This window comes from Bosea vestrisii (assembly GCF_030144325.1).
Taxonomy (GTDB): Bacteria; Pseudomonadota; Alphaproteobacteria; order Rhizobiales; family Beijerinckiaceae; genus Allobosea; species Allobosea vestrisii_A.
Genome location: NZ_CP126307.1, coordinates 1 through 57,243, shown reverse-complemented (window position 1 = coordinate 57,243; position 57,243 = coordinate 1). Strand labels below are relative to the sequence as shown.

Genomic DNA, 57,243 nt, shown 5'->3' with positions numbered 1-57,243 from the left:
CGCAGGCGAAGGCGGCGAGCGTGGTGGCGAGATAGATCGCCATATAGGTCATCACGCCCTGGACGCCTGCGGCTGAGCCGGCGGCGAGGCCGACGAGCGCGTAGCCCATATTGGCGATCGAGGAATAGGCGAGCAGGCGCTTGATGTTGCTCTGGCCGATCGCGGCGAAGGCGCCGAGCGCCATCGAGGCGATCGCCATGAAGACGATGATCTGCTGCCAGTCGTGCAGCGCGCCCGGGAAGGCGCCGACGAAGATGCGCACGGTCATCGCCATTGCCGCCATCTTCGGCGCCGAGGCGAAGAAGGCCGCGACCGGGGTCGGGGCGCCTTCATAGACGTCCGGCGTCCACATATGGAACGGCACGGCCGAGATCTTGAAGGCGACGCCGGCGGCGACGAAGACGAGGCCGATGATCAGGCCGATGCCGGGATGGCCGCCCTTCACCGCCTCGGCAATGCCGGCATAGCTCACCGTGCCGGTGAACCCGTAGACCAGCGACGAACCGTAAAGCAGCATGCCCGAGGAGAGCGCACCAAGGACGAAGTACTTCAGGCCGGCCTCGGTCGAGCGCGGATTGTCGCGGTCGAAGGCGGCGACCACGTACAGCGCAAGCGATTGCAATTCCAGGCCGACATAGAGCCCGATCAGGTCGTTGGCCGAGATCATCATCATCATGCCGACGGTGGCGAGAACGACGAGGATCGGGAACTCGAAGCGCATGGCGCCGTCGCGGCGCAGGAAATCGGCCGAGAGCACGATCGCCGCTGCAGCGCCGATCAGCGTCAGCACCTTCATGAAGCGGGCGAAGCCGTCGGCGATGAAGGCGCCGTTGAAGGTGACGACCTTGCCCTCGCCGCGCAGGACGAGCACCAGCGCCAGCGCGAAAAGAGCGAGCGCGGCGATCTCGAGCGTGCGCGTCGAGCGCTCGCCCTGGATTGCCCCGTAGAGCACCATGGCAATGGCGCCGAGCGCCAGCACGATTTCCGGAAGCGCGGGGCCAAGAGCGGGCAAGGTCATCGGGGCAGCCTTACTGGACAGCCAGCATCGCCGTTTTCGCGGCGGTGATGGCGGCCTGATAGTTCTTGATGAGGGCTTCGGTCGGCGCCGCGAAGGCGTCGAGGATCGTGCCGGGGGCGATGCCGTACCAGATCGTCAGCAGGACGAGTGGCACGAAGATCGCGATCTCGCGCGCGTTGAGATCGGTGATGTCCTTCAGCTCGGGCTTCACCAGTTCGCCGAAGACGACGCGGCGATAGAGCCAGAGCGCATAGCCGGCCGACAGGATCACGCCGAAGGTCGCGATGAACGCCACCCAGGGATTGGCCTTGAAGGCGCCCATCAGCGTCAGGAACTCGCCAACGAACCCTGCGGTGCCCGGCAGGCCGACATTGGCCATGGTGAAGATCATGAACACCACCGCATAGAGCGGCATGCGGTTCACCAGCCCGCCATAGGCGGCGATCTCGCGGGTGTGCATGCGGTCGTAGATCACGCCGACACAGAGGAAGAGCGCGCCTGAGACCAGCCCGTGGCTGACCATCTGGAACATCGCGCCCTGGATGCCCTGCGGCGTCAGCGTGAACAGGCCCATGGTGACGAAGCCCATATGCGCCACCGAGGAGTAGGCGATCAGCTTCTTGATGTCCTCCTGCATCAGCGCCACCAGCGAGGTGTAGACGATGGCGATCACGGAGAGCGCGTAGACCAGCGGCGCGAACATCGCCGAGGCGTCCGGGAACATCGGGATCGAGAAGCGGATGAAGCCGTACCCGCCCATCTTCAGGAGGATCGCCGCCAGGATGACGGAGCCGGCGGTCGGGGCCTCGACGTGCGCATCGGGCAGCCAGGTGTGGACCGGCCACATCGGCATCTTCACCGCGAAGGAGGCGAAGAAGGCGAGCCAGAGCCAGGGCTGCATCGAGACCGGGAAGTGGTGCTTGAGCAGCGTCGGAATGTCGGTGGTGCCGGCGTTCCAGTACATCGCCATGATGGCGAGCAGCATCAGCACCGAGCCGAGCAGCGTGTAGAGGAAGAACTTGTACGACGCGTAGACCCGGCGCTTGCCACCCCAGATGCCGATGATCAAGAACATCGGGATCAGGCCGGCTTCAAAGAGCAGGTAGAACAGCACGAGGTCGAGGGCGACGAAGACGCCGATCATCAGCGCCTCGAGGATCAGGAACGCGACCATGTATTCGCGCACCCGCTTCTCGACCGAGGTCCAGGACGCCAGGATGCAAAACGGCATCAGGAAGGCCGTCAGGACCACGAATGGGAAGGAGAAGCCGTCGACGCCGAGCTTGAACTTGATGATGTCGGAGACCCAGGCGTGGGTCTCGACCATCTGGAACCCGGGATTGGCCGGGTCGAACTGATACCAGGCGACACAGGCCAGGACGAACGTCCCAACCGTGAAGAAGAACGCCGCCCAGCGGGCGTTCGAATTGACCGAGTCCTCATCGCCGCGGAGCGTCAGGATGAAGGCGGCGCCGACCAGCGGCAGAACCAGGAGACCAGCGAGGATACCGAAGCCGAACATCATCTCACCCACGGGCCATGAGGTACCAGGTCACCAGACCGGCGACGCCGATCAGCATGGCGAAGGCATAGTGGTAGACATAACCGGTCTGCAGCCGCACGACCCGGTTGGTCACGTCGACGACCCGTGCAGAGACGCCGTCCGGTCCCAAGCCGTCGATGACGAGGCCGTCGCCCTTCTTCCAAAGGAAGCGGCCGAGCCACATCGCCGGCTTCACAAACAGGAAGTCGTAGATCTCGTCGAAATACCACTTGTTGAGCAGGAACTTGTAGAGCACCGGGTTGGCGGCGGCGAGCTTGCCCGGGATATCCGGCCGACGCATGTACATGTACCAGGCCAGAGCGAAGCCGATCAGCATCGCGACGAAGGGCGAGGCGACGACCCATTTCGGCACTTCGTGCATGGCGTGGAGGATGTGATTGTCCTTGCCGGTGAACAGCGCCGTCTTCCAGAAGTGCTCGTAGTCGTGGCCGATGAAGGCCTCCTTGAAGGCAAAGCCGGCAGCAACCGCACCGAGCGAGAGCACGGCGAGCGGGATCAGCATGACGAGCGGGCTCTCGTGCGGCTTGTGGTCGTGATGACCGTGCCCGTGATCGTCGTGGCCATGAGCATGGTCGTCGTGGTGACCATGGGCGCCGTGCGCATGATCGTCGTGGCCGTGCGCGTCATGACCGTGACCAGCCCAACGTGGCTTGCCCTCGAAGGTCATGAAATAGAGCCGCCAGGAGTAGAACGACGTCATCAGCGCGGCGACGACCAGCAGCACGAAGGCATAGGAGCTGGCAAAGCCACCATGTCCGATCGAGGCATAGGCGCTCTCGATGATCGCGTCCTTTGAGAAGAAGCCGGCGAAGCCGAACACGGTCCCGGGAATGCCGACGCCGGTCAGCGCCAGCGTGCCGATCGTCATGGCGGCCGCGGTCCACGGGATGTGCTTCCTGAGGCCACCCATGTTCCGCATGTCCTGCTCGTGGTGCATCGCGTGGATGACCGAGCCGGCGCCCAAGAACAATAGTGCCTTGAAGAAGGCGTGGGTGAACAGATGGAAGATGCCGGCCGAGTAGGCACCGACCCCCATCGCCACGAACATGTAGCCGAGCTGCGAGCAGGTCGAATAGGCGATGACGCGCTTGATGTCGTTCTGCACCAGGCCGACGGTCGCGGCGAAGAAGGCGGTGGTGGCGCCGATGACGACGACAACGGTCAGCGCGACCGGCGCGTATTCGAAGATCGGCGACAGGCGCGCCACCATGAAGACGCCGGCGGTGACCATGGTCGCGGCGTGGATCAGCGCCGAGACCGGGGTCGGGCCCTCCATCGCGTCAGGCAGCCAGGTGTGCAGCATGAACTGCGCCGACTTGCCCATGGCGCCCATGAACAGCAGCAGGCAGGTCAGCGTCAGCGCGTTCCAGTCATAGCCAAGGAAGCGGAAGGTGCGCTCCGTGAGACCGGCGATCTGCGGGAAGATGCTATCGAGGGCGACCGATCCGGTCAGCACGAAAACCAGGAAGATGCCGAGCAGGAAGCCGAAATCGCCGACGCGGTTGACGACGAAGGCCTTGATCGCCGCGGCGTTGGCCGAGGGCTTCTGGTACCAGAAGCCGATCAGCAGATAGGAGGCGAGACCGACACCTTCCCAGCCGAAGAACATCTGCACGAGGTTGTCGGCCGTCACCAGCATCAGCATGGCGAAGGTGAACAGCGAGAGATAGGCGAAGAAACGCGGCCGCGAGGGATCCTCGTGCATGTACCCGATCGAATAGAGGTGCACGAGCGAGGAGACGGTGTTGACGACGACCAGCATCACCGCGGTCAACGTGTCGATGCGGAAGGCCCAGTCGACGCGCAGGTCCGCCGATGCCAGCCAGGTCGCGACCTGGACGCGGGTGGTGCCGGAGCCGAATCCGACCTGAAACAGGGCGATCCAGGACAGCACCGCCGAAACCAGCAGCAGCGTTGTGGTGACGATCTCCGAGGCGCGGGCGCCGATCAGCCGGCCGAAAATGCCGGCGATGAAGAAGCCAATCAGAGGGAGGAAGACAATCGCTTGATACATGGCAGGTTACGGGCGCCGGTGGGCGCTCAGCCTTTCATCATGTTGATGTCTTCCACCGCGATCGTGCCGCGGTTGCGGAAGTAGACGACGAGAATGGCGAGCCCGATCGCAGCCTCGGCGGCAGCAACGGTCAGCACCAGCAGAGCGAAGACCTGGCCGACGATGTCGTTCAGGAAGCTCGAGAAGGCGACGAAGTTGATGTTGACCGAGAGCAGGATCAGCTCGATCGACATCAGGATGACGATGACGTTCTTGCGGTTGATGAAGATGCCGAGCACGCCGAGCGTGAAGAGGATCGCGCCGACCGCGAGATAGTGTCCGAGCCCGATCATCACGCCATCTCCTCGGGAACGCCGGCGCGCGACGGCACCTGCTTCACATCCATCGCCGCCGCCTTGGTGCGAGCGTTCTGGGTTGGGATATCCTGGCGCTTGATGCCCTTCCGGTCGCGCAGGGTCAGCACGATCGCGCCGATCATCGCGACGAGCAGCACGAGCCCGGCCGCCTGGAAGTAGTAGACGTACTTGGTATAGAGTACCTGCCCCAGCGCCGCCGTGTTGGTGACGCCAGTGGGGATCGCCGCGACCGGCGCCCGCGCGATCTGCGGATCGATAACCCAGGCACCGACGACGAGCAGCAACTCGACCGCGAAGATCAATCCGATCAGGCCGCCAATCGGCAGGTATTGCAGGAAGCCCTGGCGCAGCTCGGCGAAGTCGACGTCGAGCATCATCACCACGAAGAGGAAGAGCACGGCGACGGCGCCGACATAGACGACGATCAGGAGCATCGCCAGGAACTCGGCCCCGAGCAGCAGGAACAGGCCCGCCGCGTTGACGAAGGCGAGGATCAGGAACAACACCGAATGGACCGGGTTGCGCGCCGAAATCACCATCAGCGCCGAGGCGATGGTGACGCCTGAGAAGAGATAGAAGAAAGCCGCTGCGGCATTCATCTCGCCAGCCTTTCCGCCCTTGCAGGCGGCCCTCGTTTTCATCACGCGGCGAGTCGTGAACCCGCCGCAGTTTGGAGCGTCTATAGTCAGGCCCGCCTAGCGCGACAACCGCGCGACGGGCCGCCGTCCTTAGCGATAGGGCGCATCCATCGCGATATTGCGCGCGATTTCGCGTTCCCAGCGCGCACCGTTCTCGAGCAGCTTGTCCTTGTCGTAGAACAGCTCCTCGCGGGTCTCGGTCGCGAACTCGAAATTCGGGCCCTCGACGATGGCATCGACCGGGCAGGCCTCCTGGCAGAAGCCGCAATAGATGCACTTGGTCATGTCGATGTCGTAGCGCGTCGTGCGGCGGGTGCCGTCATTGCGGCGCGGGCCAGCCTCGATGGTGATCGCCTGTGCCGGGCAGATCGCCTCGCAGAGCTTGCAGGCGATGCAGCGCTCCTCGCCGTTCGGATAACGGCGCAGCGCGTGCTCGCCCCGAAAGCGCGGCGAGAGGACGCCCTTCTCGAAGGGATAGTTCAGCGTCGCCTTCGGCTTGAAGAAATAGCGCATCGACAGGACGAACGCGCCGACGAACTCCTTGAGGAGCAGTCCCTTGGCAGCCTGCGCGAGTGACATCTTTCCGTCCTTCTCTCGTCTCAACCGAACAATGCCCGGCCGATCAGGTAACCGACGATGGGCAGCCCGCCCACCGAAACCACCAGCACCGCCGCCTTCAACAGGCGGATGCGCCGTTCGTAATCATCCTTCTCGGCCTGCGTCTGCGAGCTGTCGGTGCGACGTAAGCTCGCAACCACAACGCCCGTGACGAGCCGATACTCGATCAGGCCGACGACGAAGCCGATAAGAGCTCCGATGATCCCAGCCCAATTCGTACTCATCTCACCACCCTGCCCCAGCGGCCGTTGCGCCTAGACCGAGCCATCTCGCCGTCTTGTACCCTGCCACGCCAAAAAACAGGCCGGCGAACACACCCTCGGCGATGATGTGGGAGCCTGCCAGATACCCTCCGCGCAGCCTCCAGACCAATGACACATACAATCCCATCCCGACGATCGCGCTGGCCAGCGTGACGATGACCAGCGGCGCCATCAGGGAGTTGGCCCCCAACCGGTAATCTGCAGCACCGCCGCGACCACGACGACCGACGCCAGCGACAGCGGCAGGAAGACCTTCCAGCCCAGCCGCATCAGCTGGTCATAGCGGTAGCGCGGCACGAAGGCCTTCACCATCGCGAACATGAAGAAGACCAGGCAGATCTTGAGCGCGAACCAGAATATGCCCGGCAACCAGGTGAAGGGCGCGACCGGGAACGGCGGCAGCCAGCCGCCGAGGAACAGGATCGTGGTCAGCGAGCACATGGTCATGATCGCCACGTATTCGCCGAGCATGAACAGCAAATACGGGGTCGAGGAGTACTCGACCATGAAGCCCGCGACGAGCTCCGATTCCGCTTCCGGCAGGTCGAAGGGCGGGCGGTTCGTCTCGGCCAGCGCCGAGATGAAGAAGACGATGAACATCGGGAAGAGCGGCAGCCAGTACCAGCCGAACAGGCCGGCCTTCGAGTTCTGCGCCTCGACGATCGCCGAGAGGTTGAGCGAGCCGACGCAGAGCAGGACGGTGATGATCACGAAGCCGATCGAGACCTCGTAGGAGACCATCTGGGCCGCCGAGCGCAGCGCGCCGAGGAACGGATACTTCGAGTTCGAGGCCCAGCCGCCCATGATGACGCCGTAAACGCCGAGCGACGAGATCGCGAAGATATAGAGCACGCCGACATTGATATCGGCGATCGCCCAGCCTTCCGCCACCGGGATCACCGCCCAGGCCGCCAGCGCCAGCACGCAGGAGATCAGCGGCGCCAGCAGGAACACGCCCTTATTGGCGCTGGAGGGGATGATCGGCTCCTTGAAGACGAACTTCAGCAGGTCGGCGAAGCTCTGGAACAGGCCGAACGGGCCGACAACGTTCGGGCCGCGCCGCAGCTGCACCGCCGCCCAGATCTTGCGGTCGGCGAGCAGGATGAAGGCGATGAAGACCAGGAGGCAGACCAGCAGCAGCAGGCTCTTGCCGGCGATGATCGCGAGATCGAGGACGAGGTCCCAGTTCATCGAGGCTTACTCCGCCGCCTGGCGCATGCGGCCGGAGGCCAGCGCCGAGCATTCCGCCATCACCGCTGAAGCGCGGGCGATGGGGTTCGTGGTGTAGAAATCGCTGACGGCCGGGGCAAAGCCCGCCTTCTCGGTCGCACCGCCCTGCCCGGCCAGCTTCGCCAGGCCGCCGCGATCGCCCTCCGCCACCGCATCGACGGCGGCGAAATGCGGATGCGCAGCGTAGAGTTCACGGCGCAGCGCGCCGAGCGAATCGAAGGGCAGCGGCTTGCCGAGCGCGGCCGAGAGCGCCCGCAGGATCGCCCAGTCTTCCTTGGCGTCGCCAGGCGGGAAGGTGGCGCGGGCTGCCATCTGCACCCGCCCCTCGGTATTGACGTAGGTGCCGGACTTCTCGGTGTAGGCGGCGCCCGGCAGGATCACGTCGGCGCGGTGGGCGCCCTTGTCGCCATGGCTGCCCTGGTAGATCACGAAGGCGCCGGCCGGCACCTCGACCTCGTCGGCACCGAGCAGGAAGAGCACGTCGAGCGCGCCTGCTGCCGTCATGCCGGCGACATCGAGACCGCCCAATCCTTCTTGGTCTTCTTGCGGCACGAAGCCGAGATCGAGGGCGCCGACGCGAGCAGCGGCCGTATGCAGCACGCCGAAGCCATTCCAGCCGTCCTTGACCGCGCCGAAGAGATCGGCCGCCTTGGCAGCGAGCGAGAGCACGGCGACGCCGTCGGCGCGTGTGAGCCCCCCTGCCCGACCAGCACCATTGGCCGCTCGCCGGCAGCTCCGGCGCGCTTGACCAGATCGGCCAGCGTGTCGGGGCCCGCGCCGAGATAGTCATAAGCGTAGGTCAGATCGACCTTCTCGCCGATCAGCGAGACCTTGAAGTCGCCGCGCAGCCAGCGCTTGCGGATGCGGGCATTGACGATTGGTGCCTCGCGGCGCGGGTTCGAGCCGATGATCAGCAGCGAGGTCGCGTCCTCGATGCCGGCGATGCCGGCGTTGAGAATATAGCTGGCGCGACCGAAAGCCGGGTCGAGCTTGGTCCCGTCCTGGCGGCAGTCGAGATTACTCGAGCCGAGGCCGGCGATCAGGCTTTTAAGCGCATACATCTCCTCGACCGCGGCGAGATCGCCGGCGATGGCGCCGATGCGCTCCGGCTTTGCCGCCTTGAGCTTGCACGCGACCAGCGCGAGCGCCTCGCTCCAGCTCGCCGGCCGCAGGTGTCCGTGCTCGCGGATATAGGGCTGGTCGAGCCGCTGCGTCCGGAGTCCGTCGGCGATGTGCCGGGTCTTGTCGGAGATCCACTCCTCGTTCACCGCCTCGTTGATGCGCGGCAGCACGCGCATCACCTCACGGCCGCGCGAGTCGACGCGGATCGCCGAGCCGACCGCGTCCATCACGTCGATGGATTCGGTCTTGGTCAGCTCCCAGGGCCGGGCCTTGTTCTGGTAGGGCTTGGAAGTCAGTGCGCCGACCGGGCAGAGGTCGACGACATTGCCCTGCAGCTCCGAGCTCATCGCGTGCTCGAGATAGGTGGTGATCTCCATGTCCTCGCCGCGACCGATCGCGCCGAGGTCGGAGGCGCCGGCGACCTCGGTGGTGAAGCGGACGCAGCGCGTGCACTGGATGCAGCGCGTCATCGAGGTCTTGACCAGCGGGCCGATATACTTGTCCTCGACGGCGCGCTTGTTCTCGGCATAGCGCGAGGTGTCGACACCGTACGCCATCGCCTGGTCCTGCAGGTCGCACTCGCCGCCCTGGTCGCAGATCGGGCAGTCGAGCGGGTGGTTGATGAGCAGGAACTCCATCACCCCTTCGCGCGCCTTCTTGACCATGGGCGACCTGGTCAGCACGACCGGCGGCTCGCCGTTCGGGCCGGGCCGCAGATCGCGCACGCCGATGGCGCAGGACGCCTGCGGCTTCGGCGGACCGCCCTTCACCTCGACCAGGCACATGCGGCAGTTGCCGGCGATCGAGAGCCGCTCATGGAAGCAGAAGCGCGGCACCTCGGCGCCGGCGGCCTCGCAGGCCTGGAGCACGGTGTACTCCGCGGGGACGTCGACCTCGATGCCGTCGATGAGGAGTTTGGTCATGGTCTCACTCCGCCGCCATGAGCCGCACCGGCTCGCCATGCGGGTTGGCGGCATAGTCGTCGATGCGCTGCTCGATCTCGTGACGGAAATGGTTGATCAGACCCTGGATCGGCCAGGCGGCAGCATCGCCCAGCGCGCAGATGGTGTGGCCCTCGATCTGCTTGGAGACGTCGAGCAGCATGTCGATCTCGCGCTTCTGGGCCCGGCCTTCCGCCATGCGGTTGACGACGCGCCACATCCAGCCGGTGCCCTCGCGGCAGGGTGTGCACTGGCCACAGCTCTCATGCTTGTAGAAATAGCTGATGCGGGCGATGGCGCGGATGATGTCGGTCGACTTGTCCATCACGATCACCGCCGCCGTGCCGAGGCCCGACTTCAGCTTCGAGAGCGAGTCGAAATCCATCGGTGTGTCGATGATCTGCTCGGCCGGCACCATGCGCACCGAGGAGCCGCCGGGGATGACCGCCTTGAGGTTGTCCCAGCCGCCGCGGATGCCGCCGCAATGGCGGTCGATTAGCTCGCGGAAGGTCAGGCCCATCGCCTCTTCGACATTGCAGGGCTTGTTCACATGGCCGGAGACGCAGAACAACTTGGTGCCGACATTGTTGGGCGTGCCGATCGAGGAGAACCAGCTCGCGCCGCGGCGCAGGATGGTCGGCGCGACCGCGATCGACTCGACGTTGTTGACGGTGGTCGGACAGCCATAGAGGCCGACATTGGCCGGGAAAGGCGGCTTCAGCCGCGGCATGCCCTTCTTGCCTTCGAGGCTCTCGAGCAGCGCCGTCTCTTCGCCGCAGATATAGGCGCCGGCGCCGTGATGCACATAGAGATCAAAGGGATAGCCGTGCTTGTTGTTCTTGCCGATGAGGTTCGCCTCATAGGCTTCGTCGACAGCGCGCTGCAGCGCCTCGCGCTCGCGGACATATTCGCCGCGGATATAGATATAGGCCGCGTGCGCGCCCATCGCGAAGGAGGCGATCAGGCAGCCCTCGACCAGCGTATGCGGGTCGTTGCGCATGATCTCGCGATCCTTGCAGGTGCCCGGCTCCGACTCGTCGGCGTTGACGACGAGGTAGTGCGGACGGCCATCGCTCTGCTTGGGCATGAACGACCATTTCAGACCCGTCGGGAAGCCGGCGCCGCCACGCCCGCGCAGGCCCGACTTCTTCATCTCGTCGATGATCCAGTCGCGCCCCTGCTCGAGCAGGAACTTGGTGCCGTCCCAGGCGCCACGCTGCATGGCGCCCTTCAGCGACAGGTCGTGCAGCCCGTAGAGATTGGTGAAAATGCGGTCGCGATCAGCCAGCATCGTCGTCGCCTCACTTCACCGGCTTGTCGCCGAGGGCCGATTCCGGCCGCCAGCCTGTCGCGAGTTTCGTCGCCTGCGAAATCCAGTCGTCGCGCACGGCACGGCCCTTGAAGCCGGTCAGCCTTGCATCGACCCAGGCGAGTTCGGCCGGGGTCCAGGCAGCGACCTGGTCGAAATGCCAAATGCCCATCTCATTGAGCATCTTGCCGAGCTTGGGACCGACGCCCCAGATCAGTTCGAGATCGTCGCCCTTGCCGCCACGCGCCGCGGTCAGCAGCTGTGGCTTGGTTTCAGCCAAGGCAACGGCCGGCTCGGCGGCAGGAACCGCCTTGGCCGCCGGCGCCTTCGCGGCTGTGCCCTTGGCGGGCGTGTCCTTGATCGCCTTGCTCGTCGCGGACGGCGTGTCCTGCGCGGCGCTGGCCGGCTGGTTCGGCTCGGACGGCTGCGGGCGGCCGGGAGCGGCAGCCTCGGGAGCCGGCGCGGTCTTGACGTCGGTCGGGCCAGCCTTGGCGGTCGCGGCGGCTACCTCGACCTCCGCCTTGGCCTTGGCCTCGGCGGCAGCCTTCTCGCTGGCGATCTTGATCGCGTCCTCGCGCTGCCTGATGATGCGCTTCTGCCAGTCGCCGGCGCCGATCACCGAGCCGTCGAACAGGGCCGGATCCTTCAGCGTATCGCCGCCGCCGAGCGGCTCCGAGCAGGAGCGGTCGACCTGCGGGCCGGGCTTGGTCGGACGCCCTTCGCGCAGATCGCCGAGCAGCTTGCGGAAATTCTCGGGCGTCAGATCCTCGTAGTAGTCGAAATTGATCTGCGCCATCGGGGCGTTGCAGCAGGCGCCGAGGCATTCGACTTCGAGCCAGGACAGCTTGCCGTCGGCGGTGACGGTCGATTGCGGGCCGATGACGTCCTCGCAGACCTTCTTCAAGGCCTCGGCACCGCGCAACGCACAAGGCGTCGTGCCGCAAAGCTGGATGAAGTGCTCGCCGACCGGCTGCAGGCTGAACATGGTGTAGAAGGTCGCGACCTCCAGCACCCGCATCGGCGCCATGCCGAGCTTGCGGGCAACCTCCTCGATGGCGGCGCGCGGCAGCCAGCCATGATGCTGCTCCTGCGCCTTCCACAGAAGCGGAATCACGGCCGAGGCCTGCCGGCCTGCCGGGTATTTGGCAATCTGCTGGTCGGCCCAGTTCTCGTTCGCCGCGGTGAAGGCAAAGGAGGCCGGCTGAACGTGATCAGGCGCGAGACGACGGACGGACATCAGCGGTCCACCTCACCAAAGACGATGTCGAGAGAGCCGAGGATTGCCGAGACGTCGGCAAGCATGTGCTTGCGACACATGAAATCCATGGCCTGGAGATGGGCGAAGCCGGGCGCCTTGATCTTGCAACGATAGGGCTTGTTGGTGCCGTCGGAGACGAGATAGACGCCGAACTCGCCCTTGGGCGCCTCGACCGCTGCATAGACCTCGCCCTCGGGTACCTTGTAGCCCTCGGTGTAGAGCTTAAAGTGGTGGATCAGCGCTTCCATGGAGCGCTTCATCTCGCCGCGCTTGGGCGGCACCATCTTGCCGTCGAGCGAGGAGATCGGGCCGCCGCCATCGGCCGAGAGCAATTTCTCGCAGCATTGCTTCATGATGTGCACCGACTGGCGCATCTCTTCCATGCGGATGCAGTAGCGGTCGTAGCAGTCGCCGTTCTTGCCGACCGGGATGTCGAATTCCATCTCCTCGTAGCACTCATAGGGCTGCGATTTGCGCAGGTCCCAGGGCGCGCCGGAGCCACGCACCATCACGCCCGAAAAACCCCATTTCCAGCAGGTCTCGAGATCGACGACGCCGATATCGACATTGCGCTGCTTGAAGATCCGGTTGTCGGTGAGCAAGGTCTCGAGATCGTCGCAGACCTTGAGGAACGGGTCGCACCATTCAGCGATGTCGTGGATCAGCGAGGTCGGCAGGTCCTGGTGGACGCCGCCCGGCCGGACATAGGCCGCGTGCATGCGTGCGCCGCAGGCCCGCTCGTAGAAGATCATCAGCTTCTCGCGCTCCTCGAAGCCCCAGAGCGGCGGGGTGAGCGCGCCGACGTCCATGGCCTGCGTGGTGACGTTGAGAATGTGCGAGAGGATGCGGCCGATCTCGGAATAGAGCACGCGAATGAGTTGGCCGCGGCGCGGCACGGTCACGCCCATCAGCTTCTCGACCGCGAGCGAGTAGGCGTGCTCCTGGTTCATCGGCGCGACATAGTCGAGCCGGTCGAAATAAGGCAGCGCCTGGAGATAGGTCTTGTGCTCGATCAGCTTCTCGGTGCCGCGATGCAGCAGGCCGATATGCGGATCGACGCGCTCGACGATCTCGCCGTCCAGTTCCAGCACCAGGCGCAGCACGCCGTGCGCCGCCGGATGCTGCGGGCCGAAATTGATCGAGAAGTTGCGGATGTTGTGTTCGGTCATTGACCTCAAACCTATCCCTCAACCAGCAGGCGGCAATCCGCCTTACTGGAATGGACGCAACATTGCCGTTCGCTGAGATCGAACTTCCAGGACTGTCCAAACCGCTTAGAGCAAGCTCGTGATAGGTCCGGCTCGTATTCAGCGAGATTCATATCACCGTCGATTTTCCAAATGGCTTCCTCCTCAAGGAAGTGCTCGGTCAGCCCCTTGGAAAAATCTCTCCACAGTTCCGTCGCCCCGTATCCGACAACCGAGACTGCAACCAAAATACCAACGCTTCTGACCAATCTAAGCATGATCAGCCGCCTGTTTTGCCATGAACTCCGCGATCACCTGCTCACCGGTCTTGCGCCGGCGCTCGCCCGCGAAGGCGTAGATGCCAGGCTTCTCGTCGATGAATATCTCTTCGGCGAAGACGAGATCGGAGGGGTCGTCGAGGCTCGGGAACGCCACAGCGACATCGCCTGCGCCCGAGCGCTGGCGCCAGAACAGGCTGGTGCCGCAATTGCGGCAGAAGACGCGCTCGCCCCATTCGGATGAGGGATAGACGGCAAGATGCGTCTCGTCGGCGACCGCGACCTCCGTGCACGGCACGGTCATCAGCACGCCGCCACTCCATTTGCGACACATGTCGCAATGGCAGACGTCCATCTCCGGCTTGGCCATCGTCGCCGTAAAGCGAACGGAGCCGCAGAGACAGCCGCCTGAGAGTTTGTCGCCCTCGCCCATCGCTCAGCCCGCCTTGGCCTTCTCGTCGCCTGGCAGAACGTATTCCGTCCCTTCCCAAGGCGAGAGGAAGTCGAAGTTGCGGAACTCCTGGTTCAACTTCACCGGCTCGTAGACGACGCGCTTCTGCTCATCGTCATAGCGGACCTCGACGAAGCCGGTCAGCGGGAAGTCCTTGCGCAGCGGATAGCCCTCGAAACTGTAATCGGTGAGGATGCGGCGCAGATCGGGGTGGTTCGAGAACAGGATGCCGTAGAAGTCGTAGGCTTCGCGCTCGTACCAGTTGGCGGCCGGGAAGACCTCGATCACCGAGGGGACTGGGGTCGCCTCATCGGTCTGAACCTTGACGCGCACGCGCTGGTTATGGCGCGGCGAGAGCAGGTGGTAGACGACCTCGAAGCGCTTCTCGCGTTGCGGGTAATCGGCGCCGGCAATGTCGGTGAAGTTGACGAAGCGGAAGCGGGAATCGTCGTAGAGGGTCTTGAGAACCCGCACGATCTCGGCTGCCTCGGCGAGCACGGTCAGCTCGCCATAGGCGACGACAGCGTCGGTCACTGCGCCGGGCAGCGCCGCCTTGATCTCTTCGCCCAATGTCACGAGCTCTTCGCTCATCGCATCATCCTTCGAGAATGACCTGGTGATGCGTCACCACGTCATCATAGTCCAACAGCACGGCCGCTGCCGCCGGCTCGACCACTGCAGCTTCCAGATCCGGCTGCGCGAAAGCCTCGATCGCCGCCATGCTCGCCCAACGGGTCTGCACGGTGATCTCGACCTCGCCGGCAACCAGGCGGTTGAGCAGTGCAACGCCCCGGAACCCGGCAAGCGCCTGCAGCTGCGGCAACACCGAACCGGAAAGATGCGCACGATAGGCGAGCGCTCCCTCCGGCGTGGCTCGCGCCCGCCACTGCCGCATCACGCTGGCGCCAGCCTCGCTCACCGTTCGATCGTCCCCGTCCGCCGGATCTTCTTCTGCAGCAGCAGCACGCCATAGAGCAGCGCTTCCGCGGTCGGCGGGCAGCCCGGCACATAGACGTCGATCGGCACGATACGGTCGCAGCCGCGCACCACCGAGTAGCTGTAATGGTAGTAGCCGCCGCCATTGGCGCAGGAGCCCATCGAGATGACGTAGCGCGGCTCCGGCATCTGGTCGTAGACCTTGCGCAGAGCCGGAGCCATCTTGTTGGTCAATGTGCCGGCGACGATCATCACGTCCGACTGGCGCGGAGAGGCGCGCGGCGCGAAGCCGAAACGCTCGACATCGTAGCGCGGCATGGAGAGCTGCATCATCTCGACCGCGCAGCAGGCAAGACCGAAGGTCATCCACATCAAGGAACCGGTGCGGGACCAGTTGATCAGGTCGTCGGTCGCCGTGACCAAAAAGCCCTTGTCGGCCAGCTCGTTGTTGATCTCGACGAAGAAGGGATCGCGCGTGCCGACCGGCTTGCCGTCCGGGCCAAGCAGGCCCCTGGGCGCCGGCGCGACGAGCGGATCACCGCGATCGATCGCTGTCATGGCCATCAGTTCGAACCTTTAGCTTTCGTCGAATGTAAGAACGGTGACAGGACGGTATCAGGCTTGCGCGACAAATGGTCAGTCCCACTCGAGCGCGCCCTTGCGCCATTCATAGACGAAGCCGACGGTCAGCACGCCCAGGAAGATCATCATCGACCAGAAGCCGAACCAGCCGAGCCCGCCGAAAGCCACTGCCCAGGGGAAGAGGAAGGCGACCTCGAGGTCAAAGATGATGAAGAGGATGGCGACGAGGTAGAAGCGCACGTCGAACTTCATGCGCGCGTCGTCGAAGGCGTTGAAGCCGCACTCATAGGCCGAGAGCTTCTCGGCGTCGGGCTTCGAATAGGCGACGGCGAAGGGTGCGATCAGGAGCGCCAGGCCGATCACGATCGACAGGCCGATGAAGATCACCAGAGGCAGGTAGTCCGACAGCAGGGACTGCACAGGAAGAGCTTGCATCTGTCACCCCGCTTCAACCTGGCGCCGAGGCGGCGCCCTCAATCTCGCCAGTCGATTAGACCCTGCTTTAGAATCACGCAAGGGTTCGCCGCGCCGCACAACGCGGCTATCGCCATGTCTTTGCCGCATATGTCGACCCGGCTCGCGAAAGTGTCACGATTCCGGGGCGTTTCGACCTCGATTCTCACGGGCGATCACGTCCGGCGCAAGGCGATTGTCGCGGCGCGTCGAAGCGTGCCAAACGGGAACGTAACGTCAGTCTTCGGCGCCGGCACGATTCGTCGGCAAGCGCTGCCGATGCGTCAGGAGCACCGCTGCGGGAATGCCGAGGCCAACAACGCATCGTGATCGCGCGCTCCTGGCCGCTTTCCCGCCATCGGCGTCCCGCGCCTCATGATCGCAATGCGGAGAGTGGTGGTAGCCGTGGCCTGCGCCGCTGTCGTGGCCTTCGGCAGCCCGGTCTTCGCGCAGCAGATGATGCTCGCGCCCCTGCCGCCCGAACGCCCCTTCGATCTCGACCTGCAGATCAAGCCGGGCGCGCCACCGATCGTCGTCGTCCCGGCGCCTCCGGTCGAAGCCAGCCTCGCAACGACGACGGGGCCCGCGCCCACTCTCGCCCAGCCCGATGACGACGAAGGGCCGGAATGGCCGCAGCGCACGCCTGGACAGGTCGGCGAGGAACCCGCCTTCGACCCGAACGAGAAGCCTGACAAGCCGGGCATCTCGACTGATCCCGGTACCTCGATCATCTGCCTGCCGCCGGTGCTGAAAGGCATTCTCGGCAAGATCGCGGAGAAATACGGGGCGGTGAAGGTGACCTCGACATGGCGCCCGCCCTGGCGGGCCCGGCGCGGCTCCTATCACAAGCGCTGCGAGGCAATGGACTTCCGGGTGCCAGGCGTCAGGCCGCGCACCGTCCTGGAGTGGGCCCGCAACCTGCCCGAGGTAGGCGGCAACAAGGTCTACTGGAACGGGCTGATTCACATCGACACCGGCCCGCGCCGGCCCTGGTAGGCAAGGCATCGGACAGAAAAGCGCGATGCGCCCTTCGATCCGATGCTGTTTCGCGGACCTCGGCGTTTCAGCGGTAGGCGCTGCCGCTAGAGGGATTATTTCCCCCCGGCGGGATATAATAACCTCTCCCGCCACCATAGCCGCGCCTGTCGCCATAGCCGCGTCCACGGTCGTAACCGCGATCATAACCGCGCCCGCCATAGCCACGGTCATAACCGCGCCCACCGTAGCCCCGGCCACGATTCTGCCGTTCCATATTCCGCTGAATCTCCATCATGCGGTGCTCGCGGGTATGGCGCGTGAACGCGACGTCGAGACCGTCGAGCGCACGGGCAATCGCAGCCTCGCCGGCCGGGGCAGATTCACGAGCGGGCGAAGCCCACGCTGGGGCCGACAAGGTCAGGCCACCGATCAAAGCCGCGATGAATGTCCGTTTACGCATCCTGTTTCCTCCAAGTGCCCGGGACGGGCCAAACCGGAAGATCAACTGCCACGGGCCGGAATTGTTCCTGTCAACACCGGGCAAGGCGCCGCACTTGAGTTGAACAATGAGGCGCCTACATTTCCCCGGCAGCGGCCCGGACCGCATCGAGCGTCGCATCGACGACCGCCCCGTCATGCTCCGAAGAGACGAACCAGGCGCCCCGTTCGAGCACACGCACCCCGCGCTTGAGCAATGCATGGGCGAAACGGCTGTAGGCGACCTTGTCTGACCGTGCGACGTCCCGGTAGTTCCGGGCCGGAGTGTCGAGCCCGAAGGCGACATGGAACATCAGCGGGAAGCCCGCGACCTGGGCCTTGATTCCCGCCTCGGTCAGGATTGCGCGGATGCCGTCCTGCAGGCGCTGACCATGGGCCGAGCTGCGCTCATAGTGCTCGGAGGTCAGCATTGTCTGGGTCGCGACCATCGCCGCCATCGCGATCGGCTGAGCGTTGAACGTACCGCCGTGCAACACACCATCGGCGAACATGTCGACGAGATCGGCCCGGCCGGCGATCGCGGCGACCGGGAAGCCGTTGGCGATCGCTTTCGCCATGATGGTGAGATCGGGCGTGACGCCGAAGCGCTCCTGGGCACCACCGCGGCCGAGCCGGAAGCCGGTGATCACTTCGTCGAAGATAAGAAGCGCGCCGTGCTTGCGGCATGCCGCGAGTGCGCCTTCGAGATAGCCGGGAGCCGGCGCGATAGCGCCCTGATTGCACATCGCCGGCTCCATCAGGACCGCAGCGACATCGCCCTTGGCGAGGCGGGCTTCCAGCGCTGCCAGATCGTTCCAGCCGAGAATGGAGAGTCCCTCGCCCGCCGCCGGATCCTGGCCCTTGCTGCCGGTTACCGGGGTCGGCGCATCCTCCGGTCCAGCCGCATTCAGACCGGGCGCGGCCGACCAGAGGATATTGTCGAACCAGCCATGGTAATGGCCCTCGAACTTGACGATGGTGCGCCTGCCCGTGGCGGCGCGCGCCAGCCGCATCGCGGCCTGCGCCACCTCCGAGCCCGACGAGCCGAAGCGCAGGCGCTCGGCTGACGGAATGCGCTCGCAGATCAGTCTCGCCGCCTCGTACTCGATCGGCGCCTGGCCGGCGAAGAGGATGCCCTTCTCCGCCTGCTTCCTGACCGCCTCGAGCACCGGAGCCGGCGTGTGGCCGAGCACGGTCGCGCCCATGCCGCAGTAGTAATCGATGATCCGGTTGCCATCGACGTCGATGAGATGGGCGCCCTCGCCACGTTCGAAGACGAGCGGTCCCGGCGCCATGCCGAGCCGGAAATTGCTGTTCACGCCGCCCGCACTGAAGCGCGCATTCTCGGCAATCTGCCGGGCCGATTCCTCAAAGCGCAGTGTCCCCGCCTGATGGGTGCCGTTCGCTGCCAATTGCGTCGCCTCCGCTGGTGTTTCGTCGAGCAAACCAGACCGATCTATTCGCGTAAAGGAACACGAGTTTCGTGTTGCGGAATTTGTTCGCGCTCGCTATGCGGGCTTGTCCTCACCGAGCGATTGGAGCGGCCATGCGTAAGACGACCGAGAATCCTTACGTCGTGCAGCCGGTGATGAAAGCGCTGAAAGTGCTGGAATTGGTCGCGCGCCATGGCCACGAGATCGCGCTCACCGCCGTCAGCAAGGAATTGCGGATCCCGAAAACGACGACCTTCCGCTATCTGCAGACGCTGACCGCCGCCGGCTTCCTCGACCACAACCGCGCCACGGACCGCTACAATCTCGGCCCACAGTTGCGCGCCATCGCGCGCGCCGACGCCAGCGTCAGCAAGATCCGCGAACTCGCCCGTCCGGCGATGGTCGAGCTGATGCACGAGTTCAACGAGACGGTGAATCTCGCGGTCAAGGGCAACGGCACGATCGTCTATATCGACCTGATCGAGGCCAATCGCTCGCTCAGGATGCAGGCCCGTATCGGCGACAGCCACCCGATGCACTCCACCGCGCTCGGCAAGGCGATCCTCGCCTTCCTGCCCGATGCCGAACGTCGTCGCCAGCTCGACCTGCCGTTGACCGAGCGTACCGGTCGCACGCTGATCGAGCGCGAGGAGATCGAGCGCCAGCTGCGGCAGGTGGCACGGACCGGCTATGCCACGGAGATGGGCGAAAACGAGGACGGCGCCATGTGCATCGGCGCGCCGATCCTCGACGAGGACGGCCATCCGGTCGCGGCACTCTCGATCTCGGCGCCGCTGATGCGCATGCCGCATTCGCTGGCGGCGAAGGCGGGAACGCGGCTGCGCGAGGTCGCGGCCGGCATCTCCGCCCGCCTCGGCTCGCAGCTGGCGACCGCCGCGCGCTGAAGCGGCACTCATCGGTATTCGATCCGTGGGTCGATCCAGGCGTAGAGCATGTCGACCGCGAGGTTGATCAGCATATAGGCGATCAAGATCACCAGGATGCAGCCCTGGATCAGCGGATAATCGCGGGTGGTGATCGCCTGGATCAGCAGGCGCCCGAGCCCGGGATAGGTGAAGACCGCCTCCGTCACCACCGCTCCGCCGATGAAGTGCGCCATCATCAGCCCGACGATGGTGACGAAGGGCAAAAGTGCGTTGCGCATGATGTGCAGGCCGACGATGCGCTTCTCCGGCACGCCCTTGGCGCGGGCGGTGCGGACATAATCGGCTCGCGCCTCGCCGATCAGTGAGGCTCGCAGGAAGCGCCCCAGCACGCCCGAAACGTAAACTCCGAGCGTGAGTGCCGGCAGGACGAGGCTGCGCAGGGCATCGAGCGGTGCCTCCCAGAGCGGCACATAGCGCGAGGCCGAGGGCAGCCAGCGCAACTCGACGGCGAAAAGCAGGATCAGGAGAATGCCGAGCCAGAAGGTCGGCACACCGAGCGCCAGCGCACTCCAACCGCTGAGCAGACGGTCAAGCCAGGAATTCGCCCTGACCGCGCTGGCGATCGCGACAGGAATGCCGATGACGAGCGCGACGATGATGGCCGATAGCGCGAGCTGCAGCGTCGCCGGCAGGCGCTCGCCGATCAGCTGCAGCACCGACTGGCGGCTGTGCAGCGACAGGCCGAAATCGCCGGTGAGCGCCCGGCCAAGCCAGTCGGCGTACTGAACGATCATCGGCCGGTCGAAACCGAACCGCCGGGTCACCTCGGCGATCTCCTCGGACGTGGCGTTCTCGCCGGCGATGACAGCGACCGGTCCGCCCGGCACGGCGTAGATCATCGCGAAGATCGCGAAGGAGGCGATCAGCAGCACTGGCAGCATCTGGGCGAGCCGGCGCAGGACGTAGGCCGTCATCGCCGGCCCCCGATCGTCACGCCGGAGGCATCGGTCTCGTCGCGGTCGAGGATCGCCGTCAACGCCCGGCCGATCGTGTCGAAGGAGAGGATCGTCAGCGTCAGGACGAGGCCGGGCAGCACGGCATAGCTCGGCGCCTCGTAGAGATAGGATTTGCCGGTGCGCAGCATCTCGCCCCAGCTCGGTGTCGGCGGCGGCACGCCGACACCGAGGAAGGCGAGCGCCGCCTCGAGCAGGATCGCGACCGAGGCGAGCACGATCGCCTGCACGACCAGAGGGCTCAGGATGTTGGGCAGGAGGGTCCTGAGCATGATGTAGCCCGGCCGGCCGCCGAAGCTGCAGACCGCCATGACGAAATCGAGCTGGCGCAGCGCCATCACCTGCGCCCTTGCGATGCGCGCGAAACCCGGAATGCCGGCGATGCCGACGGCGATCAGCGCCGCGCCCTGGCTCCGACCGAGCACGGCGATCAGCGCCATGGCGAAGAGAATGTTCGGCAAGGCCAGCAACACGTCGATACAGCGCATCAACAGGGAGTCCCGCCAGTCGCCATAGAAGCCGGCGACGAGCCCGACCGGGACGCCGATGAGCGCCGCGATCAGGACGGCGCCGAAAGCGGTGAGCAGCGAGGTGCGGGCGCCGTAGACGACGCGGGCGAGGATGTCGCGGCCGAGTTCGTCGGTGCCGAACCAGCTCTCGGTCGAGGGTGGCTTCAGCGAATCCGCGATGCTCTGGGCCAACGGATCGAGCGGCAACAAGCCGGCGAAGGTTGCTGTCAGCCCGACCAGAGCGAGGAAGGCCAGGCTGAGAGCCGGGCCGCGCCGGGCGAGCAGCCGGCGCAGCAGGCTTCCCAGGGCCGCCAGCGTCTCCGTCACGGATTGCCCCGCAGAAGGCTGATCGCCCGAGCTCTTCCCTTCCCCCTCGTGGGGAAGGGATAGGGATGGGGGCAAACGACTTGGCGAGGGAAGGATTGTATAGCCGGATCGGTGCGATCATCGGCGGAATAGCTCCGACTTTCCGCCCCCCACCCCTGCCCCTCCCCACAAGGGGGAGGGGTTTCCCGTCGCACCCCATCATTTGAAGCCGATGGTGCGGGCGATGAAGAGGTTGTCGATGTCGAGCGTGATGCCGCCGATCTTCTCGGACGCGACGATCAGGCCGACATCGTAGGAGTTCGTCGGAATCCCGAAGGCCTCGTCGACCATGACGCGGTTGAGATTGTCATAGGCCGCCTTGACCTCCGCCTCGCCGCCCGTCGCGGCATCAACCTTGGCGATCGCCGCGACATAGTCCGGATGCGGGTGCGGATCCTTGAGGATCGGATTGCCGGAGGTGCGGTAGATCGAATTGGTCGTGACCCGCGACGGGAATTTCTGGATGTTGCCGACCGCGCCGAAAGTCGCGGCGAAATCGCCGCCGAGCAGCGCGGTGACGTATTCGGCGCCCTGACGCATATCGAGGTCGATCGGAATCCCGATCTTCTGCAGCGAACCCTGTACGATCTGGCTGATCGTGACGGAGGCCTCGTCGCTGCCGTTGACCAGCAGCTTCCAGCCCTTCATCTCGTCAGCGGAAAGCCCCGAGGCTGTGATCAGCTTCTTTGCCTTTTCAAGGTCATAGGCATAAGTCTTGGTGTAATTTTCGTCGAAGGCTGGGCTCGCCGGCGCCCAGGGCAGCGCCACGACCTTGCCCATCCCGGCATAGCCGACGCGCAGGACGCTGGCGCGGTCGATCAGATAGTTGAAAGCCTGTCGAAACGACTTGTTGCGGAAGGGTCCGCGCGTCGAGTTGATGCGGAAGACCTGCACCAGCGGACCCGGCCCGGCGAAGACCTGGTAGCCGGCACCCTTCAGCCGGACGGCGCTGCGCGAGGAGCCGTTGTAGACGATGTCGACCGCGCCTGATTCCAACGCGGCGGTGGCGGCAGCATCCTCGCTGAACACGGTGAAGACGAGGTCCTGCACGATCGGCTGCTTCTCGCGCCAGTATTTCGGATTGGCCTTGAGGGTCAGCCCCTGGCCGACGGCGCGGCTGACCAGCGTATAGGGTCCGGTGCCGGCCGGCACGGTCTCGACCGTGTCGATGCCCTTGGCCTCGATCGGGATCAGGAACTGCAGGAGGTCGAGGATCTGGCGCTCGGGCGCCGGCGCCTTGAAGTTGATCACGACCGTGCGCTCGTCCGGCGCCGACCAGTCCTTCACGATCGACATGGTCGAGAAAACGTTCTTGCCGCGCTTGGGATCGGCGCCCTTCTGCAGCGTCGCCAGCACGGAATCGGCTTTGAACGGTGTGCCGCTGTGGAAGGTGACGCCGTCGCGCAGCGTCAGGCTGACCGAGGTCTTGTCCGGCGCGATTGTCCATGCGCTTGCCAGACTCGGCAGCGGCTTTCCCTCCGGCGTGTACTCGATCAGGCTGTCATAGAGGTTCTTGATGACGTGGAAATTGACCGTCGAGAGCTGCTGCGGGTCAAAATTGGCGAGCTCGCTCAGCACAGCAACGCGCAATGTGCCGCCTTTGAGCTGCTGGGCGGATGCCGGGCTGACCCCAACAAGTGAAGCCGCTCCCGCCAAAGCAAGGCCGGTCATGCAGAATTGACGTCGCGACAGCTTTGTCATCGCTCTCCCCTTTGTTGTTGCTTCAGGTCGACAATCAGCCCGTTCCCGCTCCCGGCTGGGACGAATGCGCCCGCCAGTCGCTTATTGTTTCCAGTGGGTAGACCGGCCGTGGAATGCGCTGCCACGGCAGGGTGAAGACATCGGACTGCCCCGGCCCGCGCGTGTCGGCGCGGATCACCTGCGAGGTGATCGGGGCGAAGTACTGGAAGTTCGAAGCCGTCTTGAGCACGGCCATCTTGTAGTCGGAAAGGTCGATGCCGAAGGCCTCGTAGACGCCCGGCACATTGCCGGCGACGCCGCGCAATTCGCTGATCAGCAGCGTGACCGGGCCGACATCGAAGATGACGACGCGGCCCATGTCGACCTCCGGCTGGTGATTATAGTCCAGCCGGACCGGGCCGCCGCCGATCCGCCGCACTCGCCCGGTCACCATCAGCGGCTTGAAGAACGCAATCGCGGCATCGCCGCCGAGCGGCAAGGTCACCTGCGCACCCTCGCCCGCCGCGACCAGTGTCGCGACCGCCTGCGGCGAGATCAGCGGGATCAGGGTCCGGCTCTTCGTGCCCTGCCGCAGGATCGACTCCAGGATCAGGTTGCTGTCGCCGGCCGCGCCACCGAAGACCGTATCGCCGGTGTCGCTCAGCACGACCATGCCACGCTCGGCGGCATCGGCCCCGCGCACGGCATCGTCGACCGAGACGGCTTCGCGCACCTGGAAATCGTCGCGCATCGACCAGGCGAGATCGGCGAGATCGTCCGCGAGTTTCTCGGCCAGCGCCTGATCGCCATCGGTGACGACGATGGTCGACCAGCCACCCTCGGCGACGTCGAGCCAAGGCTGCATCGGATAGTTCGAGGCCTGCAGCACGCGCGGATCGGCTTCGAGTGCCCTTGCCCGGTCGAACCAGAGCTTCATCGGGCCCTTCGAGGTCAGGAACTGCTCCTGATGCGAGAGCAGCGGAATCTTGCGCCAGGCCATCACCGGCTTGAGCTTGCCGGTCAGGATGCGCAGCAGCACCTGCGTACCGACCTTGCCGGTATCGAAGACATCGTGCGGTTGGGTCCGGTGCCCGACGATGGCCGTGCAATTGGCCATGATCTTGTGCGTGACGTTGGCGTGATGATCGAGCCCGAGCAGGATCGGAACATCGGGGCCGAGGATCTGGCGGCAGAGTTCGACCTGCTCGCCCTCGACATCGTCGACGCCCTCGGCGGCGCAGGCGCCATGCAAATGCAGGACGAGCCCGTCGATCGGCCCGATGGCTTCGAGACCAATGCGGATCTTCTCCTGGAAGAAATCGAAGGCCTCGCGCGAGATCCGACCGCCGGCCACCGCCCAGGCTCGGATGATCGGAATGGTCTCGACCTCGACGCCAGCCTCACGGATCGCAGCGTAATGGCCGCCAATCTGGCCGATATCGCCGAAACGCCGGGCGATCTCCTCGCCCTCATAAAGCCCAAAGGCCTGGAAATCGGAGAGCGTGGTCAGCACCGGATTGAAGTCGTTCGTCTCCTGCACAATGTGGATCAGGGCCAGACGCACATCGACCTCCCGACATAGGCTTCCATCGCAGGTTGCCCACCGCGTGCAGCGATCCGCTTACCCAAAGGTCTCGGTCTGGCAGCGCCAATCGGCCGAGACGGAGGACCGCGACATGGCAAAAGCGTAGTTGCCGCAGATATTTCGCGTCAAGGATTCAACGTTCCGCAGGAAGGAACGCAAAGCGAAGGCATCAGAAGAACGTCCGGACCGCCCCCGTGACTTGGTAGTCGTCGTCGACCAGCATCAGGTGCGCCCATTTGTCGAAGGTCGTGCAGGGATGGCCGATGCCGAAGGCGACCATGTCGCCGACCTGGAGCGGGCTCGCTTCCGGCGTGCCGAGATGGCAGTGCTGGTCGTTGAGCGCGAGGACCGTGTGCCCGGCCGGCATCGGCTCCGGCCGCACCATCGAGCCGCCCGGCCTGAACCAGCGCAGCGGCACCGGCAAACCGGAATCGTAGCTGATGTCGCGCTTGCCGACGGTGAGCAGGCTGCGCCCGCGCTCGGGCCGCGACTGGACATAGGCCCAGACCTCGAGCGCCGGCTCGAGCCCGCCCGGCGGCAATACAAGGCTCGTCTCCATGATGATCCGGCGGAACGAGGCCGTGTAGGTCGTGGAGTCATGGGTGAGATAGCAGCCGGAGCGCAGCAGCTTGAGGATCGGCCGCGCGAAGGAGGCAGCGTTGAAGCGCTCACCGGCGCGGTCGAACAGCGAGGTTCCGCCAGCGCTCAGCACCATCGGCTCCGGTCCGAGCAGGTCTTCGGCCTCCGCCGCCGCGGCCGTCACGACGACTTCGTCGAGCAGGCGATCGGCCGCCTTCGGTTCGCTGAGCAGCCCCTCGAAGCATTCGAAGCCGGAGAGCCGCAACCCTGGTGACGCGGCAACCGCGCGCGCCACAGCGAGCGCTTCCGCCTGGCTGCGAGCGCCGGTACGCCCGCCCATGAAGCCGATCTCGACGAGGATGCGCAGCGAATTGGCGGTTCGCTCTCGGCCGGCAGCCTCCGCTAATAGCTCGACGCCAGCGACGCTGTCGGCGAGGCAATAGAGTTCGAATCCCGGTTCCCGCAGCACGTCAAAGCAGGCGGCGATCTCCTGCCGCCCAACCGGCTGGTTGGCGAGGATAACGCGCTTGACGCCATAGCGGCGGCAGACGGCGAGCTGCTGCATGGTCGCGACCGTGATCGCCCAGGCGCCGTCGGCGATCTGCAGATCGAAAAGCTGCGGCGCCATGGTCGTCTTGCCATGCGGCGCGATGAGCAGGTCGTTGGCAGCGGTGAAGGCGGCCATCCAAGCGCTGTTGGCGTTAAGGACGCTCTCGCGGATGACAGCGAGCGGCAGCGGCATGTCACCGGCGAGGACGTTCCAGCCCTGATGCCCTATATCGCCGAGTCGTAGGGACGCTCCGGGCGGCATCCCCTTGACCGTCTCGTCGAGCTGCTGATCTTCGATTTCGCCCAGCGAGAGGCGCGGGAGGGCGACTTGAGAAGTTACAGCCATGGGTTCGGATCCAGTGGAGAAAAGGGGCGCTTGACCTTGGTGTAGGGGATCTTGCTGGCGTCGGGCGGATAAGGCCCGCCGCTGTCGAGATAGAGCACGCTCGCGGCGATCGGCGCGAAGGCTGCGTGGAAATGGTTCGAGGACTTGACCACGACCAGCGTCTGCGCCGCGAGGTCGATGCCGAGATCGGTGAAGACCGGCGGGCTGAAAGTCTGGGCCCGGGTCGAGGCCAGCACGATGTCGAGCTTACCGATCCGGATTGCAGCGGCTGGACCGAGCGAGACCCAGCTCTGCTCGAAAGGGATCAGCAGGTCGGTGGCCGTCCCGATGACCTGCACGACCGCGTCAATCGGCCGGCCGGAGGACGGTGCCGCCTTGCCGGCGAAGCGCAGCGGGATCTCCGCGCCGACACCGGCCGCACGACATAGGCTCACCGCGATAGGGTCCCAGAGCGCGCCGATCGCCGCAGGGATATCGGGATGGCGCAGCAGGGCCTCGACCATCACGGAGGAATCGCCGGCAACGCCACCACCCGGATTGTCCCAACGATCGGCGAGGATGACGGGCCGACCCGCCTCGGCCAGCGCCAGAGCCGCCGCGATGCCCTCCTCCGGCTTGTAGTGCTTCGGCGAGGCGCCCTGCCCCCAGCCAAGGATCTCGAGTCCAAGCTTTTTCGCCAGAACGGCGGCCTTGTCCCGGTCTCCGTCGGCGATGACCAGGACTTTGGTCCCGACATCGGCGACATCCGCCGCCTGGAAGCCGTGTGCGACAGAGATGCTGAGAATGCCGTCCCGGCCCTCCATCGCCTTGATGCGATCGACGAAGCTGCGGCCGGGCTCGCGGCTGGTCATGAAGGCGGCGAGCCCGCGGCAATCGAAGACCGCGCTCACCGGCTTCACCTCGCCGCGCGCAGCCCGGAGGCAGAGCTCCAGCAGATCCTCGGCCCGCGCCAGGAAGTCGGTATGCGGAAACTCCTTGAAGGCGACGATGATGTCCGCACCCTGGACCATCTCGGCGCTGAGATGACAGTGCATGTCGAGTTCGACGCCGATGACGCAGTCCGGCCCGGCGAGCGCCCGCGCCCGGGCGATCAGGTCGCCCTCGCAATCATCATAGCCCTGCGCCACCATCGCGCCGTGCAGGCCGAGCAGCACGATGTCGACCGGCAGCGCCGCCCGGAGCTGGCCCAAAATCTCGTCGCGCAGGCTCTCATAGCCATCGCGCGAGACCAGCCCGGCCGGCTCGGCCCAGGTCGCCGTGCCCTCGACCAGGTCGTAGCCCTCGCTGGCGGCGCGGCGGCGCGCCGCGACGATCGGCGCCGAACACAGCGTCGGCGTATCCGGATGCGTGCCGGGCGGGCAGTAGAAGGCACTCTCGAAGGCGCTGCGGTCGACATAGAGCGGCGCAAAGGTGTTGGTTTCCGTCGCCAGCGACGCAGTGAAGACGCGCATGCGGATCCGTTCCCAAGCAGCGCCGGCGCCCGCCCCTTCGGTCGCCGGCATGATCATGAAACCGGGAGCAGGCTTGCCGTGTCAAAGCATCTGCGTTCCCTGGGGCGGAACAATGCAGCCTTGATCCGGAACAGCCGAGCGGCCGTGATGCTGCGGCACTGCCTCCACGAGAGCTCCCCAGATCATGTCCCGGACGCGCCGCATCCTGCTCGGAGCGCTCTTCCACGAGACGCACAGCTTCGTCGACGAGATCACCACGCTCGCCGACTTCACCATCCGCCAGGGCGAGGAACTTCTGCAGCGGCGCGGCGACGGCTCGACCGTGGACGGTTTCCTCGAGGTCGCGGCAGCGGAAGGCTGGGAGGTCGTGCCCACGGTCGACTTCACCGCCCTGCCGGCCGGCACGGTCGATCATGCCGTGTTCGAGCGCTTCCTGCGCGAGTTCGATGCCGTGCTGAACGCTGCTCTCGCCTCCGGCGGGCTCGACGGCATCTGGCTGGCGCTGCATGGCGCCATGGTCACGAGCGAGAACCCTGATCCGGAAGGTGCACTACTTGCCCATATCCGCTCGGTGCCCGGCTGCAAGAGGCTGCCCGTTTTCGGGGTCTTCGACCTGCACGCCAATTTCACCGCTGCCATGGCGCAGAATGCCAACGCCCTCGTCGCCTATCGCGAGAACCCGCATACCGACGCACGCGACTCCGCCGTGCGCTCGGCGCGGTTGCTGGCGCGGTCCTTGAACGAGGGCGAGCTTCCGCACATGCTCTCCTGCAATGCGCCGGTGATGTGGCCGCCGACCGGTACCGGCACAGCCGATCGACCGATGAAGGACCTCGAGGCGCTCGCCCGTCAGATCGAGCAGGACAATCCTGCGATCTGGGTGGCGAACGTCGTCGGCGGCTATTCCTTCTCGGATGTGCCTGAGGCCGGCGTCGCCTTCGCCGTCGCGTTCACCGGGCCCGACTCCGCCGCCAGAGACGCGCTCGACCGTCTGACCCAGACCGCGATAGAGCTGCGCGAGCTCGGCCTGCCGGCGGAATGGGACCTGGATCAGGCGATCGCCGAAATCCTGCGCTCGCCGGGCGGCCCCTACATCGTCGTCGAGCCGGCCGACAATATCGGCGGCGGCGCGCCCGGCGACAGCACCTCGGTGCTGCGCGCCTTCATGCGCCATGGCGTCGAGAACTGTGCCGTCGCCATCGCCGACCCGGCTGCCGTCGCGGCGATGGCCGGTGCCACGCCGGGCGAGGTCCGCAGGCTCTCGATCGGCGGCAAGGGCAGCGCCATCGCAGAAGGGCCGGTCGAGACCGATGCGGTCTTCGTCAGCGCGAGCGATGGCGAGTTCGCGCTCGAGGACATCAACAGCCATCTAGCCGCCTCGCAGGGCTCGCGCTTCAGCATGGGGCCGAGCGTGGTGGTCAGGGTCGCCGGCGTCACCATACTGCTGACAAGCCGCAAGACGCCGCCCTTCGATCTCGGGCAGCTCCGCTCGCAGGGCATCGAACCGGAAGGCCTCAAGGCCATCGGCGTCAAGGCGGCGGTGGCGCATCGGCGCGCCTATGACAAGATCGCCAAGGGCAGCTTCACCGTGGCGACACCCGGCCCCTGCACCAGCAAGATCGCCGGGTTGCCCTATACGCGTTTGCGCCAACCGGTCTTTCCGATCCACGCTGACGCCGGCCGCGCCTAGGGAGAAACGCGTCTGGCAAAGCCCCTGTTTCCTCTCGCGGAACAGGCGCATCTTGTTCGAGGAAGGCGATGCGTCGTCTGCTTGTCGCTGCGCCTGCCATCGAGCGGTTTTTCACGACAGGCGGAGGGGATGCCATGTTTCAGAATCTGATGAAGATCGCCGCAGGGCTCGGAGTGGTCGCCTGCGCCCTATTGCCCGCAACGGGAGCCTCGGCTCAGGGCAAGCTCAAGGAGGTGCTGAGCCGCGGCAAGCTCGTCGTCGGTACCGGCAGCACCAACCCGCCCTGGCACTTCCGCAACGAGAAGGGCGAACTCGTCGGCTTCGACATCGAGATCGCCAAGATCATCGCGCAAGGTCTGTTCGACGACCCCAACAAGATCGAGTTCGTCAACCAGGCCTCCGACGCCCGCATCCCGAACATCGTTACCGGCAAGGTCGACATCGCCTGCCAGTTCGTGACCGTGACGGCCGCTCGCGCCCAGCAGGTCGCCTTCACCGTTCCCTATTATCGCGAGGGCGTCAGCCTGATGCTGGTTGCCGGCGGCCCCTATGCCGACTATGCCGCTATGAAGGCGGCCGGCAGCAAGGTCACGGTTTCGGTGCTGCAGAACGTGTTCGCCGAGAAGATGGTCAAGGACGCACTGCCGGAGGCCAAGGTCGATCAGTTCGAGAGTGTCGACCTGATGTACCAGTCCCTGAATTCGGGCCGCGCCCAGGCTGCCGCCACCGACTCGTCGTCGCTGCGCTACTACATGAAGCAGAACGCCGGCCGCTATGTGGATTCCGGCTTCAGCTGGAACCCGCAAACCTATTCCTGCATCGTCAAGCAGGGTGACCCGGACTGGCTCAACTTCGTCAACATCGCGCTACGCGAGTCGATGACCGGGACGACCTTCCCCGTCTACAAGGCGGCCTATGAGCGCTGGTTCGGCGAGACGCCTCCGGAGCCCAAGATCGGCTTCCCGCAGGAATTCCGCTAAGCCGGGAGCAGTCTCCCGGTGGAGTACTCGCTGCATTTCGGCGCCGTCTGGGCCAGCTTCGACAAGCTTTTGTCGGGGCTGGCCATCGGCCTCGGACTAGCCGTCGTCGCGGTCGCGATCGGGACGGTGCTCGGCCTGCTGGCGGCGTTCGCCAGCGTTGCGCCGTATCGCGCGCTGCGCGGCCTTGCGGCTACTTACGTCGCGCTGATCCGCAACCTGCCGCTGCTCGTGCTCGTCCTGCTCGCCTATTTCGCCCTGCCCCAGGCCGGCATCACACTCGACAAGTATCAGAGCTTCGCTGGGGCGCTCGCGCTCTATTCCGGCGCCTATCTCACCGAGGTGTTCCGGGCCGGGCTCACCTCCGTGCCCAAGGGTGTGATCGAGGCGGCGCGTGCGATCGGCCTGACGCGACTGCAGACCAATGTCTCGGTCGTGGCGCCGATCATGCTACGCAACGCCCTGCCCTCGCTCGGCAACACCTTCATCGGCATGTTCAAGGACAGTTCGATCGCCGCCGCCATCGCCGTGCCGGAGCTCACCTTCGAAGCACGCAAGATCAATGTCGACACCTTCCGCGTGATCGAGACCTGGACGGTCGCGAGCGGGCTCTACATCGCCGCCTGCATGGTCATCGCGGCGCTGCTGCGCGGCCTCGAACGACGCTTCCCGAAGTTCTGAGCGGCCATGCAAGCTTTCCTCGATCAGCTCTGGATCGCCCGCTGGCCCCTCTGGGATGGCCTGCTGCTGACGATCGGGAGCGCCGCGGCCTCGATCCTGTTCGGCACGCTGCTCGGCGTCATCGTCGGCATCCAGCTCGCCTATGCGCCGTGGTGGCTGCGCCTGCCCTTCCGCATCTATGTCGACATCATGCGCGGCACGCCCGTGCTCGTGCTGATCCTCGCCGCCTACTACATCCCGGCGGTCGTAGGTCTCAGCCTCGGCCCGACTCAGGCCGGCATCCTGGCGCTGGCGCTGTTCGCCGGCGCCCATATCGGCGAGCTGATGCGCGGCTCGCTGCAGGCAATCCCGCCGGGGCAGGCCGAGGCGGGGCGCAGCATCGGCCTGACCTATCCGCAGCTCCTCGCCTATGTGCTGCTGCCGCAGGCGGTCCGCTCGGCCCTGCCGCCCTGGATCAACACGGGCGTCGAGCTGATCAAGGGCTCCAGCCTGCTCTCGATCATCGGCGTCGGCGAGCTCCTGCTGAAGACGCAGGAGGTCATCGGCCGCAACTTCATGACCATCCAGTTCTATGTCTTCGCGGGCATCCTCTACCTCGCGATCAACATTGTCCTGGACCAGCTCGGCAAGGCCGTCGAAAGACGGGTGGGGCAGCCCTGATGAACGACAAGCAGCCTTCCCTCCTCGCCATCCGCGGACTGAAGAAACAGTTCGGCTCAACCGAAGTGCTGAAAGGCGTCGATCTCGAGTTGAGCCAGGGCGATGTCGTCTCGATCATCGGCTCCAGCGGTTCCGGCAAGACGACGCTGCTGCGCTGCGTCAACCTGCTCGAGGAGTACCAGGGCGGCGATATCGTCCTCGATGGCGAGACGATCGGCTATCGCGCGAGCAATGGCCGGCGCCAGCGGCTGGGTGACAGGGAGCTGTCACGCCAGCGGGCGATGACCGGCATGGTCTTCCAGAGCTTCAACCTGTTTCCGCATCTCAGCGCCGCCGGCAACGTCATGCTCGGCCTGCGCAAGGTGCTGAAGCTGCCGAAGGCGGAAGCGCGCGCCATCGCCGAAAGCTGGCTCGCCCGCGTCGGCCTCGCCCCCCGTGCCGACCATTATCCGAGCCAGCTCTCCGGCGGCCAGCAGCAGCGCGTCGCCATCGCACGGGCACTCGCGATGAATCCGAAGCTCGTGCTCCTCGACGAGGTGACCTCCGCGCTCGATCCCGAGCTCGTCCAGGAGGTGCTCAATACGGTGAAGGGCATCGCCGACGACGGAGCGACCCTGCTGATCGTCACGCACGAGATGCGCTTTGCGCGCGACGTCTCCAGCCGCGTCGTCTTCATGGAACAAGGGCGCATCGTCGAGGACGGGCCGCCCGCACAGATCTTCGGCGCGCCCAAAAATGCGCGTCTCGCCGAGTTCCTGCGCACCACGCGGCATTGACTTAGCAGCATGACTGTCATGGTTGACGGTGCGGCGTCGCCTGAGCACGGCATCGGACGCGGCCTGGCCGCTTGCCAATTCAACCGGGTTTCGTCCTATTTCGCTCCCATGACACGCGACATCGCCGCGCGGCGGCACCACGCCATCCTGACCAAGCTCGATGAGCTCGGCTCGGTCACCGTCGAAGAACTTGCCCAGGCGCTCGACGTCTCGCGCGAGACGATCCGGCGCGACCTCAAGGCCCTCTCAACGGGCGGGTTACTATCGATTGTTCACGGCGGAGCGATCCGGAACGAGCGTTCAGAAGCGTCCTTCGCCAGCCGACGGACCGTGAACCGTGCCGGCAAGGAACTCATCGCCGATCTGGCGGTCTCGATGCTCGGCGACGGCATGACCATCCTGCTCGATTCGGGCACGACGACCGAGGCTCTGGCGCGTGCTCTGGCACGCTCGGACCGCAAGCGCCTGGTCGTGCACACGACGTCGCTCGAGAATGCGCGGCTCGCGAGCCGGCTTCCCGGCGCCCGTGTCTTCCTGATCGGCGGCGAGTTCGACCGCAACGAGGATGCGACGACCGGCGCCGAGACCTTGCGAGCGATCGCGCGACTCTCCGCCGACTTCGCCTTCGTCAGCGTCGGCGGCGTCGATCCGGATGGGCGGCTGACCGACTATACCCGCGCCGGCGCGGCGACCCGAAGCGCCCTGCTGCACGCCGCGGAGCAAGGTTTCCTGATGGCCGACAGCAGCAAGTTCGGGCTCGTCCTGCCCAGTCGCATCGGCAGCGACGAGCCTTTCACGGGATTGCTGGTCGACCAGATGCCGCCTGCGCCGCTCGCCGCGAAGCTGGTCGAACGCGGGGTCACCGTACGCGCCTCCTAATTTGACCGTTTTTGTGGTTTTTTGTTGTTTTTTGATTTTTGTTTGCTAGACTGCCTTCATCGCGGAGGCGCTCATGTCCATTCCCACCCAATCTCGCGTCGTCATCATCGGCGGCGGTATCATCGGCTGCTCGGTCGCCTATCACCTGACCAAGCTCGGCTGGCGCGACGTGCTGCTGCTGGAACAGGGGCGTCTCTCCTCCGGCACGACCTGGCATGCGGCGGGCCTCGTCGGACAGTTGCGCAGCCAGTCCAGCATGACGCGGCTGATCCGTTACTCGACCGAGCTCTACGCCTCGCTGGAGGACGAGACCGAACTCGCCACCGGCTGGAAGCGCTGCGGCTCGGTTTCGGTCGCCCGCACGCCCGAGCGCATGACGCAATTGCGCCGGACGATTTCGGCGGCACGCGCCCAAGGCGTCGAAATCGAGGAGCTCAGCCCAAAGGAGGCCGGCGATAAATGGCCGGTGATGCGCACCGACGACCTCGCCGGCGGCGTCTGGCTCCCCGGCGACGGCAAGGCAAATCCGGCCGATATCACCCAGGCGCTGGCGCGCGGCGCGCGCAATGGCGGCGCGATCGTGCGCGAGGGCATCCGCGTCACCGGCATCGAGACCGACAAGGGCCGGGTCAAGGCGGTGCTCACCGATCAGGGCCGGGTCGAATGCGAAGTCCTTGCCATCTGTGCGGGACAATGGTCTCGCACCGTCGGACAGATGTGCGGCGTCTCGGTGCCGCTGCACTCGGCCGAGCACATGTACATCGTCACCGGCAAGATCGAGGGCGTGACGCCGGACCTGCCGGTGATGCGCGACCCCGATGGCTACACCTATTACAAGGAGGAGGTCGGGGGCCTCGTCATGGGCGGCTTCGAGCCGGATGCGAAGCCCTGGGGCATGGACGGAATCCCCTACCCCTTCGAATTCCAGCTCCTGCCCGACGACTGGGACCAGTTCGCGATCCTGATGGAGAACGCGCTGCAGCGTGTGCCGGCGCTGGAAACGGCCGAGGTCAAGACTTTCCTCAACGGCCCCGAGAGCTTCACGCCGGACAACAACTTCCTGCTCGGCGAGGCACCGGAGGTCGCCGGCGTCTATGTCGGGGCCGGCTTCAATTCGATGGGCATCGCCTCCGCCGGCGGCGCCGGCCGCGCGCTCGCCGAATGGATCGTCGAGGGCGAGGCGACGAGTGACCTCTGGCCCGTGGACATCCGCCGCTTCGCCGACTTCAACAACAACCCGGCCTGGCTGAAGGATCGCATCAAGGAGACGCTCGGACTCCACTACGCCATGCCCTGGCCGAACCGCGAGCTCGATACTGCTCGCCCCTTCCGGCGCTCGCCGCTCTATGATCGCCTCGCCGCCAAGGCTGCGGTCTTCGGTTCCAAGATGGGCTGGGAGCGCGCGAATTATTTCGCCCGCAATGAAGACCAGCGCACGATCCGCTATTCGTTCGGTCCGCAGAACTGGTTCGAGACCGTCGCGGCCGAGCACCACGCCTGCCGCGAGGCGGCTGGCATCGCGGACATGAGCAGCTTCGCCAAGTTCTTGCTGCAGGGGCCGGATGCCGAGCAGGCACTTCAGCGCCTCGCCGCCAACGACGTCGCCGTACCGGTCGGCAGTTCGGTCTACACCGCGCTGCTCAATGCGCGCGGTACCTTCGAAAGCGACCTGACCGCCGCCCGCATTGCCCCCGACACCTATCTCCTCCTCACCGGCACCGCGCAAGCGACCCGCGACGCCCACTGGATCCGGCGCCAGCTTCCCGTCGGCGTGACGCTGACGGACGTGACCTCCGCCTACGCCGTGCTCTCGCTCTGCGGCCCGAAGGTGGTCGAAATCCTGAGCCGCGTCTCGCCGACCTCGTTCGCCCTCGCCGACTTTCCGGCCAATGCGATCCGGCAGATCACGATCGGCTATGCCACGAGCTGGGCCTGCCGCCGCTCCTATCTGGGAGAGGGATTCGAACTCTACGTGCCCGTCGAATTCGCGCCTGCCATCTACGATACGCTGCACGAGGCCGGGGCCGATCTCGGTCTCGTCGACGTCGGATACTACGCCGTCGACTCGCTGCGCATCGAGAAGGGCTTCCGCGCCTGGGGCCGCGAGCTGACGCCGGACATCAACCCCTACGAGGCCGGGCTCGGCTTCGCCGTGAAGCTGAACAAGGGTGATTTCGTCGGCCGCGACGCACTCACCGCGGCCCGCGCGGCCCCGCGCACAAAACGATTGGTGGCGCTCGTCGGCCCGCGCCCGAACGGCCAGATGGCCTGGGGCGGCGAGGCGATCCTGGCCGACGGCAAGCCCGTCGGCGAGATCACCTCGGCGTCGTTCGGCGCGACCGTCGATGGAATCGTCGCGCTCGGCTGGGCCGAGAGCCCCGAGCCGATCGACCAGGCCTGGCTCGACGCACGCAACTGGACGATCGATCTTGCGGGTGTGGCAATCCCTGTGACCGCCAGCCTCGCCGCACCGCTCGACCGCAAGCCACAGCGCGGGAATTAAGCGCATGACCGACCTCGCCCCACTCGCGCCGGCCATCCCCAGGGACATCGCGGTGCAAAAGCCGGCCCGCATCCTCACCCTTTCCTGCGAGGATCGCCCCGGCATCGTGCACGCCGTCAGCGGCGTGCTCTACCGCCAGGGCTGCAACATCCTGGAGAGCGCGCAATTCAGCGACCCGCGCGATGGCCGCTTTTTCATGCGCGTCGCCTTCGCGGCGGGCGAGCGCTTCGACGATGCGGCGCTTCGGCGCGAGTTCGACGGCGTGGCCGGGACCTTCCGCATGGATTGGGACGCGGTCGACGCAGCGCGCCCGGCCCGCGTGCTCCTGATGGTCTCGCGCTTCGGCCACTGCCTGAACGACCTGCTGTTCCGCCAGGCGACGGGGAACCTCAACATCGAGATCCCCGCCATCGTCTCCAACCATCGCGATTTCGAGCCGCTGGCGAAGAATTACGGCATTCCTTTCCACCACCTGCCCGTCACGGCCGCGACCAAGGCGGAGCAGGAGGCGAGGCTGCTCGAGATCGTCGCCGAGACCGACGCGTCGCTCGTCGTCCTGGCGCGCTACATGCAGGTGCTATCGAACGACCTTTGCCGCGCACTCGACGGGCGGGCGATCAACATCCACCACTCCTTCCTGCCGAGCTTCAAGGGCGCCAAGCCCTACCACCAAGCCTACGACCGCGGCGTCAAGCTGATCGGCGCGACAGCGCACTACGTGACCCCCGACCTCGACGAAGGTCCGATCATCGAGCAGGACGTCGCTCGTGCCGAGCACTCGCTCGCGCCCGACGACCTCGTGAGCGCCGGAAGGGACATCGAAGCCGTCGTCCTGGCCCGGGCCCTGCGCCTCCACATCGAGCGGCGGGTGATGCTGGCCGGCCGGCGCACGGTCATCTTCCGCTAGAGCCCGCTTTCACCTCGCAAGCCCACTCGCAGCCGGAGATTCACGTGAGCGCCCGGATCCTCGATGGCCGCGACATTGCGCGCGACATCCGTGCCGAAACCTCCTTGCGCGTCGCCGACCTGGCTGCGAGTGCCGGTGTCGTGCCGCATCTGGTCGTGATCCTCATCGGTGAGAATCCCGCCTCGCGCGTCTATGTCGAGAACAAGGTCCGCGCCTGCGCCGAGGTCGGCATCAAGTCCACTCTCATCACGCTCGATGCCGGCATTTCGGCGCAGGAACTCATTTGCGAGATCGAGCGCCTGAACGAGGCCGCTGAAGTTCACGGCATCCTCGTTCAGCTGCCACTGCCGCCTCACCATGACATCCAGGCCGTCCTGCGGACGATCTCGATTCACAAGGATGTCGATGGCTTCCATCTTTACAATGTAGGCGGCCTTGTCGTCGGCAAGACGATCTTCTCGCCCTGCACGCCCTACGGCGTCATGCGCATGCTCGACCACGCTGCGATTCCGGTCGAGGGCCGCAACGTCACGATCGTAGGCGCCAGCAACATCGTCGGCAAACCGATGGCCCTGATGATGATGGCGCGCGAGGCGACCGTCTCGGTCTGCCATGCCAAGACGCGCGATCTCGCTCAATACACCATCCTGGCTGACATCCTGGTGGTTGCGGCCGGCGTGCCCAAACTCATCGGAGCGCAGATGGTTCGTACCGGAGCGGTCGTGATCGATGTCGGGATCAACCGCGACCCGCAGGGCAAGCTGCAGGGCGATGTCGACTTCGACGCCGTCAGAACCAAGGCGTCCTACATCACGCCCGTCCCGGGCGGGGTCGGGCCGATGACCGTGACGATGCTGCTGGTCAACACAGTCTCTGCGGCGGAACGGATCGCTGCAAGCGCGAATATGCACTCCTTGCGTCAGAGCGATCTCACGGCGGATCTCTCAGTCCAGGTTGGCTGACGGGAAGCTCAGGCGAAGGCTACGTTGCGCGTCTGTGCCCGCAGGCGCGGATCGTGCGAGCGGATCTGCACCGGTTTCCCGTCCAGAATCTCGAAGCAACGTGCGAGCGTATCGTCCGAGAGCCGTTGCATGGCTTCCGCGGTAAAGAAGGTCAGGTGTGGGAACAGGATGACGTCGTCCCGCCCGAACAGAGGGCTGAACGGATGCCCGTGCCGGGTGAGCGGCTCCTGGCTGTAGACATCGAGGCCGACCCCGCCGAGCCGGCCAGCCAGAACCGCCTCGACCAGCGCCGCCTCGTCGATCAGCGCGCCGCGCGAGACGTTGACGAGGGTGGCGCCGGGCTTGAGGCGCGCCAGTTCCGCTCGGCCGAGGATATGGCGCGTCGCGTCGTTCAGCACGCAATGCAGAGAGATGAAATCGCATTGCCGCAGCATCGCGTGGAGGTCGTCGACCTTCCCGATCCCGGCAGCGGCCATCGCCTCGCTATCGAGATGCGGATCGTAGCCGAGAACGCGGGCCCGGAACCCCTGCCCGGCCATCCGCGCCATGCTGCGCCCGATCTTGCCGGTGCCGACGAGCCCGAGCGTCGCGCCGGCGATGTCCCGGCCGAGCCAGCGCCCGGCCGGCCAGATCCAGCCCTCACGCTCCATGGCGCGGCCGATCTCCGGCAGGCGCCTGGCGAGTGCGATCATCAGCGCAAAGGCGCCTTCCGCCACGGTCTCTTCGGCATATTCCGGCACGTTGACGACCGGGATGCCGCGCGCGATCGCTGCGGGGATATCGATCGCATCGATGCCGACGCCGTATTTGACGATGCCCTTGAGCCGCGGGGCTGCGGCGATCACCCGCGCCGTGACCGGCGTGTAGCACATCAGGAGCAGGTCCGCCTCGGCGACCTCCCGCATCAGCGCCTCCTCGGATATGCCGTCGGGCAGCGTGACCAGCTCGACGCCGCGGGCGCGCAGGCCGGCGTCGATCTCAGGGCATTCCAGTTCCCGGTCAGTACGGACAGCCTTCATCGCCTTGCCCCTTCAGCCTGCGAGGATCGCCTGCTCGACGATGCCGAGCGCCCGATCGAGTTCCGCGCGCGTGATGACCATCGGCGGCGATAAGGTGAGGACGTTGCCCTGGCTGATCTTGAAGCTGAGCCCGGCCTCGAGGCAGCGATAATAGGCGCGCTCGGCGAGGCCGTTATCCGGCGTAAAATCGGCGCGGTCGGAGACCAGCTCGACCCCGAACAGCAGCCCGCGTCCACGCACGTCGCCGACCGATGGGCAGCGCTCGCCGAAGTTCCGCAAACGCTCCATCGCATGCGCGCCGAGTTCTGCGGCCCGTTCCGTCAGCCCCTCCTCGCGAATGATGTTGATCGTCGTCAGCGCCGCGCGGGTGGTGACCGGGTTCTTCTCATGCGTGTAATGGCCGATGGCGTAGCCTCCGGCCACGTCGAGATCGCGACGCGCGATGACGGCGGCGATGGGCAGGATGCCGCCGCCCAACGCCTTGCCGAGCACGACCATGTCGGGCTGGACCTCGTCATACTCATGGGCGAAGAAGCGGCCGGTCTTGCCGAGCCCGGTCGGGATCTCGTCGAAGATCAGCAGCGTGCCGTGCCGGTCGCAGGCCTCGCGCACGCTCTTCCAGAAGCCGGGTGCCGGCGGATAGGGCGTCGCCCGCATCGGCTCGGCGATCACCGCGGCGACGTCTCCCTCGCGCGCCAGCACATAGGAGATCATCCTAGCGCAGGCGCGGGCCGAATCCTCCAGATTGTCATGGCCATAGGCGCAGTTCCGGTTGCCCCATGGCGCGACATGCTCCGCGCCGGGCAGGAGTGGGCCGGCGATACCGGAGCGGAAGGTCGCTTCGCCGCCGACGCTCGAAGCGCCGAAGCCGGCACCATGGAACGCATCCCAGAAGGACAGGGTCTTGAAGCGCCCGGTCGCGGCGCGGGCGAGCCGCAGCGCCACCTCGATCGCATCCGAGCCGCCGGTGGTGAAGAGCACCTTGCCGAGATTGCCCGGCGCCAGCCGCCCGAGCGTCTCGGCGAGCTCGACCGCAGGCTCGCAGGTGAAGCGGCGCGGAGCGAAGCACAGATCGTCGAGTTGCGCCTTGATCGCCTCCTTGAGACGGGGATGCCCGTAGCCGATGTGGTGGACGCTGTTGCCATGGAAATCCATGTAGCGGCGTCCCATCGTGTCCTCGATCCAGATACCTTCCGCCCTGGCAATGGCGGTGAGGCACGGGCTCGACAGGTTCTGGTGCAGGAAGGCGGTCGAGTCGCGCGCGAGAAGGTCGCGCGTTGCCTTGTCGCCGATGCCCGCCGCCCAATCGCTGCGGGCCGCCGAGGTATTGGATTCGCCCTCGGTGTGAACGAGCGCGGGCGCTTCGACGTGCATGACAAATTCCCGTTTCACGCCCTGTCGGCGCGGCAACGAGAGGATGCCGAAAGTCGATCGATCTGAAAAATCGATAATTCATATCCTTGGATAAATTCTAGCGATACCATGGTGGCTTGTTTCGACGGGACACCTGCTCGCCATGCGCTATGTCCAGCTTCGCGCCTTCCACCATGTCGCGATCTCCGGGGGCTTCTCGAAGGCTGCGCACGCGCTGCACCTCACCCAGCCCGCGATCTCCGATCAGGTCCGGCGGCTGGAGGAGGAATATGACGTCGCCCTGTTCAGCCGGCAGCATCGCCAGATCGTCCTGACCCCGGCGGGAAACCGGCTGCTGGCCGTCACCCACCGCCTGTTCGGCGCCGAGGGCGAGGCGCTGGAGTTGCTGCAGGAGGAGCGCTCGCTAAGGACGGGAGCGCTGCGGATCGTCGCTGATTCCGTCCACCATGTGCTTGACGTGCTCACCGCCTTCCGCGAGCGATACCCCGGCATCCAGGTCAGCGTCGCGCGCGGCAACACCGGCAGCATCGTCGACACGCTGACCGGCTACGACGCCGATATCGGCGTGCTCGGCGAACTGGTCGACGAGCGCCCGTTCGAGGTCCTGTCGCTCAATGTCTCGCCGATCATCGCCTTCGCCGCGAAAAGCCATCCGGCGGCAACCCGGACCAGCCTCTCACTGGCGGAGCTCAGCGACTGGCCGCTGATCATGCGCGAACGGGGATCGCGCACCCGCCAGATGCTGGAGCAGCGGGCAGCGGATAGCGGTATCGACCTGCCCTTCGCCGTCGAAGCGGAGGGGCGCGAGGCTGTCCGGGCCATCGTGGCCGCAGGCGGCGGGATCGGCTTCGTTTCGGCGGCGGAGTTCGGCGAGGATGATCCGCGTCTCGTCCGCATCCCGCTCGACGGCCCGCCCCTTCTCATGCGCGAGACGCTGATCTGCCTGCGCGAACGCCGCCACAGCAAGGCCATCCAGGCCTTCTTCGCGACTGCACAGGCGGTCGCGGCGGGCTCTGCAGGCTCAGCGCTCAGATCGGCAAAGTCCGGGTAGCTTCACTCCGCCGCTCGCAGGAGTCGGCTGCCGATCAGGGCGCCCTTCTGTTCGAGCAGCCCGTGCACGGTCGCGGCGATGTGGGCGTCGATGCGCTTGAGATCGCGCGTGATGTCGAGCTGAAGTGCGCTGACGATGACGGTTTCGCGATTGCCGGTGCGCATCTCGGCGAGATGGGACTCGATCGCCTCGCGCTCCAGTTCGCGGAAGGTCTCCTTCTCGTGCACGATGCGGCGCGCCGTCGTCTCGTCCTCGGAGATGAAGACCGTGATCGCGAGGCGCAAATGATCCCGCAGCCGCAGATGCATGTCGGCGATGCGCGCCAGTGCCTCGGCGGGGAGCCGGCGCTGGTCGCGGATGCGCTTGCCGGCCATCTGCATCAGGTTCTTCTCGATGATGTCGCCGATATGCTCGAGGTTGATCGCCAGCACGAGCACGGCCGAGAGCCGGCGTTCGTCGGTCTCCGACAAGTCCGCCTCTGCGATTGCGCCGACATAAAGCTGGATCTGGTTGTACAGGCTGTCGAGCACGTCGTCGGCGCGGCTCACCGCAGCCACCCGGCCGGGGTCGTCGCCTTCGAAGGCGGCGAGCGAGGTTTTGAGCATGTCGTCGACGACATCGACCATGCGAAGCACCTCGCGCGTCGCGTTCGAGAGGGCGATGGTGGGCGTGGCGAGAGCGGCCTTGTCGAGATAGCGCGAGCGCGACGGGTCGGCCTCCGGAGCAGGTTCGGGCATGAGACGCATCAGCATCCGCGCAATTGCCGGCAGCGGGACGAGGAAGAGCGCCGCCATCACGAGATTGAAGGCGAGGTGGAACAAGGCGGCAGCTTGCGCCGGCGCGATGGCGAACTGCCCCATCAGCCGCGTCAACAAGGGCAGCAGCGCCAGCCCCAGCAGACAGCCGAGGATCCGATTAGCCAGATTGCCCAATGGCACCCGGCGGGCTGCGGCGTTGCCTTTCATCGCCTGGACGAGCGGGTTGAGCGCAGTACCGAGATTGCAGCCCAGCACCATCGCCAGCATGGTCGGCATGCCGATCACGCCGGTCGCCGCCAGGCTCATCACGACCAAGATCGCCGCGAGCGAGGAATGGGCGGCGAAGCTGAGGACTGCCGCCAGGAGCAGGGCGATCAGGGGATCGCCGGAGAGCGAGCCGAGCACCGTGCGCAGCACTTGCGAGTGCTCGACCGGCCCCATCGTGCCCTGCATCAACCGGAGCGACAGCAGCATCAGGCCCACGCCGAAGAGCGCTTTCGCCGTTTCCCTGGCAGGGAGCCGCGCGAAGCGCCGCATGCCGGCATAGCCCGCCAGGATCAGCAACGGCACGACGGTGCCGGTATCGAAGCTGACGAGCTGGACGATCAGCGTCGTGCCGACATTGGCGCCGAGCATCATGGCCAGCGCCGGCGCCAGCGCGATCAGCCCGGCCCCCGAGAAGGAGGCGATCATCATCGCCGTGGCGGTGCTGGACTGCAGGCCGCCAGTAACCAGCACGCCCGCCCCGAAGGCGCGCCAGCGGCTGTCGAGGCCGGTCGCCAGCACGGCGCGCAGGCGGCTGCCGAAGGCGGCGGAGATGCCCGCCGTCACCATCTGCACGCTCCAGAGCAGCAGCGCGACCTCGCCGGCGAGCGCGAGCAGAATCTCGGTCGGCGTCTGTCCGGTCATGGCGCGCGTCCCGCGGGGCTAGCGCTGCCGCCAGCGCTGCAGGCGGCCGAACACCAGCCGGTCGAGCCCGACATGAGCGAGCTTCACGCCGATGGCGGTCAGCATGATCACGCTCGCCATGCCGGCGGCCGAGGCGATGGCGCCGGCTTCATCCATGTGGACGATGGCGATCGAGGCGAGCTTGGTGTCGGCGCCGTAGAGGAAGATCACGGCCGAGACCGTGGTCAGCGCATTGACGAAGACATAGACCGCGATATCGAGGATCGCCGGCAGGCAGATCGGCGCGGTGACGCGGCGAAAGGTCGACCAGAACGGCACCTTGAGCGAGGCGGAGACCGATTCGAACTCGCTGTCGATCTGCTTCAGGCTGGTCAAAGCGGTGATGTGCCCGACGGTGTAGAAGTGGGCGATGGTGTTGATCACCAGGATCGTCAGCGTGCCGTAGAGGACGCCGAGCGGGTTCCAGCCCGCGTTGAAGAAGAAGACATAGCCGAGACCCAGTACGAGCCCGGGCACCGCCATCGGCAGCATCGCCAGGAACTGGGCGAAGGCGCGCAGGCGCGGGAACAGCTTCACCTTCTCGATCAGATAGGCGCCGGTGAAGATCAGTGCCGTGCCGATCACGGCGGTCAGCGACGCCAGCAGCAGCGAGTTGCCATAGGTCGTCCAGCCCTCCGGCTCGACGGTGGCGAAGTCGTAATTGTTCAACGTCAGGGACAGGTTGTAGGGCCAGTATTTGACGAAGGAGCCCCAGATGGCGATCCCATAGGGTCCAATGATGGCGAGCGCGATCACGGTGACGAAGCCGAGCAAAGCTAGGTCGCGGCGCTTGTCCGGCTGCGGCGTATAGGGCACGGCGCGAGCGGAAAGCATGGCGTTCTGCCGGCGCTGGACGGCGCGGTCGACGAAGAAGGCGAGCACCGCCGGCACCAGGAGGATGATGCCGACGACGGCGCCCATCGGGAAATTCTGCTGGCCCACGACCTGGCGATAGGCATCGGTCGCGAGCACGCTGAACTGCCCGCCGATCACCTTGGGGATGCCGAAATCGGTGATGACGAGGGTGAACACCACGAAAGCCGCGCTGATCACGCCGTAGCGCGCGCCCGGCAGCGTGATCGTGTGGAAGATGCGCCAGCGCGTGGTGCCCATCGCCTCGGCCGCCTCGCGCAGCCGGCCATCTGACAGGCCCAGCGCCGTGACGAGGATCAGCACGGCATGAGGAAAGCTGTAGAGCGCCTCGGCGGCGATGATGCCGACCGGCCCGTAGAGCGAGGCGCCCATCATCCAGGATTTGAGCAGGCCCTGATTGCCGAAGATGTAGATGAGGGCCAGGCCGGAGAGCAGGGAGGGTGCGAAGACCGGCACCATCGCCGCGGCATAGAACAGGCCCCGGCCCGGAATGCAGCTGCGTCGCAGGGCATAGGCATAGAGGAAGGCAAGCGGCAGCACGATCCCCGTGGTCACGCTGGCAATGAGCAGGCTGTTGGTCAGGGAGGAGAGCAGCGCCGGCGTCGTCGCGTAGCTGACGAAGTTCGCCAGCCCGATGAAGCGCCCCTGTGTATCCTCGAGACTCTTGGACAGCAGCGCCCAGAGCGGCAGGGCGATGATCAGGACGAGCACCGCGCACAGAGCCAGGATCAGCACCCCGGCGACATGGCGTTCGCTGATCCGCACCGGTGATACCTTCATGGACGTATCGGTCATCGTCAGCGGCGGCGCGAGATCGCTCATCGCCCGCCCCCGGCAAAGACGTGCAGCGCCTCGGGCGGAAAGGCGACCGCGAGCACCTGCCCCGGCAGGATGCCGAGGTCGCGCATCGCATTGGTCGAGAAATCGGCCGCGATGCGCGTCGAGCGCGAATGCGTCGGCTCCAGATGCGCCCGGCAATAGGATCCGAGGAATGACAGGTCGCCGATCGTCGCCTCGAACCGATTGGGCGTCTCGGCCGTGATGCTGCGGGTGCGGACCTCCTCGGGACGCATGGCGAGCCGCACTGGCGTACCCACCGCGAGGGGCGCGGTATTGGCGACCACGAGGTCGAGCTCGCCCACGCGCACCTGACCGGGTCCGGTGACGACGGCGTCGAGAAAGGTCATGTGGCCGACGAAGTCGGCAACGAACGGCGTCGCCGGGCGACGGTAGATCTCCTCGGGCGTGCCGACCTGCTCGACGGCGCCGTCGCTCATCACGACGATGCGGTCGGCCATGGCGAGCGCTTCCTCCTGATCGTGGGTCACCATCACCGTGGTGACGCCGAGGCGCTGCTGCAGCGACCGCATTTCGTCGCGCAGCCTGACCCGGACCTTGGCATCGAGCGCCGAGAGCGGCTCGTCGAGCAGCAGCAGTTCCGGCGCGGTCGCGAGCGCCCGAGCAAGCGCCACGCGCTGCTGCTGCCCGCCCGAAAGCTGGATCGGATATTTCTTGCCCTGCTCGGGCAGGCCGACGAGCGCCAGGAGCTCGTCGACACGCCGCCTGATCTCGCTGGCGGGGCGACGGCGGTTGACGAGGCCGTATCCGACATTGTCGATGACCGTCAGGTTCGGAAACAGCGCATAGGATTGGAAGACGATGCCGAAATCGCGTTCAGCCGGACTCGCCCGGGAGACGTCGCGGCCGCCCATCTGGATGCTGCCGCTGTCCTGCTGATCGAGACCGGCGATTGCGCGCAGCAAGGTCGTCTTGCCGCAGCCGGACGGGCCGAGGAAGCAGACGAACTCACCGCGGCGGATGTCGAGATCGATGCTGCGCAGAGCCTGGAAGCTGCCAAAGCTCTTCGCGAGCTTGCGGATCGAGATAAACGGAGTCGTGTTCGTGGTCATCGTACCGACTTTCAATCTGAGCGCGCGACGATCCGTCCTCCGGAGTACCGGCAAGCCTGGTCCGCGGCGCATCGCATAAGCCGTGCCACCCGGTCCGCCTGGGCGGGCCGGGCGCGATCGGTAGCCGTCAGTTCTTTGGCGCGGCCTTCGACTCGTAGCGCTTGGACCATTCGGCGAGCACGCGCTCGCGGTTGTCGGCCATCCAGGACAGGTCGTTCCTGATCATCCCCGCTTCGGCGTTGGCGGGATAGTTGGCGGGCTTGTTCTCGATGCCCCGCGCCGCCACGATGGCATAGGTCTTCGAGTAGAGCTCGTTGGCGGCCATGGTGGTCGACCAGTCGGCAATCTTCTTGGCAAGCGCCAGGTTCTTGCTGCCCTTGACGATGGCGCTGGCTTCCATCTCCCAGCCGACGCCTTCCTTCGGGATCACGACCTCGATCGGAGCGCCCTTGCTCTTCTCGGCTGCGCCGCGCATGTCGAGCGCCAGGCCGATGGTGCGCTCGCCGCGCGCCGCCTGGACGCATGGCGCCGAGCCCGAATGCAGGTAGGCGGCGATGTTCTCGTGCAGGCCGTCCATGAACTTCCAGCCCTCGGCCTCGCCCATGCTCTGCAGCCAGCCGGCGACCATCAGATAGCCGGTGCCGGACGAAGCCGGGTGCGGCATCACGATCTTGCCCTTGAACGCAGGGTTGAGCAGGTCTTTCCAGGACGTTGGCACCGCGACGCCCTTGGCTTCGACGGTGTTGTAGCAGACGACGCCGAGATAGGCGTCCATGCCCGTCCAGGTGTAGGGCTCGTTGCCGTCACGGAAGACCGGCTTCAACGCGTCGGCGCCGGCGGGCTTGTAGGTTTCGAGCAGGCCAGCCTTCTCGAACATCAGCAGGCTCGATGCGGCCAGGCCCATGACCATGTCGGCCCGCGGATTGTCCTTCTCGGCCAGGAAGCGGGCGGTGATGACGCCGGTCGAGTCGCGGACCCAGACCACGTCGGCCTCGGGCACAGCCTTTTCGATCGAAGCCTTGAACGGCGCGAGCTGGTCGTTCTCCAGTGCCGTGTAGATCGATACTTTCGTCTTCTGGGCCTGGGCGACGCCAGGAAGTGCGAGCGCGAAGGCGCCGATGACACAGGAAGCAAGCCAGGTCTTCATCTTCTCATCCCCTCGTAGTTATCCGGTTTGGGCGCTCTTTCGGCGTTTCATCCCCTGGTCGTCGAAACGCAGGCGGGGCGAGCCGCCTGCGGTAGGTCGTCAGTTGCTCACGCGTTCCACGGCGTCGACCATGTTTTGACGTTTGTGAAGGACTTCATGGCTTCGACGACGCCTTCCTTGTAGCCGAGGCCGGAATCCTTGATGCCGCCGAAGGGGGACATCTCGATGCGGTAGCCCGGGACCTCCCAGAGGTTGACGGTGCCGACCTCCAGTTCCGCGACGAAGCGCTGGAGGTAGTCGAAGCGGTTGGTGCAGATGCCCGAGGACAGGCCGTAGGCGGTCGAGTTCGAGATCCGGATGACCTCGGCGATGTCGTCGGGCACCCGGATGATCGGGATGACCGGGCCGAAGGTCTCTTCGTGGACGAGCTCGCAATCATAGGGGATGTGGTCGACCACGGTCGGGTGGAACAGCGCGCCCTCCGCCCGCTTGCCGTGGAGCACCTTTGCGCCCTTGGCGACGGCGTCGTCGACCCTGGCCTGGAAGAGCGCGGCCGAGCGGGCGTTGATGACGGTGCCGACATCGGTGGCCGGATCCATCGGATCGCCGCAGGTCAGCTTTTTGGCCTTCTCGACGACGAGCTTGGCGAAGGCCTCGGCGACGCTCTCGACCACCAGGATGCGCTTGACCGCGGTGCAGCGCTGGCCGGAGTTCTTGGTCGCGCCGGTGACGGCAAGCTCGGCCGCCTTGTCGAGATCGGCATCCTCCATCACGATCAGCGGGTCGTTGCCGCCGAGCTCGAGCACGATGCGCTTGTAGCCGGCGGTCGCTGCGATGTGCTTGCCGACCCGGACCGAGCCGGTGAAGGTCACGAGATCCGCATCGGGATCGGTGATCATCGCATCGCCCATGGTCGAGGGGTTGCCGGTGACGACCGAGAGCATCTCCGGCGGCAGGCCGGCCTCGTAGAGCACGTCGGCCAGCGCCAGCGCGGTCAGCGGCGTCAGCTCGGTCGGCTTGAGGACGAGGCGGTTATTGGTCGCGATCGCCGGCGCCAGCTTGTGGCTGACCATGTTGAGCGGGTGGTTGAACGGGGTGATCGCCGAGATCACCCCGAGCAGCGGCTGGCGCGTGGTGAAGATCTTGCGGGCCTTGCCGTTCGGCGAGATGTCGCAGGAGAACATCTCGCCATCGTCCTTGATGGTGAGCTGCGCCGCGAACGACCAGACGTCGTAGGCGCGGCTGGCCTCGTAGAGCGAATCCTTCCAGCACAGACCGGCCTCGGCGGTGATCAGCCGGGCGAAGTCTTCCTTGCGCGCGAACAGCAGCTCGGCCGTCTTCTGGAGGATCTTCTGGCGCTCATAGCGGGTCAGCACCGGCTTGAACGCTTTGGCCCTGGCGAAGGCCTCGCGGACATGCTCGGGCCGGGCGGCGGGAACGAGGCCGACCACGCTGCCGTCATAGGGGTTCTTGACCTCGACCATGTCGTCGGTCGTGGTGAGCTTGCCGGCGATGCGCATCGTCTCGCGGCGCAGGGGCGGCTTCACAGTCGCGTTCACGGCGGTACTCCTCAAGCCAGGACGCAGTTCAGGGCGACGTCGAAGACGTCGAAATTGCGCAAGATCCGCCCTTCGGGGACCGAGATCGGCCGGTTGGCGATCATCGGCACGCGCTGCTCGGTGATGCCGCCATGCGAGCGCAAGGGCTCGGTCAGGCCGGAGAGATCGTGCCGGTCCGGCGAGGTGCCGATCACCTTCTGCCGCGTCGAGATCACGACGACATCGCCGATCCGGTCGGCCGGCAGCTCGAAGCGCTCGCAGGCCTCGGCCGCGGTCACCGCCAGCGCGATGCCGTCAAGGCCGGAGATGCGGGCGGCGACCTCTTGCTGGCTGGCGCCATCAGGCAGATAGACCGTGGCGAAGGAGCCGAGCGCGCCATGGTGGACGACGTAAGGGTCGGTGATCGGCAAGATCACCCGCATCGTGCCCTTGCCATACCAGTCGTCCATCAGGCTCTGCAGATAGACGACATCCGGCTCGCCGTTCGGCAAATGCTTGTCGTTCATGCCGTGGTCGGCGGTGATCACCAGCGTACAGCCCAGCGCATCGAGTTTGCCGACATACCCGTCGAACATGGCGTAGAACGAGTCCGCCATCTCCGAACCCGGCGCCGCCTTGTGCTGCACATAGTCGGTGGTCGAGAGATACATCAGGTCGGGCTTGAAGGTCTCGAGCAGCTTGACGCCGGCAGCGAAGACGAACTCGGAGAGATCGGCCGAATAGACCGAGGGCACCGGCATGCCGACGAAATCGACGACGTTCTGGATGCCGTTCTCAGCCATATCGGCCTTGTCGGCCTTCTCCGAGGAGAAGGCGATCGCGGTGCCTGACGAGAAGTCGAGGCCCTTGCCGAGCAGGGTCCTGAGCTTGTCCTTGGCGGTGACCATCGCGACCTTGAGACCGGCCTTCTGGAACTCGGCGAGGATGGTCGGGGCGCGCAGGAAGCGGGCATCGTTCATCATCACCTCCTCCTTCGCCTCGCGGTCGTAGAAGAAGTTGCCGGCGATGCCATGCACCGCCGGCGGGCGGCCGGTGATGATCGAGAGGTTGTTCGGGTTGGTGAAGCTCGGGATCACCGAATAGGCGTAGGTGCTGGCCCCCGTCCGCATGATCCTGTCGAGGTTCGGCGTCAGCCCCTTGGCGCTCGCCGCCTCGACATAAGCCGGCTCCGACCCGTCCATGCAGATCACCACCACCGGCCGAACCGGACGACGATAACCACGCCCATTGGCAACAACCGCACCACCAATCTTCGTATGAACCGTCATAACCAATCTCCTCAGGCAGCCGACTTCAGGCCAACGCCCATCTCGGCGAGGACATCGGACACGGTGGCGACGAAAGCCTTCATCTCCTGCGCGCCGAGCGCTCCGATGCATCCGATCCGGAAGCTGTCGGCGACGGTGAGCTTGCCGGGATAGATGACGTAGCCGGCATCCTTCAGCAGGTCATAGAAGCGCTGGAAGACGAAGTTCTTGTCCTCCGGCATGTGGAAGGTGACAATGATCGGCGCCTGGCGGGCGGGCGGCAGCAGAGTCCGGAAGCCGAGCTCTCGCATGCCCTCGATCAGAATGCGGGCGTTGTCGGCATAGCGCTCTCCCCGCCCCGCGACGCCGCCCTCGGCCCAGAATTCCTGCAGGGCTGCGTGGAAGGCAACGATGACGTGGATCGGCGGGGTGAAACGGTACTGGCCGGTTCGCTCGAAGCCGGCGTTCTGATCGTGCAGGTCGAGCACCAGCGTCGTGGCGTTGCCCTTGGTCTCGGCGAGTGCGCTCTTGCGGGCGATGACGAAGCCGAGGCCGGGCACACCCTGGATGCACTTGTTAGACGAGGCCGCGACCGCGTCGAAATGGACCTCGCGGCTGTCGAGCGGCAGGGCGCCGAAGGCGCTCATCGAGTCGATCAGCAACCGGCGGCCATGGCGCTTGACCAGCGCGGCGATCGCCTCGACCGGATTGCGGATGCCGCTGGTCGTCTCGCAGTGGACGGTGAAGACATGGCCGATGCCGGCATCGGCCACCAGCAAGCGATCGATCTCGGCGAGATCCGGGGGCGTGTCCTCGGCGGTTTCGTGCACCAGCACGGTGCGGCCCGCGATCTCCAGGATGCGCTTGGCGCGCTGGCCATAGGCGCCGTTGATCAGGACGAGGATCTTGCCGCCGCGCGGTACGAAGGTCGTCAGCATGCCCTCGACCGCGAAGGTGCCCGAGCCCTGCATCGGCACGGTGACGAAGTCCTCTTCGCCATGGATGATCTTCGGAAGCTCGTCGAGAACGGCCTGGTTGATCCCGACGAAGGTCGCATCGCGCGAACCCCAATCATGCACCATCGCTTCCTTCACGGCCTTGGTCGTCGTGAGCGGGCCAGGCGTCAGCAGAAGAGGATCACCGGTCTCGGAGGAAGCGGGGCGACGGGCTTGGGCCATGACGGTCTCTCGCGATGTCGTTGCAGCGTGTGATCGCAAGGCTAGAATCGCGATTGACATAGGTCCAATACATCGTTTCCATATCTACTATAGACAGGATCTATATCAGACATGGCCATCAGCTATTCCGGACTCGCCGCCTTTCACGCCGTCGCCGAGGCACAAAGTTTCACCGGCGCAGCGAAGACGCGCAATGTCAGCCAGCCGACCCTGTCAGCCCAAGTTCGCGGGCTGGAAGATGCCCATGGGGTGAGGCTGTTCGATCGCGCCGGCCGGCAGGTGAAGTTGACCCCGCTCGGACAGAGCCTCTTCGTCGTCACGGCCCGGATGTTCGCGGCGGAGGACGAGGCCGAGTCGCTTCTTGCCGGCAGCCGCACATTGCAGCGCGGCCATCTGCGGATCGCAGCCGACAGCGCCAGCCATGTCATGGCCACGCTCGCCCGGATGCGCGAGCGCTATCCGGGCCTCACCTTCTCGCTCACCATCGGCAACTCGTCCGAGGTCGTCGACCAGATCATGGACTTCGCCGCCGACGTCGCCATCACGGCGCGCGCGACGTCGGATCCGCGAATCTACAGCGTCAAGCTGCGATCGGACGATCTGGTGGCCTTCGTGTCAGACCGGCACGAACTGGCAAGGCACGAGCATATGCCGATCGAGGCCTTCGCCGGTCAGGACATCGTGCTCCGCGAGCGCGGCTCGATCACCCGGGAAGTCTTCGAGAACCGGCTTTCCACGGCCGGCATCAAGCCTGCGAACCTGCTGGAGGTGCAATCGCGCGAAGCGGTCAGGGAAGCCGTTGCCTTCGGCTTCGGAATCGGCGTCGTCTTTGCTGCCGAGTTCAGACCGGAACCGGGTTTGAAACACATCGCCATCACGGGTGCCGACTTCGATGTCGGCGAATATGTCGTCTGCAGAGCGGAGCGCCAGCGCCTGCCACTCGTGCGTAGCTTCTTCGACACGGTTCAGAATCTCATCCAGAAGCCCTGAGACAAAGATGCGACCGGCATGTCGCCCGCCCATGGTCAAACGCACCTCCGGCGGGCGCCTTGTTCTCGGCAATGCCAATCCCCGCTGCTCGGCGTTGCTCCGTCTTATTGCAATAAAGGCGCCTCAAATGGCTTCGACGAGCAATTGTCTGGCTGCCTCGACCGTGAGCTCCACCGGATTACCTGCCGTGGAGGGGTCGGCCACGGCCGCCTCTGCCAATTCGTCGATCCGGTCGGTTCCCACGCCGAGCGCAGCGAGCTTGTCGGGAATGCCGAGATCCTCGCGCAGCTTCAGCACGAAATCGTAGAAGCCGTCGAAGCCGCCGGGGATGCCGAGATAGGCGGCGGCGGCCCCGATACGCTCCTCGATCGCCGGGCGGTTGAAGCGCAGGACCGGCGGCATCACCACCGCATTCGTGGTGCCGTGATGGGTGTGGTAGACGGCGCCGACCGGATGGGAGAGCGAGTGGATCGCGCCCAGGCCCTTCTGGAACGCCACCGCCCCCATCGCCGCCGCCGCCATCATCTGCGTGCGCGCCTCGATGTCGGCGCCATCGGCATAGGCACGCGGAAGATAAGTCTTCACCAGCCGCATGCCCTCGAGCGCAATGCCCTGGCTCATCGGGTGAAAGAACGGCGAGGAATAGGCTTCGAGGCAGTGGGCGAAGGCATCCATGCCGGTGCCGGCGGTGATCGCCCTGGGCATGCCGACAGTGAGCTCGGGATCGCAGATCGTCACGCCCGGCAGGAATTTCGGGTGGAAGATGATCTTCTTGGTATGGGTCTGCGAATTGGTGATCACCGAAGCGCGCCCGACCTCCGAGCCGGTCCCGGCCGTGGTCGGCACCGCCACGATCGGCGCGATGCCCTCGACCGAGGCCCGAGTCCACCAGTCGCCGACATCCTCGAAATCCCAGACCGGCCGGGTCTGGCCGGCCATGAAGGCCACGCATTTGCCGAGGTCGAGCCCCGAGCCACCGCCGAAGGCGATGACGCCGTCATGGCCGCCATCCTTGAAGGCCCTGACACCGTCCTCGAGATTGCGCTCGTTCGGGTTCGGATCGACCTCGGCGAAGATCGCCCGGCCGAGACCACCGGCCTCGAGGATGTCCAGCGCATTGCGGGTGATGGGCAGGCTCGCCAGGCCGCGGTCGGTGACGAGCAAAGGCCGCTTCATGCCGAGCGCCTTGCAGTGTTCGGCGAGTTCCCTGATCCGCCCGGCGCCCAGCTTGACGGCGGTCGGATAGCTCCAGTTCGCGGTGATCGCCATCAGCTTGTCTTCCTGAGGTGGTAGGATTTCGGGCGTGTGAGATTGTGGAAGCCGATGACGGAGAGCGAGCCGCCCCGGCCGGTCTCCTTGACACCGGTCCAGCACAGCGCCGGGTCGAGATAATCGGCGCGGTTCATGAAGACGGTGCCGGTTTCGAGCTCCTGCCCGAGCCTTGCAGCGCGTTCGGCATCACGGGTCCAGAGCGAGACGGTGAGGCCGTAGCGGGAGTCGTTCATCAAAGCGAGGGCCTCGGCATCGCCCTTGACCTTCATGATGCCGACGGCCGGGCCGAAGGTTTCCTCGCTCATGATCGCCATCGCATGATCGACGTCGACCAGGATCTGCGGCGCGAGATAGGCGCCGCCATCGTCCTGCGGGAAGAGCTTCGGGTCGACCAGCGTTCGCGCTCCCTTCGCCACCGCTTCGGCGATCTGCCCACGCACCACCTCGGCGAAACGCCTGTGCGCCATCGGCCCGAGCGTGGTCTTCGGATCGAGCGGATTGCCGAGGCGGTAGTTCGAGACCCAGGCGACCGATTTCTCGACGAAGGCGTCGTAGAGGCTTTCATGCACATAGATGCGCTCGATGCCGCAGCAGCATTGCCCGGAATTGAAGGTCGCGCCGTCCATCAGCGTGTCGACGGCAGCCTCCAGATCGGCATCCTCCATGACATAGCCCGGGTCCTTGCCGCCGAGCTCGAGGCCGATGCCGGTGAAGGTACCTGCGGCGGCGCGCTCGATCGTGCGGCCGCCCGCGACCGAGCCCGTGAAGTTGACGAAATCGAACTGGCTGTCGGCGATCAGGCAGGAGGTCGTGTCATGGTCGAGGAAGAGGTTGATGAACACGTCCTCCGGCACGCCGGCCTCGTGGAAGGCCCGTGCCAGCCGCTCGCCCGCGAGCAGCGTCTGGCTGGCGTGCTTCAGGACGACCGTATTGCCGGCAATCAGCGCCGGCGCGACCGTGTTGATCGCGGTCATGTAGGGGTAGTTCCACGGCGCGATGACGAAGACGACGCCATGCGGCTCGCGCGCGATGTAGCGCTCGAAATCGGCGCTGCTCTCGATGACGAGCGGCATGAGCGCGTCGCTGGCGATCGCGGCCATGTAGTTCGAGCGCTCGTTGAAGCCCTTGAACTCGCCGCCGTACTTGACCGGACGTCCCATCTGCCAGGCGAGTTCGGTCACGACCTCGTCGCCCATCTCGTTGAGGCGCGCGACGCCCTTGAGGACGAGTGCGACGCGTTCGTCGAGCGGGCGCCGCGCCCAGGATTTCCGCGCCTTCCGGGCGCGCGACACCGCTTCCTTTGCCCCGTCGAAACTCAGGGCCGGCCGCTCGGCATAGACCGAGCCGTCCACCGGCGACACGCATCGGATCATGGTCATCATCGCTATCCGTCTGTCTTGGTGCTGCTGCTGGCAAGGAGGCCGGGTCAGGCGCGTTCGAAGCCGCGCTTGACTTCCCAATCGGTGATCCGGCGGTCGTATTCCTCCTGCTCCCATTGCGCGGCGCGGACGTAGTGGTCAATCACCGCGTCCCCGAACGCGTCGCGCAGCATCCGCGAGCCTTTCAACGCGGCCGTCGCGTCGCGCAGCGTCTTCGGGATCTCGGAGACATCCCTGCCGCCATAGGCGTCGCCGACGAAGGGCTCTTCGAGCTCGAGCTTGTTCTCGATGCCGGCGATGCCTGCGGCCAGCAGCGCCGCCATGGCGAGATAGGGGTTCAGATCCGAGCCGCCGACCCGGCATTCGATGCGGATGCCTTTGGTACCGGCGCCGCAGAGACGATAACCTGCCGTACGATTGTCGCTGCTCCAGACCGCTTTGGTCGGCGCAAAGGTGCCGGCGACGAAGCGCTTGTAGGAATTGATGTAGGGCGCGAGGAAACAGGTGATCTCGGAAGCATGGGCGAGGAGCCCCGCCACATAGTTCCGCATCAGCGCGGACATCCCGTATTCCGCGTTCTTGTCGACGAAGAGAGGCGTCTTGCCGTCGGCGCTCCAGAGCGATTGATGGATATGGGAGGAGGAACCGGCCGCGCCGTAGTTCCACTTGGCCAGGAACGTGATGGCCTTGCCCTGCGACCAGGCGATCTCCTTGCAGGCGTTCTTGATGATCGCATGCCGGTCCGCCATCGTCAGCGCGTCGGCATAGCGCACATTGATCTCCTCCTGCCCGGCCGAAGCCTCGCCCTTGGAGTTCTCGACCGGGATGCCGGCGCCCTGCAGCCCGTTGCGGATCGCCCGCATCACCCCCTCTTCCTTGGTCGTCTGGAAGATGTGGTAATCCTCGTTGTAGCTGCTGGCGGTTTTCAGGTCACGGTAGCCGCTGGCAGAGGCATCGGCGTAGCTCTGGTCGAACAGGAAGAATTCGAGCTCCGAGGCCATGAAAGGCTTCAGGCCCATGGCTTCGAGTCGCTTCACCTGCTTCTTCAGGATCGCGCGCGGCGAGTGCGGGACGTCCTCGTGCCCGTGATGGTCGAGCACATCGCAGAGGACGAGTGCTGTCCCTTCCAGCCAGGGAATCCTGCACAGCGTCGAGAGATCCGGCTTCATCGTGTAGTCGCCATAGCCCGCCGCCCAGCTCGTCGATGCGTAGCCGGGAACCGTCTCCATCTCCATGTCGGTGGCGAGCAGGTAATTGCAGCTATGGGTTTCCTCATGACCGCTTTCGAGGAAGAAGGCGGCATGGAAGCGCTTGCCCATGAGGCGCCCCTGCATATCGACGAGGCAGGCCAGCACGGTGTCGATGCGCCCCTCGGCGACATCCTCTCTCAGAGCGTCGAGAGTGTAGGGCTGGATCATGCCGGTCATCCGTCTCCAAAGCTCGATCTTCACATGGGAATGCGTCTGGCGGAACAGTTGACTCGCCCGCATTCGAGCGGGGCACGCAGAAATCGACCGGAGCCCGAGCCTGAATCTCGACCAGAACAGTCTCCAGCGCCGGGCGCGCCCCCACAGTCGCCCGGGCTGGCGGCTGCGCCGGATCGACCAAGCATTCCTGACGGCACTCGCCTCGCCGAATTCGTGATGTTCTTGAGCTAGATGGTGGCGACGACGGGATCTCATCGGTACTGGCTGCGGCGAGGTCGTCGCTGGGGTCGCTCGCAGTGACCCCGGAGAGGAAGGCAAAGCCGTTGGCGCCGAGCACCTGCTGACCTGCCGATCGCTTCATGGCGTGACAGAGTCCGGCTCTCTCTTCTTGGCTGTGGCCGCTCCCGCCAGCACCGTTAGACCCATCGAGCCTGGTGCTGATCGGCGCATCGATCCTCTTGAGAGGAAAGGCTTGTAAGATGCTGAGATGTCTATCTGAAAATGGCGCGGGCGACGGGGCTCGAACCCGCGACCTCCGGCGTGACAGGCCGGCACTCTAACCAACTGAGCTACGCCCGCGCGGGCGGCGGAGGAACATGTCCTCGGCGGGGTTGGGATTATGGCCCCCGGCCCTGCCTGTCAAGCACCGCAGCCGTCAAATTGTCGATCCTCCCCAAAGTCCGGCCTAAGCGGGTTCTATCTAGCCGTTTCCAGCGCCTCGCCCGATACGAGAAGCGATCATCCGTGATGTCCCCGTCGAAAGGACGCGAATCTCAGTTCCCCATCTGTGGCTGCGCCACTGCGGCGCGGCAGCCTTCAACTTTCGGCCTGACTCTAGGGCTCGCTGCGCCGTAGAGCCCATCAAAAGGCTTCGCAGGCTGCAGCCTGTGACTTGCGAACCTGCCCTCATGGCCTTAAACGGCGGGCAAGGGCGGTTAGCTCAGTTGGTAGAGCATCTCGTTTACACCGAGAGGGTCGGCGGTTCGAGCCCGTCACCGCCCACCA

At 65.8% G+C, this 57,243-nt stretch carries 50 protein-coding genes, 2 tRNA genes and 1 pseudogene (1 of these 53 only partly in view); 14 read left to right on the top strand and 39 right to left on the bottom strand.

Features of this window, described 5'->3' with window-relative positions:
* From nuoN to QO058_RS00180, 18 genes and pseudogenes are all read right to left on the bottom strand, one after another.
* Positions 1–1,018, bottom strand: the 5' portion of a protein-coding gene (nuoN, locus tag QO058_RS00265) for an NADH-quinone oxidoreductase subunit NuoN (RefSeq protein ID WP_284169773.1). 410 nt of this gene lie to the left of the window's left edge; 1,018 of the gene's 1,428 nt are visible here — the first part of the coding sequence; its start codon is at positions 1,016–1,018; its stop codon lies beyond the left edge, outside the window.
* Positions 1,019–1,028: 10 nt separating this feature from the next.
* The gene (locus QO058_RS00260; RefSeq protein ID WP_284169772.1) at positions 1,029–2,540 is read right to left on the bottom strand and encodes an NADH-quinone oxidoreductase subunit M; all 1,512 of its coding nucleotides are present in this window, start codon (positions 2,538–2,540) and stop codon (positions 1,029–1,031) included.
* 4 nt (positions 2,541–2,544) lie between these two features.
* Positions 2,545–4,596 carry an NADH-quinone oxidoreductase subunit L gene (gene nuoL / locus QO058_RS00255; protein ID WP_284169771.1) on the bottom strand — a complete coding sequence of 684 codons (2,052 nt, stop codon included), beginning with the start codon at positions 4,594–4,596 and terminating at the stop codon, positions 2,545–2,547.
* 26 nt (positions 4,597–4,622) lie between these two features.
* A complete protein-coding gene (nuoK, locus tag QO058_RS00250; RefSeq protein WP_110491227.1) occupies positions 4,623–4,931 on the bottom strand; it encodes an NADH-quinone oxidoreductase subunit NuoK in 309 nt (102 codons plus the stop codon).
* A complete protein-coding gene (locus QO058_RS00245) occupies positions 4,928–5,551 on the bottom strand; it encodes an NADH-quinone oxidoreductase subunit J (protein WP_284169770.1) in 624 nt (207 codons plus the stop codon). Before QO058_RS00245 ends, nuoK begins: the two co-directional genes overlap by 4 nt.
* Positions 5,552–5,680: 129 nt before the next feature.
* Positions 5,681–6,169, bottom strand: coding sequence for an NADH-quinone oxidoreductase subunit NuoI (gene nuoI / locus QO058_RS00240; RefSeq protein WP_126111743.1), 489 nt, complete (start codon positions 6,167–6,169; stop codon positions 5,681–5,683).
* Between the two features lie 20 nt (positions 6,170–6,189).
* Positions 6,190–6,432 carry a hypothetical protein gene (locus QO058_RS00235; protein ID WP_284169769.1) on the bottom strand — a complete coding sequence of 81 codons (243 nt, stop codon included), beginning with the start codon at positions 6,430–6,432 and terminating at the stop codon, positions 6,190–6,192.
* A 1-nt stretch (position 6,433) separates the two neighbouring features.
* On the bottom strand, positions 6,434–6,643 hold the full coding sequence (locus QO058_RS00230) for a hypothetical protein (protein WP_284169768.1): 210 nt from the start codon (positions 6,641–6,643) through the stop codon (positions 6,434–6,436).
* Entirely contained in the window at positions 6,643–7,662 is a 1,020-nt protein-coding gene (gene nuoH / locus QO058_RS00225) for an NADH-quinone oxidoreductase subunit NuoH (RefSeq protein ID WP_284169767.1), read from the bottom strand. Before nuoH ends, QO058_RS00230 begins: the two co-directional genes overlap by 1 nt.
* 6 nt (positions 7,663–7,668) lie before the next feature.
* Positions 7,669–9,746, bottom strand: a pseudogene (gene nuoG / locus QO058_RS00220) (NADH-quinone oxidoreductase subunit NuoG).
* Between the two features lie 4 nt (positions 9,747–9,750).
* Positions 9,751–11,055, bottom strand: a complete 1,305-nt coding sequence (gene nuoF, locus QO058_RS00215) for an NADH-quinone oxidoreductase subunit NuoF (RefSeq protein ID WP_092154251.1) — start codon at positions 11,053–11,055, stop codon at positions 9,751–9,753.
* A gap of 10 nt (positions 11,056–11,065) precedes the next feature.
* Entirely contained in the window at positions 11,066–12,310 is a 1,245-nt protein-coding gene (gene nuoE / locus QO058_RS00210) for an NADH-quinone oxidoreductase subunit NuoE (RefSeq protein WP_284169766.1), read from the bottom strand.
* Entirely contained in the window at positions 12,310–13,500 is a 1,191-nt protein-coding gene (locus tag QO058_RS00205) for an NADH-quinone oxidoreductase subunit D (RefSeq protein WP_284169765.1), read from the bottom strand. Before QO058_RS00205 ends, nuoE begins: the two co-directional genes overlap by 1 nt.
* Positions 13,501–13,788: 288 nt before the next feature.
* Positions 13,789–14,229 (bottom strand): GFA family protein, encoded by a 441-nt coding sequence (locus QO058_RS00200; RefSeq protein ID WP_284169764.1) that lies wholly within the window; start codon positions 14,227–14,229, stop codon positions 13,789–13,791.
* A 3-nt stretch (positions 14,230–14,232) separates the two neighbouring features.
* Complete coding sequence (locus tag QO058_RS00195; protein ID WP_284169763.1) at positions 14,233–14,838, bottom strand: NADH-quinone oxidoreductase subunit C; 606 nt, start codon at positions 14,836–14,838, stop codon at positions 14,233–14,235.
* A 4-nt stretch (positions 14,839–14,842) separates the two neighbouring features.
* Entirely contained in the window at positions 14,843–15,166 is a 324-nt protein-coding gene (locus tag QO058_RS00190; protein WP_284169762.1) for a hypothetical protein, read from the bottom strand.
* The gene (locus QO058_RS00185; RefSeq protein WP_126111765.1) at positions 15,163–15,741 is read right to left on the bottom strand and encodes a NuoB/complex I 20 kDa subunit family protein; all 579 of its coding nucleotides are present in this window, start codon (positions 15,739–15,741) and stop codon (positions 15,163–15,165) included. Before QO058_RS00185 ends, QO058_RS00190 begins: the two co-directional genes overlap by 4 nt.
* 78 nt (positions 15,742–15,819) lie before the next feature.
* Positions 15,820–16,185, bottom strand: coding sequence for an NADH-quinone oxidoreductase subunit A (locus QO058_RS00180; RefSeq protein ID WP_126116101.1), 366 nt, complete (start codon positions 16,183–16,185; stop codon positions 15,820–15,822).
* A 438-nt stretch (positions 16,186–16,623) separates the two neighbouring features.
* Between QO058_RS00180 and QO058_RS00175 the strand changes: the two genes are divergently transcribed.
* Complete coding sequence (locus QO058_RS00175; RefSeq protein ID WP_284169761.1) at positions 16,624–17,214, top strand: YcbK family protein; 591 nt, start codon at positions 16,624–16,626, stop codon at positions 17,212–17,214.
* Between the two features lie 67 nt (positions 17,215–17,281).
* Here QO058_RS00175 and QO058_RS00170 read toward each other — a convergent pair whose 3' ends face one another.
* Together QO058_RS00170 and QO058_RS00165 are read right to left on the bottom strand one after the other, a co-directional pair.
* Positions 17,282–17,656 carry a hypothetical protein gene (locus tag QO058_RS00170; protein WP_284169760.1) on the bottom strand — a complete coding sequence of 125 codons (375 nt, stop codon included), beginning with the start codon at positions 17,654–17,656 and terminating at the stop codon, positions 17,282–17,284.
* Positions 17,657–17,771: 115 nt separating this feature from the next.
* Positions 17,772–19,085 carry an aspartate aminotransferase family protein gene (locus QO058_RS00165; protein ID WP_284169759.1) on the bottom strand — a complete coding sequence of 438 codons (1,314 nt, stop codon included), beginning with the start codon at positions 19,083–19,085 and terminating at the stop codon, positions 17,772–17,774.
* 134 nt (positions 19,086–19,219) lie between these two features.
* Between QO058_RS00165 and QO058_RS00160 the strand changes: the two genes are divergently transcribed.
* The gene (locus QO058_RS00160) at positions 19,220–20,011 is read left to right on the top strand and encodes an IclR family transcriptional regulator (RefSeq protein WP_284169758.1); all 792 of its coding nucleotides are present in this window, start codon (positions 19,220–19,222) and stop codon (positions 20,009–20,011) included.
* An 8-nt stretch (positions 20,012–20,019) separates the two neighbouring features.
* Here QO058_RS00160 and QO058_RS00155 read toward each other — a convergent pair whose 3' ends face one another.
* From QO058_RS00155 to QO058_RS00130, 6 genes are all read right to left on the bottom strand, one after another.
* Complete coding sequence (locus QO058_RS00155; RefSeq protein ID WP_284169757.1) at positions 20,020–20,967, bottom strand: ABC transporter permease; 948 nt, start codon at positions 20,965–20,967, stop codon at positions 20,020–20,022.
* Complete coding sequence (locus QO058_RS00150; protein ID WP_284169756.1) at positions 20,964–21,842, bottom strand: ABC transporter permease; 879 nt, start codon at positions 21,840–21,842, stop codon at positions 20,964–20,966. Before QO058_RS00150 ends, QO058_RS00155 begins: the two co-directional genes overlap by 4 nt.
* A 198-nt stretch (positions 21,843–22,040) precedes the next feature.
* Positions 22,041–23,582, bottom strand: coding sequence for an ABC transporter substrate-binding protein (locus QO058_RS00145; protein WP_284169755.1), 1,542 nt, complete (start codon positions 23,580–23,582; stop codon positions 22,041–22,043).
* A gap of 34 nt (positions 23,583–23,616) precedes the next feature.
* The gene (locus tag QO058_RS00140) at positions 23,617–25,125 is read right to left on the bottom strand and encodes a M81 family metallopeptidase (RefSeq protein WP_284169754.1); all 1,509 of its coding nucleotides are present in this window, start codon (positions 25,123–25,125) and stop codon (positions 23,617–23,619) included.
* A gap of 190 nt (positions 25,126–25,315) precedes the next feature.
* On the bottom strand, positions 25,316–26,620 hold the full coding sequence (locus QO058_RS00135) for an alanine racemase (protein ID WP_284169753.1): 1,305 nt from the start codon (positions 26,618–26,620) through the stop codon (positions 25,316–25,318).
* Complete coding sequence (locus QO058_RS00130) at positions 26,611–28,071, bottom strand: M81 family metallopeptidase (protein WP_284169752.1); 1,461 nt, start codon at positions 28,069–28,071, stop codon at positions 26,611–26,613. The genes QO058_RS00135 and QO058_RS00130 overlap by 10 nt, the downstream gene beginning before the upstream one ends.
* Positions 28,072–28,255: 184 nt before the next feature.
* Here QO058_RS00130 and QO058_RS00125 point away from each other — a divergent pair, with 184 nt between their 5' ends.
* From QO058_RS00125 to QO058_RS00085, 9 genes are all read left to right on the top strand, one after another.
* Complete coding sequence (locus QO058_RS00125; protein WP_284169751.1) at positions 28,256–29,761, top strand: M81 family metallopeptidase; 1,506 nt, start codon at positions 28,256–28,258, stop codon at positions 29,759–29,761.
* Between the two features lie 134 nt (positions 29,762–29,895).
* Positions 29,896–30,741 carry a transporter substrate-binding domain-containing protein gene (locus tag QO058_RS00120; protein WP_284169750.1) on the top strand — a complete coding sequence of 282 codons (846 nt, stop codon included), beginning with the start codon at positions 29,896–29,898 and terminating at the stop codon, positions 30,739–30,741.
* Between the two features lie 18 nt (positions 30,742–30,759).
* Positions 30,760–31,419: an amino acid ABC transporter permease gene (locus QO058_RS00115; protein ID WP_284169749.1), complete on the top strand. Its 660-nt coding sequence runs from the start codon at positions 30,760–30,762 to the stop codon at positions 31,417–31,419.
* Between the two features lie 6 nt (positions 31,420–31,425).
* A complete protein-coding gene (locus QO058_RS00110) occupies positions 31,426–32,079 on the top strand; it encodes an amino acid ABC transporter permease (protein WP_284169748.1) in 654 nt (217 codons plus the stop codon).
* The gene (locus QO058_RS00105; protein ID WP_284169747.1) at positions 32,079–32,855 is read left to right on the top strand and encodes an amino acid ABC transporter ATP-binding protein; all 777 of its coding nucleotides are present in this window, start codon (positions 32,079–32,081) and stop codon (positions 32,853–32,855) included. Before QO058_RS00110 ends, QO058_RS00105 begins: the two co-directional genes overlap by 1 nt.
* A 9-nt stretch (positions 32,856–32,864) precedes the next feature.
* Positions 32,865–33,734 carry a DeoR/GlpR family DNA-binding transcription regulator gene (locus QO058_RS00100; RefSeq protein WP_284169746.1) on the top strand — a complete coding sequence of 290 codons (870 nt, stop codon included), beginning with the start codon at positions 32,865–32,867 and terminating at the stop codon, positions 33,732–33,734.
* A 73-nt stretch (positions 33,735–33,807) separates the two neighbouring features.
* Entirely contained in the window at positions 33,808–36,237 is a 2,430-nt protein-coding gene (locus QO058_RS00095; protein WP_284169745.1) for a GcvT family protein, read from the top strand.
* A gap of 4 nt (positions 36,238–36,241) precedes the next feature.
* Positions 36,242–37,144: a formyltetrahydrofolate deformylase gene (gene purU, locus QO058_RS00090; RefSeq protein WP_284169744.1), complete on the top strand. Its 903-nt coding sequence runs from the start codon at positions 36,242–36,244 to the stop codon at positions 37,142–37,144.
* Positions 37,145–37,188: 44 nt separating this feature from the next.
* Entirely contained in the window at positions 37,189–38,106 is a 918-nt protein-coding gene (locus tag QO058_RS00085; protein WP_284169743.1) for a bifunctional 5,10-methylenetetrahydrofolate dehydrogenase/5,10-methenyltetrahydrofolate cyclohydrolase, read from the top strand.
* An 8-nt stretch (positions 38,107–38,114) separates the two neighbouring features.
* Here the strand turns inward: QO058_RS00085 and QO058_RS00080 are convergent, their stop codons facing one another.
* Together QO058_RS00080 and pbfA are read right to left on the bottom strand one after the other, a co-directional pair.
* Positions 38,115–39,125 carry a 2-hydroxyacid dehydrogenase gene (locus QO058_RS00080; RefSeq protein ID WP_284169742.1) on the bottom strand — a complete coding sequence of 337 codons (1,011 nt, stop codon included), beginning with the start codon at positions 39,123–39,125 and terminating at the stop codon, positions 38,115–38,117.
* Positions 39,126–39,137: 12 nt separating this feature from the next.
* Positions 39,138–40,499: a (R)-1-hydroxy-2-aminoethylphosphonate ammonia-lyase gene (pbfA, locus tag QO058_RS00075; RefSeq protein ID WP_284169741.1), complete on the bottom strand. Its 1,362-nt coding sequence runs from the start codon at positions 40,497–40,499 to the stop codon at positions 39,138–39,140.
* 142 nt (positions 40,500–40,641) lie between these two features.
* On the opposite strand from pbfA, the gene QO058_RS00070 reads away from it, so the two are divergent.
* The gene (locus tag QO058_RS00070) at positions 40,642–41,550 is read left to right on the top strand and encodes a LysR substrate-binding domain-containing protein (protein ID WP_284169740.1); all 909 of its coding nucleotides are present in this window, start codon (positions 40,642–40,644) and stop codon (positions 41,548–41,550) included.
* Positions 41,551–41,552: 2 nt separating this feature from the next.
* Here the strand turns inward: QO058_RS00070 and QO058_RS00065 are convergent, their stop codons facing one another.
* The 7 genes from QO058_RS00065 to QO058_RS00035 all read right to left on the bottom strand — a co-directional run bounded on the left by QO058_RS00065 (position 41,553) and on the right by QO058_RS00035 (position 51,170).
* Complete coding sequence (locus QO058_RS00065) at positions 41,553–43,217, bottom strand: Na/Pi cotransporter family protein (RefSeq protein WP_284169739.1); 1,665 nt, start codon at positions 43,215–43,217, stop codon at positions 41,553–41,555.
* 18 nt (positions 43,218–43,235) lie between these two features.
* A complete protein-coding gene (locus QO058_RS00060; protein WP_284169738.1) occupies positions 43,236–44,951 on the bottom strand; it encodes a putative 2-aminoethylphosphonate ABC transporter permease subunit in 1,716 nt (571 codons plus the stop codon).
* Entirely contained in the window at positions 44,948–46,039 is a 1,092-nt protein-coding gene (locus QO058_RS00055; RefSeq protein WP_284169737.1) for a putative 2-aminoethylphosphonate ABC transporter ATP-binding protein, read from the bottom strand. Before QO058_RS00055 ends, QO058_RS00060 begins: the two co-directional genes overlap by 4 nt.
* 127 nt (positions 46,040–46,166) lie before the next feature.
* A complete protein-coding gene (locus QO058_RS00050) occupies positions 46,167–47,186 on the bottom strand; it encodes a putative 2-aminoethylphosphonate ABC transporter substrate-binding protein (RefSeq protein ID WP_284169736.1) in 1,020 nt (339 codons plus the stop codon).
* 107 nt (positions 47,187–47,293) lie between these two features.
* Positions 47,294–48,706, bottom strand: coding sequence for a phosphonoacetaldehyde dehydrogenase (gene phnY / locus QO058_RS00045; RefSeq protein ID WP_284172865.1), 1,413 nt, complete (start codon positions 48,704–48,706; stop codon positions 47,294–47,296).
* 50 nt (positions 48,707–48,756) lie between these two features.
* Positions 48,757–50,013, bottom strand: coding sequence for a phosphonoacetate hydrolase (gene phnA, locus QO058_RS00040; RefSeq protein ID WP_284169735.1), 1,257 nt, complete (start codon positions 50,011–50,013; stop codon positions 48,757–48,759).
* An 11-nt stretch (positions 50,014–50,024) separates the two neighbouring features.
* Positions 50,025–51,170: a 2-aminoethylphosphonate--pyruvate transaminase gene (locus QO058_RS00035; protein ID WP_284169734.1), complete on the bottom strand. Its 1,146-nt coding sequence runs from the start codon at positions 51,168–51,170 to the stop codon at positions 50,025–50,027.
* A 111-nt stretch (positions 51,171–51,281) separates the two neighbouring features.
* On the opposite strand from QO058_RS00035, the gene QO058_RS00030 reads away from it, so the two are divergent.
* Positions 51,282–52,160: a LysR substrate-binding domain-containing protein gene (locus QO058_RS00030; protein ID WP_284169733.1), complete on the top strand. Its 879-nt coding sequence runs from the start codon at positions 51,282–51,284 to the stop codon at positions 52,158–52,160.
* Between the two features lie 123 nt (positions 52,161–52,283).
* On the opposite strand, the gene QO058_RS00025 is transcribed toward QO058_RS00030, so the two are convergent.
* The 4 genes from QO058_RS00025 to QO058_RS00010 form a co-directional block, all read right to left on the bottom strand.
* Positions 52,284–53,429, bottom strand: a complete 1,146-nt coding sequence (locus tag QO058_RS00025) for an iron-containing alcohol dehydrogenase (RefSeq protein WP_284169732.1) — start codon at positions 53,427–53,429, stop codon at positions 52,284–52,286.
* Complete coding sequence (locus QO058_RS00020) at positions 53,429–54,811, bottom strand: aldehyde dehydrogenase family protein (protein ID WP_284169731.1); 1,383 nt, start codon at positions 54,809–54,811, stop codon at positions 53,429–53,431. The genes QO058_RS00025 and QO058_RS00020 overlap by 1 nt, the downstream gene beginning before the upstream one ends.
* 47 nt (positions 54,812–54,858) lie before the next feature.
* A complete protein-coding gene (locus QO058_RS00015; protein ID WP_284169730.1) occupies positions 54,859–56,229 on the bottom strand; it encodes a glutamine synthetase family protein in 1,371 nt (456 codons plus the stop codon).
* A 511-nt stretch (positions 56,230–56,740) separates the two neighbouring features.
* Positions 56,741–56,817: transfer RNA gene (locus QO058_RS00010), tRNA-Asp, on the bottom strand.
* 350 nt (positions 56,818–57,167) lie between these two features.
* On the opposite strand from QO058_RS00010, the gene QO058_RS00005 reads away from it, so the two are divergent.
* A tRNA-Val gene (locus QO058_RS00005) sits at positions 57,168–57,243 on the top strand.

Bases quoted from the DNA above. Each gene is read 5' to 3' on its own strand.
- QO058_RS00260 (WP_284169772.1), bottom strand. From the start codon at position 2,540: ATGTTCGGCTTCGGTATCCTCGCTGGTCTCCTGGTTCTGCCGCTGGTC.
- nuoL (WP_284169771.1), bottom strand. From the start codon at position 4,596: ATGTATCAAGCGATTGTCTTCCTCCCTCTGATTGGCTTCTTCATCGCC.
- QO058_RS00245 (WP_284169770.1), bottom strand. From the start codon at position 5,551: ATGAATGCCGCAGCGGCTTTCTTCTATCTCTTCTCAGGCGTCACCATC.
- nuoI (WP_126111743.1), bottom strand. From the start codon at position 6,169: ATGTCACTCGCGCAGGCTGCCAAGGGACTGCTCCTCAAGGAGTTCGTC.
- QO058_RS00235 (WP_284169769.1), bottom strand. From the start codon at position 6,432: ATGAGTACGAATTGGGCTGGGATCATCGGAGCTCTTATCGGCTTCGTC.
- QO058_RS00230 (WP_284169768.1), bottom strand. From the start codon at position 6,643: ATGGCGCCGCTGGTCATCGTCACGCTGGCCAGCGCGATCGTCGGGATG.
- nuoH (WP_284169767.1), bottom strand. From the start codon at position 7,662: ATGAACTGGGACCTCGTCCTCGATCTCGCGATCATCGCCGGCAAGAGC.
- nuoF (WP_092154251.1), bottom strand. From the start codon at position 11,055: ATGCTGGCTGATCGCGACCGCATTTTCACCAATCTCTACGGGCTGCAC.
- nuoE (WP_284169766.1), bottom strand. From the start codon at position 12,310: ATGTCCGTCCGTCGTCTCGCGCCTGATCACGTTCAGCCGGCCTCCTTT.
- QO058_RS00205 (WP_284169765.1), bottom strand. From the start codon at position 13,500: ATGACCGAACACAACATCCGCAACTTCTCGATCAATTTCGGCCCGCAG.
- QO058_RS00200 (WP_284169764.1), bottom strand. From the start codon at position 14,229: ATGGGCGAGGGCGACAAACTCTCAGGCGGCTGTCTCTGCGGCTCCGTT.
- QO058_RS00195 (WP_284169763.1), bottom strand. From the start codon at position 14,838: ATGAGCGAAGAGCTCGTGACATTGGGCGAAGAGATCAAGGCGGCGCTG.
- QO058_RS00185 (WP_126111765.1), bottom strand. From the start codon at position 15,741: ATGACAGCGATCGATCGCGGTGATCCGCTCGTCGCGCCGGCGCCCAGG.
- QO058_RS00170 (WP_284169760.1), bottom strand. From the start codon at position 17,656: ATGCGTAAACGGACATTCATCGCGGCTTTGATCGGTGGCCTGACCTTG.
- QO058_RS00160 (WP_284169758.1), top strand. From the start codon at position 19,220: ATGCGTAAGACGACCGAGAATCCTTACGTCGTGCAGCCGGTGATGAAA.
- QO058_RS00155 (WP_284169757.1), bottom strand. From the start codon at position 20,967: ATGACGGCCTACGTCCTGCGCCGGCTCGCCCAGATGCTGCCAGTGCTG.
- QO058_RS00145 (WP_284169755.1), bottom strand. From the start codon at position 23,582: ATGACAAAGCTGTCGCGACGTCAATTCTGCATGACCGGCCTTGCTTTG.
- QO058_RS00135 (WP_284169753.1), bottom strand. From the start codon at position 26,620: ATGGCTGTAACTTCTCAAGTCGCCCTCCCGCGCCTCTCGCTGGGCGAA.
- QO058_RS00130 (WP_284169752.1), bottom strand. From the start codon at position 28,071: ATGCGCGTCTTCACTGCGTCGCTGGCGACGGAAACCAACACCTTTGCG.
- QO058_RS00125 (WP_284169751.1), top strand. From the start codon at position 28,256: ATGTCCCGGACGCGCCGCATCCTGCTCGGAGCGCTCTTCCACGAGACG.
- QO058_RS00120 (WP_284169750.1), top strand. From the start codon at position 29,896: ATGTTTCAGAATCTGATGAAGATCGCCGCAGGGCTCGGAGTGGTCGCC.
- QO058_RS00110 (WP_284169748.1), top strand. From the start codon at position 31,426: ATGCAAGCTTTCCTCGATCAGCTCTGGATCGCCCGCTGGCCCCTCTGG.
- QO058_RS00105 (WP_284169747.1), top strand. From the start codon at position 32,079: ATGAACGACAAGCAGCCTTCCCTCCTCGCCATCCGCGGACTGAAGAAA.
- QO058_RS00100 (WP_284169746.1), top strand. From the start codon at position 32,865: ATGACTGTCATGGTTGACGGTGCGGCGTCGCCTGAGCACGGCATCGGA.
- QO058_RS00095 (WP_284169745.1), top strand. From the start codon at position 33,808: ATGTCCATTCCCACCCAATCTCGCGTCGTCATCATCGGCGGCGGTATC.
- purU (WP_284169744.1), top strand. From the start codon at position 36,242: ATGACCGACCTCGCCCCACTCGCGCCGGCCATCCCCAGGGACATCGCG.
- QO058_RS00080 (WP_284169742.1), bottom strand. From the start codon at position 39,125: ATGAAGGCTGTCCGTACTGACCGGGAACTGGAATGCCCTGAGATCGAC.
- pbfA (WP_284169741.1), bottom strand. From the start codon at position 40,499: ATGCACGTCGAAGCGCCCGCGCTCGTTCACACCGAGGGCGAATCCAAT.
- QO058_RS00070 (WP_284169740.1), top strand. From the start codon at position 40,642: ATGCGCTATGTCCAGCTTCGCGCCTTCCACCATGTCGCGATCTCCGGG.
- QO058_RS00065 (WP_284169739.1), bottom strand. From the start codon at position 43,217: ATGACCGGACAGACGCCGACCGAGATTCTGCTCGCGCTCGCCGGCGAG.
- QO058_RS00060 (WP_284169738.1), bottom strand. From the start codon at position 44,951: ATGAGCGATCTCGCGCCGCCGCTGACGATGACCGATACGTCCATGAAG.
- QO058_RS00055 (WP_284169737.1), bottom strand. From the start codon at position 46,039: ATGACCACGAACACGACTCCGTTTATCTCGATCCGCAAGCTCGCGAAG.
- QO058_RS00050 (WP_284169736.1), bottom strand. From the start codon at position 47,186: ATGAAGACCTGGCTTGCTTCCTGTGTCATCGGCGCCTTCGCGCTCGCA.
- phnY (WP_284172865.1), bottom strand. From the start codon at position 48,706: ATGCGCATCGCCGGCAAGCTCACCACGACCGACGACATGGTCGAGGTC.
- phnA (WP_284169735.1), bottom strand. From the start codon at position 50,013: ATGACGGTTCATACGAAGATTGGTGGTGCGGTTGTTGCCAATGGGCGT.
- QO058_RS00035 (WP_284169734.1), bottom strand. From the start codon at position 51,170: ATGGCCCAAGCCCGTCGCCCCGCTTCCTCCGAGACCGGTGATCCTCTT.
- QO058_RS00030 (WP_284169733.1), top strand. From the start codon at position 51,282: ATGGCCATCAGCTATTCCGGACTCGCCGCCTTTCACGCCGTCGCCGAG.
- QO058_RS00025 (WP_284169732.1), bottom strand. From the start codon at position 53,429: ATGGCGATCACCGCGAACTGGAGCTATCCGACCGCCGTCAAGCTGGGC.
- QO058_RS00020 (WP_284169731.1), bottom strand. From the start codon at position 54,811: ATGACCATGATCCGATGCGTGTCGCCGGTGGACGGCTCGGTCTATGCC.
- QO058_RS00015 (WP_284169730.1), bottom strand. From the start codon at position 56,229: ATGATCCAGCCCTACACTCTCGACGCTCTGAGAGAGGATGTCGCCGAG.